58 protein-coding genes and 1 tRNA gene are annotated in these 55,128 nt (G+C 63.4%); 29 read left to right on the top strand and 30 right to left on the bottom strand.

The window, feature by feature from the left end; genetic code table 11:
- Positions 1–232: 232 nt before the first annotated feature.
- The 7 genes from EDE08_RS14060 to EDE08_RS38860 form a co-directional block, all read right to left on the bottom strand.
- A complete protein-coding gene (locus EDE08_RS14060; protein WP_131868914.1) occupies positions 233–499 on the bottom strand; it encodes a hypothetical protein in 267 nt (88 codons plus the stop codon).
- Between the two features lie 109 nt (positions 500–608).
- Positions 609–788, bottom strand: coding sequence for a hypothetical protein (locus tag EDE08_RS14055; RefSeq protein ID WP_131868915.1), 180 nt, complete (start codon positions 786–788; stop codon positions 609–611).
- Positions 789–1,063: 275 nt separating this feature from the next.
- A complete protein-coding gene (locus EDE08_RS38440; protein ID WP_165935912.1) occupies positions 1,064–1,222 on the bottom strand; it encodes a hypothetical protein in 159 nt (52 codons plus the stop codon).
- Positions 1,219–1,458: a hypothetical protein gene (locus EDE08_RS14050; RefSeq protein ID WP_131868916.1), complete on the bottom strand. Its 240-nt coding sequence runs from the start codon at positions 1,456–1,458 to the stop codon at positions 1,219–1,221. Before EDE08_RS14050 ends, EDE08_RS38440 begins: the two co-directional genes overlap by 4 nt.
- Before the next feature lie 10 nt (positions 1,459–1,468).
- Positions 1,469–1,639, bottom strand: coding sequence for a hypothetical protein (locus EDE08_RS38435; protein WP_165935911.1), 171 nt, complete (start codon positions 1,637–1,639; stop codon positions 1,469–1,471).
- Between the two features lie 241 nt (positions 1,640–1,880).
- On the bottom strand, positions 1,881–2,591 hold the full coding sequence (locus EDE08_RS38865; protein WP_207912988.1) for an IS630 family transposase: 711 nt from the start codon (positions 2,589–2,591) through the stop codon (positions 1,881–1,883).
- Entirely contained in the window at positions 2,546–3,025 is a 480-nt protein-coding gene (locus EDE08_RS38860) for a helix-turn-helix domain-containing protein (RefSeq protein WP_207912986.1), read from the bottom strand. The genes EDE08_RS38865 and EDE08_RS38860 overlap by 46 nt, the downstream gene beginning before the upstream one ends.
- Before the next feature lie 316 nt (positions 3,026–3,341).
- Here EDE08_RS38860 and EDE08_RS14040 point away from each other — a divergent pair, with 316 nt between their 5' ends.
- Positions 3,342–5,255: a sensor domain-containing diguanylate cyclase gene (locus tag EDE08_RS14040; protein WP_131868917.1), complete on the top strand. Its 1,914-nt coding sequence runs from the start codon at positions 3,342–3,344 to the stop codon at positions 5,253–5,255.
- Positions 5,256–5,723: 468 nt separating this feature from the next.
- Here EDE08_RS14040 and EDE08_RS14035 read toward each other — a convergent pair whose 3' ends face one another.
- Positions 5,724–5,960: a hypothetical protein gene (locus tag EDE08_RS14035; protein WP_131868918.1), complete on the bottom strand. Its 237-nt coding sequence runs from the start codon at positions 5,958–5,960 to the stop codon at positions 5,724–5,726.
- Between the two features lie 553 nt (positions 5,961–6,513).
- Here EDE08_RS14035 and EDE08_RS14025 point away from each other — a divergent pair.
- The gene (locus EDE08_RS14025; protein WP_131868920.1) at positions 6,514–7,215 is read left to right on the top strand and encodes a recombinase family protein; all 702 of its coding nucleotides are present in this window, start codon (positions 6,514–6,516) and stop codon (positions 7,213–7,215) included.
- 263 nt (positions 7,216–7,478) lie between these two features.
- Here EDE08_RS14025 and EDE08_RS14020 read toward each other — a convergent pair.
- A protein-coding gene (locus EDE08_RS14020; RefSeq protein ID WP_131868921.1) for an IS630 family transposase occupies positions 7,479–8,427 on the bottom strand; the annotation gives its coding sequence in 2 pieces (ribosomal slippage) (positions 7,479–8,090 and positions 8,092–8,427; 948 coding nt in all).
- A 73-nt stretch (positions 8,428–8,500) separates the two neighbouring features.
- On the bottom strand, positions 8,501–9,301 hold the full coding sequence (locus EDE08_RS39080) for a hypothetical protein (RefSeq protein WP_245524786.1): 801 nt from the start codon (positions 9,299–9,301) through the stop codon (positions 8,501–8,503).
- Between EDE08_RS39080 and EDE08_RS14015 the strand changes: the two genes are divergently transcribed.
- Complete coding sequence (locus tag EDE08_RS14015; RefSeq protein WP_245524785.1) at positions 9,278–9,823, top strand: TOBE domain-containing protein; 546 nt, start codon at positions 9,278–9,280, stop codon at positions 9,821–9,823. The two genes, EDE08_RS39080 and EDE08_RS14015, sit on opposite strands and share 24 nt — an antisense overlap.
- 36 nt (positions 9,824–9,859) lie before the next feature.
- Here the strand turns inward: EDE08_RS14015 and EDE08_RS14010 are convergent, their stop codons facing one another.
- From EDE08_RS14010 to EDE08_RS13990, 5 genes are read right to left on the bottom strand one after another with little or no spacing between them, the layout of a single operon-like run.
- Positions 9,860–10,714 (bottom strand): HpcH/HpaI aldolase/citrate lyase family protein, encoded by an 855-nt coding sequence (locus EDE08_RS14010; protein WP_131868922.1) that lies wholly within the window; start codon positions 10,712–10,714, stop codon positions 9,860–9,862.
- Positions 10,714–11,172 (bottom strand): MaoC family dehydratase, encoded by a 459-nt coding sequence (locus tag EDE08_RS14005; RefSeq protein WP_131868923.1) that lies wholly within the window; start codon positions 11,170–11,172, stop codon positions 10,714–10,716. The genes EDE08_RS14010 and EDE08_RS14005 overlap by 1 nt, the downstream gene beginning before the upstream one ends.
- Positions 11,172–13,202: an ATP-binding protein gene (locus tag EDE08_RS14000; RefSeq protein ID WP_207912984.1), complete on the bottom strand. Its 2,031-nt coding sequence runs from the start codon at positions 13,200–13,202 to the stop codon at positions 11,172–11,174. The genes EDE08_RS14005 and EDE08_RS14000 overlap by 1 nt, the downstream gene beginning before the upstream one ends.
- A 10-nt stretch (positions 13,203–13,212) precedes the next feature.
- Positions 13,213–14,814 carry a carboxyl transferase domain-containing protein gene (locus EDE08_RS13995; RefSeq protein WP_131868925.1) on the bottom strand — a complete coding sequence of 534 codons (1,602 nt, stop codon included), beginning with the start codon at positions 14,812–14,814 and terminating at the stop codon, positions 13,213–13,215.
- A gap of 33 nt (positions 14,815–14,847) precedes the next feature.
- Positions 14,848–15,300 (bottom strand): MaoC family dehydratase, encoded by a 453-nt coding sequence (locus EDE08_RS13990; RefSeq protein WP_165935910.1) that lies wholly within the window; start codon positions 15,298–15,300, stop codon positions 14,848–14,850.
- Between the two features lie 163 nt (positions 15,301–15,463).
- Between EDE08_RS13990 and EDE08_RS13985 the strand changes: the two genes are divergently transcribed.
- The 9 genes from EDE08_RS13985 to EDE08_RS13945 all read left to right on the top strand — a co-directional run bounded on the left by EDE08_RS13985 (position 15,464) and on the right by EDE08_RS13945 (position 24,246).
- Entirely contained in the window at positions 15,464–16,162 is a 699-nt protein-coding gene (locus EDE08_RS13985) for a TetR/AcrR family transcriptional regulator (protein WP_207912982.1), read from the top strand.
- An 80-nt stretch (positions 16,163–16,242) separates the two neighbouring features.
- Positions 16,243–17,115, top strand: a complete 873-nt coding sequence (locus EDE08_RS13980; protein WP_131868927.1) for a branched-chain amino acid ABC transporter permease — start codon at positions 16,243–16,245, stop codon at positions 17,113–17,115.
- A complete protein-coding gene (locus tag EDE08_RS13975; protein ID WP_131868928.1) occupies positions 17,112–18,077 on the top strand; it encodes a branched-chain amino acid ABC transporter permease in 966 nt (321 codons plus the stop codon). Before EDE08_RS13980 ends, EDE08_RS13975 begins: the two co-directional genes overlap by 4 nt.
- A 1-nt stretch (position 18,078) precedes the next feature.
- On the top strand, positions 18,079–18,843 hold the full coding sequence (locus EDE08_RS13970; protein WP_131868929.1) for an ABC transporter ATP-binding protein: 765 nt from the start codon (positions 18,079–18,081) through the stop codon (positions 18,841–18,843).
- Between the two features lie 47 nt (positions 18,844–18,890).
- A complete protein-coding gene (locus EDE08_RS13965; protein ID WP_245524784.1) occupies positions 18,891–19,544 on the top strand; it encodes an ABC transporter ATP-binding protein in 654 nt (217 codons plus the stop codon).
- Positions 19,545–19,546: 2 nt separating this feature from the next.
- Entirely contained in the window at positions 19,547–21,157 is a 1,611-nt protein-coding gene (locus EDE08_RS13960) for an AMP-binding protein (protein WP_131868931.1), read from the top strand.
- Between the two features lie 37 nt (positions 21,158–21,194).
- A complete protein-coding gene (locus tag EDE08_RS13955) occupies positions 21,195–22,346 on the top strand; it encodes an ABC transporter substrate-binding protein (protein WP_131868932.1) in 1,152 nt (383 codons plus the stop codon).
- Between the two features lie 12 nt (positions 22,347–22,358).
- Positions 22,359–23,402 (top strand): alcohol dehydrogenase catalytic domain-containing protein, encoded by a 1,044-nt coding sequence (locus EDE08_RS13950; protein ID WP_131868933.1) that lies wholly within the window; start codon positions 22,359–22,361, stop codon positions 23,400–23,402.
- 16 nt (positions 23,403–23,418) lie between these two features.
- Positions 23,419–24,246 carry an enoyl-CoA hydratase/isomerase family protein gene (locus EDE08_RS13945; RefSeq protein ID WP_131868934.1) on the top strand — a complete coding sequence of 276 codons (828 nt, stop codon included), beginning with the start codon at positions 23,419–23,421 and terminating at the stop codon, positions 24,244–24,246.
- A 654-nt stretch (positions 24,247–24,900) separates the two neighbouring features.
- Here EDE08_RS13945 and EDE08_RS13940 read toward each other — a convergent pair.
- On the bottom strand, positions 24,901–26,271 hold the full coding sequence (locus tag EDE08_RS13940; protein WP_131868935.1) for a tyrosine-type recombinase/integrase: 1,371 nt from the start codon (positions 26,269–26,271) through the stop codon (positions 24,901–24,903).
- Between the two features lie 222 nt (positions 26,272–26,493).
- Positions 26,494–26,578: transfer RNA gene (locus tag EDE08_RS13935), tRNA-Leu, on the bottom strand.
- Positions 26,579–26,732: 154 nt separating this feature from the next.
- On the opposite strand from EDE08_RS13935, the gene EDE08_RS13930 reads away from it, so the two are divergent.
- Positions 26,733–27,272, top strand: a complete 540-nt coding sequence (locus tag EDE08_RS13930) for a disulfide bond formation protein B (protein ID WP_131868936.1) — start codon at positions 26,733–26,735, stop codon at positions 27,270–27,272.
- 126 nt (positions 27,273–27,398) lie between these two features.
- Here the strand turns inward: EDE08_RS13930 and EDE08_RS13925 are convergent, their stop codons facing one another.
- Both EDE08_RS13925 and EDE08_RS13920 read right to left on the bottom strand, forming a co-directional pair.
- Complete coding sequence (locus EDE08_RS13925; RefSeq protein WP_131868937.1) at positions 27,399–28,484, bottom strand: AbrB family transcriptional regulator; 1,086 nt, start codon at positions 28,482–28,484, stop codon at positions 27,399–27,401.
- Positions 28,485–28,583: 99 nt separating this feature from the next.
- A complete protein-coding gene (locus EDE08_RS13920; RefSeq protein ID WP_131868938.1) occupies positions 28,584–28,886 on the bottom strand; it encodes a PsiF family protein in 303 nt (100 codons plus the stop codon).
- A 199-nt stretch (positions 28,887–29,085) separates the two neighbouring features.
- Here EDE08_RS13920 and EDE08_RS13915 point away from each other — a divergent pair, with 199 nt between their 5' ends.
- Positions 29,086–29,577 carry a hypothetical protein gene (locus EDE08_RS13915; protein ID WP_131868939.1) on the top strand — a complete coding sequence of 164 codons (492 nt, stop codon included), beginning with the start codon at positions 29,086–29,088 and terminating at the stop codon, positions 29,575–29,577.
- Between the two features lie 146 nt (positions 29,578–29,723).
- Here EDE08_RS13915 and EDE08_RS13910 read toward each other — a convergent pair whose 3' ends face one another.
- A complete protein-coding gene (locus EDE08_RS13910) occupies positions 29,724–30,272 on the bottom strand; it encodes a TetR/AcrR family transcriptional regulator (RefSeq protein ID WP_131868940.1) in 549 nt (182 codons plus the stop codon).
- 107 nt (positions 30,273–30,379) lie between these two features.
- Between EDE08_RS13910 and EDE08_RS13905 the strand changes: the two genes are divergently transcribed.
- The 5 genes from EDE08_RS13905 (at position 30,380) to EDE08_RS13885 (ending at position 33,183) form a co-directional block, all read left to right on the top strand.
- Positions 30,380–30,808, top strand: coding sequence for an acyl-CoA thioesterase (locus EDE08_RS13905; RefSeq protein WP_131868941.1), 429 nt, complete (start codon positions 30,380–30,382; stop codon positions 30,806–30,808).
- Positions 30,809–30,811: 3 nt separating this feature from the next.
- A complete protein-coding gene (locus EDE08_RS13900) occupies positions 30,812–31,297 on the top strand; it encodes a PaaI family thioesterase (protein ID WP_131868942.1) in 486 nt (161 codons plus the stop codon).
- A 34-nt stretch (positions 31,298–31,331) separates the two neighbouring features.
- The gene (locus tag EDE08_RS13895; protein WP_131868943.1) at positions 31,332–31,715 is read left to right on the top strand and encodes a CidA/LrgA family protein; all 384 of its coding nucleotides are present in this window, start codon (positions 31,332–31,334) and stop codon (positions 31,713–31,715) included.
- Entirely contained in the window at positions 31,712–32,434 is a 723-nt protein-coding gene (locus tag EDE08_RS13890) for an LrgB family protein (protein WP_131868944.1), read from the top strand. Before EDE08_RS13895 ends, EDE08_RS13890 begins: the two co-directional genes overlap by 4 nt.
- An 86-nt stretch (positions 32,435–32,520) precedes the next feature.
- Positions 32,521–33,183, top strand: a complete 663-nt coding sequence (locus EDE08_RS13885) for a DsbA family protein (RefSeq protein WP_061880662.1) — start codon at positions 32,521–32,523, stop codon at positions 33,181–33,183.
- Positions 33,184–33,260: 77 nt separating this feature from the next.
- On the opposite strand, the gene EDE08_RS13880 is transcribed toward EDE08_RS13885, so the two are convergent.
- From EDE08_RS13880 to EDE08_RS13870, 3 genes are all read right to left on the bottom strand, one after another.
- A complete protein-coding gene (locus tag EDE08_RS13880; protein ID WP_018316294.1) occupies positions 33,261–33,467 on the bottom strand; it encodes a hypothetical protein in 207 nt (68 codons plus the stop codon).
- 81 nt (positions 33,468–33,548) lie between these two features.
- Positions 33,549–34,619: a carboxylesterase family protein gene (locus tag EDE08_RS13875; RefSeq protein ID WP_131868946.1), complete on the bottom strand. Its 1,071-nt coding sequence runs from the start codon at positions 34,617–34,619 to the stop codon at positions 33,549–33,551.
- 50 nt (positions 34,620–34,669) lie between these two features.
- On the bottom strand, positions 34,670–35,641 hold the full coding sequence (locus EDE08_RS13870) for a S1C family serine protease (protein WP_131868947.1): 972 nt from the start codon (positions 35,639–35,641) through the stop codon (positions 34,670–34,672).
- 279 nt (positions 35,642–35,920) lie between these two features.
- Between EDE08_RS13870 and EDE08_RS13865 the strand changes: the two genes are divergently transcribed.
- From EDE08_RS13865 to EDE08_RS13840, 6 genes are all read left to right on the top strand, one after another.
- Positions 35,921–37,339 (top strand): M20 family metallopeptidase, encoded by a 1,419-nt coding sequence (locus EDE08_RS13865; RefSeq protein ID WP_131868948.1) that lies wholly within the window; start codon positions 35,921–35,923, stop codon positions 37,337–37,339.
- A 259-nt stretch (positions 37,340–37,598) separates the two neighbouring features.
- The gene (locus tag EDE08_RS13860) at positions 37,599–39,389 is read left to right on the top strand and encodes a peptide ABC transporter substrate-binding protein (protein ID WP_131868949.1); all 1,791 of its coding nucleotides are present in this window, start codon (positions 37,599–37,601) and stop codon (positions 39,387–39,389) included.
- A 29-nt stretch (positions 39,390–39,418) separates the two neighbouring features.
- Complete coding sequence (locus EDE08_RS13855; protein WP_028178491.1) at positions 39,419–40,378, top strand: ABC transporter permease; 960 nt, start codon at positions 39,419–39,421, stop codon at positions 40,376–40,378.
- Positions 40,344–41,261 (top strand): ABC transporter permease, encoded by a 918-nt coding sequence (locus EDE08_RS13850; RefSeq protein ID WP_061880667.1) that lies wholly within the window; start codon positions 40,344–40,346, stop codon positions 41,259–41,261. The genes EDE08_RS13855 and EDE08_RS13850 overlap by 35 nt, the downstream gene beginning before the upstream one ends.
- Positions 41,261–42,256, top strand: a complete 996-nt coding sequence (locus EDE08_RS13845) for an ABC transporter ATP-binding protein (RefSeq protein WP_131868950.1) — start codon at positions 41,261–41,263, stop codon at positions 42,254–42,256. Before EDE08_RS13850 ends, EDE08_RS13845 begins: the two co-directional genes overlap by 1 nt.
- Positions 42,253–43,221 carry an ABC transporter ATP-binding protein gene (locus tag EDE08_RS13840; protein WP_131868951.1) on the top strand — a complete coding sequence of 323 codons (969 nt, stop codon included), beginning with the start codon at positions 42,253–42,255 and terminating at the stop codon, positions 43,219–43,221. Before EDE08_RS13845 ends, EDE08_RS13840 begins: the two co-directional genes overlap by 4 nt.
- Positions 43,222–43,265: 44 nt before the next feature.
- Here EDE08_RS13840 and EDE08_RS38430 read toward each other — a convergent pair whose 3' ends face one another.
- The 5 genes from EDE08_RS38430 to EDE08_RS13820 all read right to left on the bottom strand — a co-directional run bounded on the left by EDE08_RS38430 (position 43,266) and on the right by EDE08_RS13820 (position 48,061).
- Positions 43,266–43,439 carry a hypothetical protein gene (locus EDE08_RS38430; protein WP_165935909.1) on the bottom strand — a complete coding sequence of 58 codons (174 nt, stop codon included), beginning with the start codon at positions 43,437–43,439 and terminating at the stop codon, positions 43,266–43,268.
- Complete coding sequence (locus tag EDE08_RS13835; RefSeq protein WP_245524788.1) at positions 43,436–44,812, bottom strand: amidase; 1,377 nt, start codon at positions 44,810–44,812, stop codon at positions 43,436–43,438. Before EDE08_RS13835 ends, EDE08_RS38430 begins: the two co-directional genes overlap by 4 nt.
- Positions 44,813–44,867: 55 nt before the next feature.
- Positions 44,868–46,217 (bottom strand): TRAP transporter large permease, encoded by a 1,350-nt coding sequence (locus EDE08_RS13830; RefSeq protein ID WP_131868952.1) that lies wholly within the window; start codon positions 46,215–46,217, stop codon positions 44,868–44,870.
- Positions 46,214–46,816 (bottom strand): TRAP transporter small permease subunit, encoded by a 603-nt coding sequence (locus EDE08_RS13825; RefSeq protein ID WP_131868953.1) that lies wholly within the window; start codon positions 46,814–46,816, stop codon positions 46,214–46,216. The genes EDE08_RS13830 and EDE08_RS13825 overlap by 4 nt, the downstream gene beginning before the upstream one ends.
- Positions 46,817–46,933: 117 nt before the next feature.
- The gene (locus tag EDE08_RS13820; protein ID WP_131868954.1) at positions 46,934–48,061 is read right to left on the bottom strand and encodes a TRAP transporter substrate-binding protein; all 1,128 of its coding nucleotides are present in this window, start codon (positions 48,059–48,061) and stop codon (positions 46,934–46,936) included.
- A gap of 496 nt (positions 48,062–48,557) precedes the next feature.
- Here EDE08_RS13820 and EDE08_RS39390 point away from each other — a divergent pair, with 496 nt between their 5' ends.
- Positions 48,558–48,686, top strand: a complete 129-nt coding sequence (locus tag EDE08_RS39390) for a hypothetical protein (RefSeq protein ID WP_283810550.1) — start codon at positions 48,558–48,560, stop codon at positions 48,684–48,686.
- 101 nt (positions 48,687–48,787) lie between these two features.
- On the opposite strand, the gene EDE08_RS13810 is transcribed toward EDE08_RS39390, so the two are convergent.
- The gene (locus EDE08_RS13810) at positions 48,788–49,009 is read right to left on the bottom strand and encodes a dodecin (protein WP_061880674.1); all 222 of its coding nucleotides are present in this window, start codon (positions 49,007–49,009) and stop codon (positions 48,788–48,790) included.
- 147 nt (positions 49,010–49,156) lie between these two features.
- Between EDE08_RS13810 and EDE08_RS13805 the strand changes: the two genes are divergently transcribed.
- The 3 genes from EDE08_RS13805 (at position 49,157) to EDE08_RS13795 (ending at position 53,645) form a co-directional block, all read left to right on the top strand.
- Positions 49,157–50,056 (top strand): DMT family transporter, encoded by a 900-nt coding sequence (locus EDE08_RS13805; RefSeq protein WP_131868955.1) that lies wholly within the window; start codon positions 49,157–49,159, stop codon positions 50,054–50,056.
- Positions 50,057–50,114: 58 nt separating this feature from the next.
- A complete protein-coding gene (locus EDE08_RS13800; protein ID WP_131868956.1) occupies positions 50,115–50,948 on the top strand; it encodes a universal stress protein in 834 nt (277 codons plus the stop codon).
- A gap of 123 nt (positions 50,949–51,071) precedes the next feature.
- A complete protein-coding gene (locus EDE08_RS13795) occupies positions 51,072–53,645 on the top strand; it encodes a cation-translocating P-type ATPase (protein ID WP_131868957.1) in 2,574 nt (857 codons plus the stop codon).
- A 76-nt stretch (positions 53,646–53,721) separates the two neighbouring features.
- On the opposite strand, the gene nhaA is transcribed toward EDE08_RS13795, so the two are convergent.
- Positions 53,722–55,125 carry a Na+/H+ antiporter NhaA gene (nhaA, locus tag EDE08_RS13790; RefSeq protein ID WP_131868958.1) on the bottom strand — a complete coding sequence of 468 codons (1,404 nt, stop codon included), beginning with the start codon at positions 55,123–55,125 and terminating at the stop codon, positions 53,722–53,724.
- Positions 55,126–55,128: the final 3 nt, after the last annotated feature.

Here is a 55,128-nt window from a genome sequence, read left to right as displayed (position 1 = left end):
CGGCCGGACGTCGGCACCGCGCCGGCCACATCTGCTGCGGGATGATTGAGGGCGGGGTCAGACGCGCTACTCCATTGACCAGTCTCAACATGGGTGGTGTGGGGATCGATGGCGATCGGGGCCGAAGGAGACGGCCCCGGCTTGGGAGGCGATAGGGGTAGGCCGGGGCCGCTCCGCCGGCTCGGCGGCGGGCCGGCGAATGGCCAATCACCCAGCGGTTCCGCGGTTCCTATCAGTGGCTGAGCAGGTCGTTGCCGGGCTGCAGCAACCGCACCAAGGTGCCGCTTTCGTGCAGCTCGAGCCAACCCTTCTCGACGGCGTAACGCAGACCGGCAATGAACTCGGTACCGCGGCCCTTTAGCGTGAACAGGAAGGGCGCGTTGATCTTCTCGATGTGGATGTGACCGTCCTGGACCGGCTCGATGCCGGCGGCGAGCTTGACGAGCTGCCGCGCAGCGGCTTCCGGGTCGGCGTAGGGACGGGGCTCGGCGTGCTTCATGCGCCGATTCCCCGATGAGCGGTGATGACGTGATCGGCCATGCTGCCGCACGTGATCTCGGTGCCGCAGAAGCAGCTCGAACGGCCGGTCCGGGCCTGCTCGGCAGCTGTCAGTGCTCGGCGCACATGCGGTTTTTCCATGCGGTCCAGTCGCGTCGCCGGCGCCAGGCCTCGAGATGATCCTCGGTCACGGTCGGCTCTACCCGCTTCCATTGCGCCTCGAACGCACGCCTTGCCTCCTCGAAGCTCGGGGCCGAGCCGCCGTAGCCGCCGGGGGGACCCGACGTCATGCCAGGAAAGAAGGCCGAGCGACCAGCCCCATTGGTCGCCGTGGTTTGGCACGCCGGCGAGCATGCGGATGCTGCCGACGTGGACGTCGCCGAAGTAGATATGCCAGCCTTCGTGGTGGGGGTCGTTGTTGGGTCGGCGGGTGAGAGTGGGCGAGGACATGTCGTGCTTATCGCACGTGAACGCAGCGAGAACAAATGAGTGCGGGTTGGCAAAGGAACCGCCAGACCCTGGTAACCGGTCGGGCCCCGGTCGGCTCCGTCAAGGATAGCTTGTCCTATCGCGGGCCGTTGAGCGAGATCAAGGCGGCGAGGCCGATGCCCTCGTCATCAATCGTCACCGTGCGAGCATCGTGCAAATCGAAATAGAAGGCGGAAAGCTTCGCCAAAGTTCCAGCCAGCTGGCTGCTCTGAGCGCCGCTCGTCAGCCCCGTCAAGGAAGGGAGTCCAGTCTTGGTGATTGGCTCGCTTGCTCCGTCAGATGTTGAGGCCAGTCGATAGGCGTGCAGAACAAGCCTCTGCGCTCAATTTCTGAAAATAGCTTCTCCGCACGACGCTTCGCGGGTAGCCCTACGAACCGGGTGCCAGCCCAGGCATCAGCCTGAACTTCCTGCCGGAGAAACTCGTACATGCGAAGGAAAAAATAGTCGGACAGACCATCGTATTCGCTCATGGTCACTCTGCTAACCAAAAATCCAACCGAAGAAGAAGTGAAGGGGCAGCCACGCGATCCACCCAATGAACGCAAACCAGATCGCCGTGAGCAGAACAGCGGCGGTACCAAAACCGGCAGGGAAGGCTAAGTCGGACAGCCCACCCTCTGACGGGCTTCGGTCGGCGGGTTCATCAGACATACAAAAGACCTCCTGATCGCAGGAGATAGCGAGCCGGTGCAGCGTAGCCAAACTGTCGCTTGAATTAACCTGACCGGTCAACCTTAATCGTCCAGCCCTTGGCGGCGGCAAGATCCCGGCGCAGGCAGGATGACTCGGAGCGGAAGGTTCGATGTCCAGTCGGCAGCGGACTCGGTGTTATGGCAAGACGCAGCTAGGGCCGACAGCGGACTAGGTCAGCGTTTTCTTGGTTTGAATCATATCAGGCGGCCTCGGCGAGTTTGTAGGACCAGGTATGGACGACGGGACGGCGATTGACGTCGTCGATTCCGGCCATGATGCGCTCTTTGAGTTCGTGCTTTGAGGCCACGCGGATGTGACGCAGGACGGAGCGGGCGAACTTGGAGAAGAAGCCCTCGACGAGGTTGAGCCAGGAGCCGTGCTTGGGCGTGAAGGTAAACTGGAAGCGGCCTGCCGGTCGCGTGTCGAGCCAGGTTCTGGTTTCTCTCGAGATGTGTGCGGAATGATTCTCGAGGATCAACTTGATCGCCGTGCCGGCCGGATAGGCGGCATCGAGAAGCTTGAGGAATTCGACGAACTCTCGGCTGCGGTGGCGATCTTTAACGAGCGCATGGACCTTCCCGGTGAGCAGGTCAATCCCCGCCAACAGGCTGAGCGTGCCGTGACGTTTGTACTCATGATCGCGCGCAAAGGTCGCATGCACGCCCGGCACTGGCGGCAGATCCGGCGCTGTCGTCGCGATGGCCTGGATCCCAGGCTTCTCGTCGTAGGAGACGATCGTCACCGGCTTTGCCCGCCGCTTACCCTTGGCAGAGGCTTTCTTCAGGACTTGGACTTCACGATAGACGCACAGGACCTCCGCCATCTTCTGTTCGAACTCGGCGTCGCGCTTTTCAAGATAGTACCTCACCTTGTGCGGCCTGATTTCCTCTTGGCCGAGGATCTTGCACACCGTTCCCTGGACCAAGTTAGCCAAACACCCATGCCTGCCGCCGGCCCCTGTTCGCGCGCATGGCGCGCCAAGAGCCGTGTCGTCCACAACTCATGCGGATAGCCATGGTCTTTGGCCTTGTCGCACGCCAGAGATACCAGCCACGCCTTGGCCTCCGGCGTGATCACCGGCTCCTTGCCCGGTCGCGGGCGCTCGTCGAGCGCCACCAATGCACCCTCAGCCACCGCTCGCTCGACGCAGCGCTGAACCGTTTGATGATGGGCGCCAAGTCTTTGCCCCACCGCAAAGAACGACGGATTCTCGCGGTAGGCAAGCAGCATCGCGGCCCGCGACACCCGGCGCGCCGGCTCGGTCCTCGACCGCGAAAGTGCCGTCAACGTTTCAATCTCCTCATCGGTCATCGCCAACTCGACCGCTTGCCGCCATCCCGCCATGATGAAACTCCTCGTTCAGTCAATCGCAAACGAGGAATCCGCAAACAAACGTCCCGTTCCATCACTGCCAAGTTCACGGAATCGCTCGTCTAGTGTAAATCGCTGCCTCAGGTGCCGGACAGCGGAAAGGACACTCACCACCGACAGCGAGGGAGGCCGCCTCCGTCTGAGTCCTAGTTAATGGACGATCACCGTAAGCGATAAGATTCTCGGCACCACGACGAAACAATGATTACCGAACACCGCATCCTGTCGTGAGTGCAACCCGCCATTAAGAACCGAGTGGGACTCTGCGCCAGAAAGGAGCTGTTGCCCAATGCCAAGCAGCCGCCGCGAGGTCGAGAAGGCCCGTTTCCCGTTTTGGGCGGCGGCTTTCGTGGCGCTGGCTTGCGTCGCCATTCTGGCGCTGAGCGGATGGCGCGAGTGGGAATCCCGTCAGGTCGAGCTGCGCAACGCGGAAGTCGACATGGCCAATCTTGCCCGGTCGCTGACGCAGCATGCCGATGACACGTTCGAGCTCGCGGATACCATTCTTGCCGGAATGGTTGACCGGATGGAGGTCGGCGGAACCAGCCCGGCCGCGGTCGCGAAGATCCAGAGTTTCCTGCAAGCCCGCAAGTACAACAGGCAGCGCATCCGCGGCATCTTCGTCTACGATGAGACCGGGCGCTGGCTTGCCACGACCGAAGATATCGACTTCGCCAGTCTCAACAACAGCGACCGCGACTACTTCCAGCGCCATCGCGCCTCAGCGGATCGAGGGACGTTGATCGGTCGGCCGGTGAAGAGCCGGTCCGGCAGACAGTGGATCGTCACCGCCTCCCGCCGCTTCAATCATCCAGACGGCAGCTTCGCCGGAGTCGTGCTGACGAGTGTCGATGTCGCCTTCTTCACCCAGTTCTACCGGCACTTCGACATCGGCCCGAACGGCGCAGTCTCGCTGCTGAACGCCGACGGCACCATGCTAGCCAGAAGCCGCGACGAAGAGGGCGCCTATGTCGGGCGCGATATGTCGGACTCGCCGCTGTTCCGGACCATGGGGCAGCGTCCGGGCGCCGGAGCCTACTATTTCAAATCGCCGCTGGACGGGCAGCGGCGACTGAGCTTCTACCAGAAAAGCGACCGCTATCCGCTGGTCGTGCTGGCGACGAAGGCGCAAGGCGATGTCCTCGCCCCTTGGCGTCGGCAGGCCGTCACGCGCTTCGGCATCGTCGCCGGCCTGACGCTGTCCATAGCGCTCATCGGTTTCTCCCTGGTACGCTATCTCGCGAAGGGACAGCGCATGGCCGCGGCCCTCGTCGCCAAGGAGGGCGATTTCCGGCTGATCGCAGAACAGTGCAGCGACGTCGTGATGCGGATCGGCCTGGACGAGCGGATCCTCTACGCCTCTCCGTCTTGCGCCCGCATCCTCGGCTGGGATCCGGCTAGGCTAATCGGGACCTCCGCTGTCGCGGGCGTCAATCCAGAGGATCGGCCCCGCGTCGAGCAGGTCGTCGCGGCACTGAAGGCCGGAGAGGCTGAAGAGGCACGCATCATCTATCGGCTGCAACACCGCGAAAAAAAGGAACTGTGGGTCGAGACGGCGCTGCGGGTCACCCGGTCGTCTGAAACGCATGAGATCGATGGCGTGGTCGCGATCTCGCGCGATATGACCGAGCAGAAGGACCTGCAGGACAAGCTCGCCGCGCTCGCCACGTCCGACGGCCTGACCGGACTCGGCAACCGCCGCCATTTCGACGACCGCCTCGCCGAGGAATGGGCGCGCGCCAAGCGCGACGGCACCCCCCTCTCGTTGCTGCTGGTGGACGTCGATCACTTCAAGAAGTTCAACGATCAGTACGGCCATCAGGCCGGCGACGCCTGCCTGCGCGCGTTGGCGAGGATCCTCTCCGCGCAGATTCGCCGGCCGGCCGACCTCGCCGCGCGCTACGGCGGCGAGGAGTTCGCCCTGCTTTTGCCGAATACGGACGCGAAGGGCTGCGAGCTCGTAGGCGAGAACGTGCGCGGGGCGCTGCGCGACCTCAGCATGCTGCATGCGCTGAACCTGCCGTCCAAGATCGTAACGGTGAGTCTTGGCGGCGCTACAAACCTTCCTTCCCACGGCGCGACAGAATACGGTTCACTGGTGGCGGCCGCGGATCGCGCACTTTACGCGGCCAAGGACAGCGGGCGAGACCGTCTCGTCATGTCGGGACAGGTGGTCGCCTGGCCCGGTGCAAAAAGCGCCTGAAGCCGTGAACCTAGGGCTGCCGCTGACCGGGCCGTGTTTCCGTTATCGGCTGTCGTAGCAATTCTTGCGAGCGCACAATCTGCTCGCGCCCTGGACACTCCCCATTGCAGCCGGGACTGCGCTCGGTCTCTTAGCCACCGACGCCTGCGGGCAAAGCCTTGGCTGGTGCTGGTGGGTAAATTACCACAGATCGGTTTCGTGACTCGCCAGAGCGAACCAGGAAGGACCGCATCAGGCCGTCCTGGGCGGGACTAAGCTAGATTTCGATAATCCGCGGCCAAGATCTTCGGCTTGTTGGCGCGTATTATGCTTAGCTGCTGGTGCCGTGCCGATCGTGCGGAACGTCGCGGCACCGGCCGCGGGAGCGCTCTTATGGGAGCCTCCTGCGGCCGTATCGGGACTTCGTCCCGCATTCTTCGAGACCCACTCAGGGCGGCGAATAACGGAGCGCGAGCGGCGCTGGTCTACTTAGGCCTTATCCAGCCTATGCACATCACCCGGCTCGAGGTTCAGCTCTTCGAACATTTTCTGCTGCTTAGAGGTCAATGCGACGTCTAGGACCTCCACGGTCCAGCCTTGGGGCACCGCGGCGAGGACCAGTGTCAGCGCCTGGCTCGGCTTAGCCACAGCGATCCAAATCTGCGTTTCATTGTTCTCACTCGTCGCCTCAACAACCGTGAAGGACTTGCCAAACGACTCGCCCATGGCGCCAATCCTGTCGGCGATTGCTGAGAGCCGAAACTGCGGTCTCAATCTGGCGGCTTTAGGCCGGGCGAGCGAAGCCACGCGCTCATGTGGGCGCCGGTTTCACACTGGCGGGCTTGTCGCAACAGATGTTCCCGCTCGATACCGGGAGCGGCGTCTTTGGCCGCTTCGCGCAAACGTTTGGCCTCCTCGGCCAACCGATCTTCCAGGTCTTGTGCTTGTTTGAAGCGGCGCCTTAGCGATCCCATGCTGCGGGTTCCAATCGTGAGGTGCCCCTACCCAGAACAAAGATTAAAAGCGAGAAGGTCTTTGGAAGGTTCCAAATGTCGCTATTTGCTGTGCTGGGGCAGCGCGGCAGCAGAGCACGATCTGATCGTTCTACAGGACTACGGGCTCGTGGACTGGACCGCTGCACGGACCCAAGCGGCGGACCTGCATGCGACCGACTTCATCGTCTAGCTACACAGGCCATCCAGGGGGTGAATCCAGGAGACTGCTTGAGGCATAAAGGTTGGCGCCAGCCATGGAGAGATGTACAACCGGGACTAAGTCCATGGCTAGCAATGATAAACGGCAGCGAAAGGCAGCAATCGGTTACACGAGGACCAGCTCGGCTACCAACGTTGGCGAGGACAAGGACAGCCTCGTTCGCCAACGCAAGGCGATCCAGGCCTACGCCAATCGCTACGGTTACCGCATCGTTGCTTGGCACGATGATCCGGCTGTAGCGGGCGCCGACCCGATCGACACGCGGCCCGGCTTCGCAACGGCACTGGAGCAGATCGCCGGCAACGGCGTCCGTACAATCATCGTCGAGACTGCCAACCGCTTCGCCCGCGACCTGATCGTCCAAGAAAGCGGCTTCCAGCGTCTACAAGCCGACGGCATCACCTTGATCGCGGCCGACAAGCCAGACTCATTTGTCGACGACACCCCCACCGCCGTCCTGGTTCGGCAGATCCTCGGCGCCGTTGCCCAGTTCGATAAAGCTATGACGGTGGCCAAGCTGCGGGGCGCACGAGAGCGCAAGCGTCGGACAGGCGTCAGGGTCGAAGGCCGCCGCAGCCTTGCTGAAAGCCATCCAGAAGCCCGTGCAATGGCTCTCCGACTGCGGGAACAACATCCCCGCATGTCTCTGCGGGACGTCAGTGCTGAGCTCGCAGCGAATGGGATTGTCACCCTGCCCGGGAAGGGCAAGAAGCGTCCCGGCGGTCGCCCATACAGCGCGTCGGCAATCGCCTCCATGATCCGCTGATCTGCAGGAGATCCTGTGCTAACCAGCCGGCAATAATGGGCTCACGTGGTTTGCACGATCGATGAACGTGCCCTGCAAGATCATCGCGACCTCGCCATTCGATCAAGACGCTGAGGACCTAACGTAGCGGGCCGCTGCCGGGCGGCAAGTGCCACGTTAAGAGGCTAAAAAAGCGGCTTCTGCGGAATCACCAAATCCTGCTGCCTATATTCAAACATCTTCGGCTCCTGGATAGCTGTTCGCCGCGCTACAGCTAGAGCGTTTCACTTTTTGATGGAAGCGTATCCAGCATTAACGAAGTAGTTGCTGCATTCGCCGGGCAGAACGTTTCTGACGAGGTGGCCGATGTAGTCGCAGGCCTCGTCGATCGAGCGCTTCTGTGCGATGCGCATCCAGTGCTTGATCTTGGCGAAGACTTGCTCGATCGGGTTGAGGTCAGGTGAGTACGGCGGCAGGTACCATAGCCTTGCGCCGGCTTTCCGGATCATCTGCCGGACGGTCGGCGACTTGTGGCTTCCAAGATTGTCCATGACGACGATGTCGCCCGGTTTGAGCACTTTGACGAGTTGCTGTTCGACGTAGGCGCGGAAGCTTTCGCCGTTGATCGGTCCGTCGAACACGCAAGGCGCGGTGAGCTGGTCGGAGCGTAGGGCACCGAGGAAGGTCAGGGTTCGCCAGTGACCGTGCGGTGCAAAGCCGCGCAACCGCTCGCCCTTGGATCCCCAGCCGCGCAGCGGGGCCATGCTGGTTTTGATCCAGGTCTCGTCAATGAACACCAGGCGGGTTGGATCGAGGCGATCCTGCAAGTTGCGCCAGCGTTGCCGCCGCCGCGCGACGTCGGCGCGGCCCTGCTCAAGGGCGAACAGTGTTTTTTTTGAAGCTGAGACCTTCGCGTCGCAGGAAGGTCCACACCGCCTGGTGCGAGACTTTCACGCCTCGCGCGGCAAGTTCGTCCTTCAGCCCGTGCAACGTGAGATGTGGCGTCTGCCTGATCCGCTCCACGATGAACGATCGATGCGGCTCCAGAACCGGCTTGCGGTGACCACCCACCTTACCCGGCGCCACCGAACCCGTCGCGCGATAGCGCTGCCGCCACTTCACGACCGACGACACTGCAACATCGAACCGGGCTGCCACAGCATGGCAACTCTCGCCCGATTCCACCGCCTTCACGGCTCGTTCCCGAAGATCATTCGAAAGAGGTCGGACCATCCGATGCTGGCCTCCGATCCAGCCAGCATCTTGAATCACAAACCGCCGCCCGACGGAATCCCTCCCGATTCAATTAATCGATGAACCGCTCTAGACCTTCGATCGGGAGACATCCGACCTCGGATAGTCGCCAAACGGCGGCGATGAACGAAGACCCAGACGTAATGAAGTCGTCAAAAAGAAGGACTGGCCTATCAGGTTTCTGTATCACTTGGAGATTATCAAATCGACGCTCAGGAGAGCGGAAACCCCCTTGCTTGTGAATGGCGCCCGCCGCGGTCTTCCAGCGTAACGCGTCCAGGGCGACCAGCTTGCCCCCCGATGCCGCCGCGATTGCCTGTGCGTACAGCAGCGTCCTGTAGTTCGCCGGTTCACCAACAACGCCGGCGCTATTTGGAATGGGGACAATTGCAGTGGACTGGTTCGGCGAACTGAAGGACCGACCCAAGGCGGACCACAGATGGTCTAAAAACTCCTGCCGATTTCGTTCCTCCAATCGGAAGTTGATGCCGGCAACGCCAACTTCGGCGTAGCCCTTAATCGGCTCTCCTTTCAGACATTTGACAACTTTGTTGGTGTCCCAGTCTTCCTGACGAGGTTTGATTCCGTTCCAATCAGTCAGGTAGTAACAAAGGCGGTGGCGCGGACCCTGCGCTTGGTCGAGATGGAGAGATTCGCGGATCGCCCGGCACCGGCCCTGTCCGGAGGTCAACAGTAGCGCGTCGCCATCGCGCGGGCGCTCGTGTTCGAGCCGAAAGTGCTTCTGCTCGACGAGCCGCTGAGCAACCTCGATGCAAAGCTCCGGCTGCAGATGGGCGACGAGTTTCGCGCTATCCAGAAACGGCTCGGCATGACGACGTTGTATGTCACGCATGATCAATCCGAAGCGATGGCGCTGTCGGATCGGGTGGTCGTGATGGACCGCGGTCGCATCCAGCAGATCGGAGCACCGGAGGAAATCTATCGATTTCCAGCCAGCCGTACCGTGGCTGCGTTCTTCGGCACGCCAAATCTGCTCGACGCTGAAGTCAAGGCATGCACAAGGATCGATGGCCGCCGCGTAAGGCTGGATGTTGTGGGGCAGGGCTGGGGTGGTCGCTGTGAGGCCGCGCACGAGGCGCGTCCCGGGCAAGCAGTCACCGTCATGGTGCGGCCGGAAGATGCCCGGATCGCGTCCGCCGGCTCCGATGCCGGTGATCAGGAATTACGCTGGTCTGGGAGGATCGCCCATTCGACGTTCCGTGGAGCGACTCGATCGATCGTGGTGCAGACTGATAATGGTCAACTCAATGTCGATATGTCCGCTTTCGATGCCCATGCGATCGGGGACAATGTGAATGTGGTCGTGTCACAACGCGCGGCCTGGGCCGTCCCGCGAGGAGATGTTACGGCTTGAAAGGCGGGTGCCCTCGCAAGAGCCGCCCGACAGGCGTCATTCCGCCCTGGAGGCCGCAAGAATAAGGCGGGCCTGCTTCAGATGGGGGGCATCTAGCATAACGCCGTCGAGCTGCACTGCGCCCTTCCCGCCGCTTTCGAATGCAGCGATGACGCGTCCAGCCCAGCGGCGCTCCTCGTCCGTCGGCGCGAAACAGCGGTTGATGATTTCGACTTGAGATGGGTGAATCGCGGCCTTGCCTGAAAAGCCGTCGCGGCGGGCCGCATCGGCCTCGCGGATCAGGCCATCGCCATCGCGAAAGTCGGTGAAGACCGCGTCGATCGGCGCCACGCCTGCGGCCCGCGCCGCCAGCAGGCAGAGGTTCCGCGCCATCAGAAACGGCGCCGTATAGCGGCTTTGATCGTCGCGATTGGCGGTTGCGCCGATCGCTGCCGACAGATCCTCGCCGCCCCACATCAACCCGGCGAGCCGCGGATGCCGCCAGGATTTCGCCGCGAGCGACAGCGTGGAGGACGGAGTTTCGGTGCAGACCACGATGATCCCGGTCGCGCCCTTGTTGGCCCGGGGCTCGTGACGATCGACAAGCTCGCTCAGCCTGATGACATCTTCCGGTCCCGACGATTTGGGCAACACGAGACCGTCCGGCGCCGCGGGGAGGATCGCTTCCACATCCTCCCGGCACCAGGCGGTGTCGAGCGAATTGACGCGCACGAAGCGCCGTGGACCGGTGCTTGCGCCGGCGAGCGTTTCGACAACGAGCCTGCGCGCCTCCGGCTTGGCGTCGGGATGAACGGCGTCCTCGAGGTCGAGGATGATGACGTCGGCGCGGCTTGCCGTCACCTTGGCAATCATCTTCGCTGAATTGCCAGGAACGAACAGCAACGAGCGCATCAGGCCGCCTTCGGCCGCCTGCGCATCAGCGCCGCGCGCTCGCAGGTCGCCACGACATCGCCGTTCTGGTTCGTCATCTCGTGGTAGAAGTTCACGATGCCTTCGTTGGGGCGCGACTTGCTTTCACGTTTTGAGCGGACGATGGTTCGCACCTTCACCGAGTCGCCCTGGAATAGCGGTTTCGGAAAGCGCACGTCGGTCATGCCGAGATTGGCCAGCGTCGTATTGAGAGTGGTGTCGTTGACGGTCATGCCGATCAGAAGGCCAAGCGTGAACAGGCTGTTCACCAGCGGCTTGCCCCACTCCGATTTCGCCGCGTAATGCGCATCGATGTGCAGCGGCTGCACGTTCATGGTGAGCAGCGAGAACCAGACATTGTCGGTCTCGGTGATGGTGCGCGACCATTCATGGTTGAACACCATTCCGTCGGTGAATTCCTCAAACCACAAACCCGCCATCAGGTCTTCTCCTCGGTTTCGTTCGGCGTTATTTCAATCAGGACGGCGCCCGCCGGGACGGTATCCCCCACGCTGCAGCGTATCTGGTCGATGCGGCCGGCGACCTGGGCTCGCAGCGTGTGGATCAGCTTCATCGCTTCCATCTGCATGACCGGCGCTCCGCGCTCTACGGTATCGCCAAGCGCCACATGGAGTTGCGAGACGACGCCGTGCAGCGGTGCCTCGATCGCGTTGCCGGACTTCTCCAGGCTCCCGTGCTCGCGCGGCATCTCGATCCGCAGTCGGATGGTCGCCGATAGCGACAGCCCTTCGCGGGCGATGCTGACGACGTTGCCTTCGCGCAGGGCGATGAAGGGGCGGCCTGAGGGGGAGGCGAGCTTGATCTCACCGCCCTCGATGAAAGGCCTGCCGAGGTCGAACGACACGCCATCGAACTCGACGGCGATGCCATCGCGGTTGACCAGGACCTCGGCGTCGGCTTGGCCGTATTCATCGGCGAGATGAAGCGATGCTTTCGCCGGTCGGACGGCCGCCGTGACACGGATGGCGCTGCGGCGCTGCCAGGGGTTGACCCAGTGCGCAGCCGGCTCCGCACCATCCAGCTCCGCCCATACCACGCAGGCTGCCGCGCGCAGGCTGCGCAATTCGTCCACATTTGGCCGCCAACCGTCCGGAAAGGCGGTCTCGATGAAGCGCGTGGTGGCGTGGCCTTCGGCAAACAACGGCTGCCGTACGGCGTCCCGCAGGAAGGGTTGGATCGTAGGAACGCCCAGCAGCGTCAGTTCCGAAAGCCCTGTGCCGAGGCGTGTCAGAGCGGCCGCGCGATCGGGTCCCTGCGCGATCAGCTTGGCAAGCATCGAGTCGTAATAGAGGCTGACGTGCGAGCCGGTCTCGACCCCGCTGTCGAAGCGCAGGCCGTGCGGCGCGTTCACGGTCAACAATCTGCCCGTTGCGGACTGGAAGCCGAGGTCGGCGCGCTCGGCGGTGATACGCGCCTCGATCGCGTGGCCACGGGCGCGGATCTTGTCCTGCGTGAGCGGAAGTCTCTCTCCTGCCGCAGCGAGCAGTTGCCATTCGACCAGATCGATGCCGGTGACGAGCTCGGTGACGGGATGCTCGACCTGCAGGCGAGTGTTCATCTCGAGGAAATACGGCTCTTCGCTGTCCCGGTCCATGATGAACTCGACGGTTCCGGCGGAGTCGTAACCGATCGTGCGGCCAAGCTTGAGCGCGGCATCGAACAGCTTTGCGCGCACGCTGTCAGGCAGATTGGGAGCGGGGGCCTCTTCGAGGACCTTCTGGTTGTTGCGCTGCACCGAGCAGTCGCGTTCGAGCAGATGGACGAGGTTGCCCGTGCGATCGCCGGCAAGCTGCACCTCGAGATGGCGCGGGTTCATGATGAATTTCTCGAGCAGGATTGAGCCGTCGCCGAAAGCGGCTTCGGCTTCGGCCCTGGCCGCGGCAAGTGCGGTAGCGAAGTCCGCTGCGTCGTCGACGCGGCGCATGCCGCGCCCGCCACCACCTGCGGAGGCCTTGATAAGCACGGGAAAGCCGATCCTGCTGGCCTCTCTTGCCAGCGTGGCTTCGCTCTGATCGTCGCCGTGATAGCCGGGCACTGTTGGCACGCCGGCGGCAGCAGCGATCCTCTTGGACTCGATCTTCGATCCCATTTGCTCGACCGCCCTTGCCGACGGGCCGACGAAGATCAGCCCGGCCGCTTCGCAGCGCTTCACGAAGGTCGCGTTTTCCGACAGGAAGCCGTAACCGGGATGGATCGCATCGGCGCCGGCCTGCCTCGCGGCCGAGAGGATCGCATCGATGTCGAGATAGCTGGCGCGCGCCGGTGGCGGACCGATCCGGATGGCCTCATCGGCGGCCTTGACATGCGGCGCTTGCGCGTCGGCATCCGAAAAGACGGCGATGGTGCGGATGCTGAGGCGTGCGCAGGTCCGCATGACGCGAAGCGCGATCTCGCCGCGATTGGCAATCAGGACCGAACCGATGGGGCGGGGGCTCAAGAGCAGCGACACGGGCAACATCCTACATTCGATAGACCGGCCGCGTGCCGGTGACGGGCGGCTCCATCGCGCCGATCGCAAGACAGAGCCCGAGCACGTCGCGGGTATCGGAAGGGTCGATCAGGCCGTCGTCCCAAAGCCGCGCCGTGCAGTAATAGGGATCGGACTGCTCGTCGAACATCTGGCGCAATTGCTGCTCGTGGGCGGCGAGGTCGGCTTCGGTTGCGGGATTGCGCGAGATGCTGGATCGACGCAGGTCCATCAGCACCGAGCTGCCGACGTCTGGGCTCATGGTGCCGAGGCGGGCGTTCGGCCACATGAACATGAAGCGCGGCCGGAAGCCGCGGCCGCTCATGCCGTAATTGCCCGCGCCATAGGAACCACCGGTCACGACGGTGTAGCGCGGCACGCGCGCGTTGGAGACGGCATAGACGAGCTTCGCCGAATTCTTCGCAATTCCGGTCCGTTCCGCCTCCGATCCGACCATGAAGCCGGTGATGTTCTGCAGGAACAGGATCGGAACGTTGCGCTGGTCGCACAGCTCAATGAAGTGTGCGCCCTTGAGCGAGGAGTCCGAGAACAGGACGCCGTTGTTGGCGATGATTCCGATCGGAAGTCCGTGGATGTGGGCGAAGCCGCAGATCAGCGTCGCACCATAGAGCGGCTTGAATTCGTGGAATTCGCTGCCGTCCACCATGCGCGCGATGATCTCGCGCTGGTCGAACGGCACCTTGAGATCGGCGCCGACAATCCCGGGGATCTCCGAGGCATCGAACAGGGGAGGGCGCATCGGGCGGATATCGCCATGAAATTTCTGCACGCGGTTCAAGGCGCCGACGATATCGCGCGTCTTGGCGATCGCTTCCATTTCGTCACGCGCGAAATGATCGGAGACCCCGGAAACCGTGCTGTGCATCTCCGCGCCACCCAGCGTATCGCGATCGACGATCTCGCGGATCGCGGCTTTCACGATCTGCGGGCCGCCGAGATGGACGCTGCTGTTGCCGGCGGTCATCACGACCTCGTCGGCCAACGCTGGAATATAGGCGCCTCCGGCGGTGCATTCGCCGAACACGGTGGCGATCTGGGGAAGGCCGGCCGCGGACATCCGGCATTGCCGGTAGAATGCACCGCCGAAATGATCCTGGTCCGGAAATACCTCGTCGCCCTGCTGCAGATTGGCGCCACCGCAATCGACGAGATAGACAACTGGCAGCTTGTTTTCGAAGGCGATGTCCTGCGCACGCACGTGCTTGCGGATGGTCTCCTTGAAGAACGACCCGCCCTTGGTGGTAGCATCGTTGGCGATGATCATGCAGATCACGCCGCGGATGGTGCCGATGCCGGTGACGAGGCCCGCGGCAGGCACCGCGTTGTCATAAAGCCCCCATGCGGCGAGCGGCGACAGTTCCATGAATGGGCTGAACGGATCGACCAGGAGATCGATCCGCTCACGCACCGGAATCTTGCCGCGGTCGCGGTGGCGTTGAACCATGCGGTCGCCGCCGCCTGCGAGCGACCAGGCCTGTCGCGCGCGCAGGGTCTTCAGCAGTCCGTCATAGACGCCTGCGTTGGCCTGGAAGGTCGGAGATCGCGGATCGATCGCGCTGTTGAGCGTTGCCATTTGGATGTCGTCGAAGTCTCTTCTCGATTGAGTTCAGGTGCTGCCGTCGGGGCGACGCTGCATCAGCAGCACGATCGATCCGGTCTGCACGATCTCGTCGCGCTGGTTCAAAACCTCGAAGCCGAGCTTGAGAACGCCGCGTCCGGCCACCTTGCTGGGCCGGGCTTCGAGCGGGGTGACATTGGCGCTGATGGTGTCGCCGAGCTTGACCGGTGCTTGAAACTCCCACGACACGCCCAGCAGGCCCATAGCGGTGCCGTCGATCCAGTTCATCTGCGACATCATGCCGATCGCGCTCGAGAGCACCAGCGGCCCGTGCGCGACACGGCTGCCGAAGATGCTCCTCCTGGAGAATTCCTCGTCGACGTGCAGCGGGTTGTGGTCGCCGACCAGCCCGGCGAATAGCGAGACGTCGCCTTCGTTTACCGTCCGGCCACGCGTTCTGCGCGTACGATTGAGTTCGAATTCTTCCAGGTAGAGACCCAACGTAATTCCCCTTATTCGGCTGCCACTTACTGCCTAACTAACCGGACGGTTAGCAAACCGACTTGTCAGACGGTAGACTAGCGGGTAGCTTGGTGGCCGGCAAGATGGGGAGGTCGATTTGTTTCCGACCAGGGAAGACGTGCACGGGATCAAGCGCCTCGAGGTGCTGCGCGAGGCCGCGGCGTCGTTCAATTTCAAGGGCTATCACGCGACGTCGATGAACGAGATCGCGGCGAGCCTCGGCGTCACGAAGGCCGCGCTCTATCATTACTTCCCGAACAAGAACAGTTTGCTGGCCGCGTGTTTCGACCATGCCATGGACGCGGCGTTCGCGAGCATGGAGCGCGCGCGCAAAGAGGGGCGCAACGGCCGAGAGCGGCTGGTTCTGACGATGTCCTACTACGTCGCGCAGCTGATCAATGAGCTGAATTGCTGCGTCGTGCTGATGGAAGACAAGGCTCTGGAGCCGGAAGATCAGGCCAAGCTCGTGCGGCAGCGCGACCGCTTCGAGCGGGCCCTGCGCAGCTTCATTCGCGAGGGGATCGATGACGGGAGCGTCGTGCCGTGCGATCCCAAGCTCGCGGTCTTCGTCATTCTGGGCGCCATGAATTGGGTGCCGAAATGGTTCAAGCCGAACGGCGCCTGGAAGCCCGATCAGCTCAACGCGGCCCTCGCCCAGATGTTCGAGAGGTTGGTTTCGTCATCGCCGGTGGCCGCCATGGCAAGTGACGTGGGTGAGCTTCCGTCGAGTGCGGGGCCGCCGTTGAGCCTGAGCTCGCTCGGCTTGCGTGGGCACGGCGCGCGCGTAACGAAAATTGCAAAAAAGACTGACAAGAAAGTCAAAGTGGGAGGAAGACGATGAGGACGGGAGAGATGCGAAGACCGGGGGCTCCAAAAAATCTTTCTTCATCGCTTTGACGGCGTGAGGGAGCAGATTTTGTCATGATCGCCAATCTCATCGTTGGAGGTCTAGCGGCCGGCTGCCTCTATGCAATGGTCGGCATCGCGATCGTCGTCGTGCTCAACATCACCGACATCGCCAACTTCGCTCAGGGCGAGATGGCGATGGTGACCACGTTCTTCGCCTACTGGCTGCTCGACAGCGTCGGCCTCACCTGGTGGCAAGCGGTGCCGGTCGCGATCCTGTTCGGTATGGTGCAGGGCATCGTCATCCAGCAGGTCGTGATCCGGCCCCTGATCGGCAGTCCGGTGCTGTCGGCGATCATCGCGACGCTCGGGCTCAATATCGTGCTCAACAGCGTCGCCGGACTGATCTGGGGGCATCAGACCTATACGTTCCCGTCGCCTTTCGCATTCTCTGCCCCCCTCATGATCGGAAGTGTGCCGGTCCCTGTCGCCAGCGTCGTCAGCATCTTGGCCGGCCTGGCGATTGTCGTGGCGATGACTTGGTTTCTCCGCTTCACCTGGATCGGTCTCGGCTTGCGCGCGGCGAGCCAGAACCCGACGGTCGCGCGCATGATGGGCGTGTCGATCTCGCGCACATCGGCAATCGCATGGGGCCTTGGCGGGTTAATCGGCGGCATAGCCGGAATCCTGGTCGCGCCCTCGCTGTTCCTCGACACCAATCTGATGGGGGCACTTCTCATCAAGGCCTTCGCCGGCGGGGTGCTCGGCGGTCTGCACAGCCTGATCGGCGTCTTCCTCGGCTGCCTCGCGCTCGGGATCGCGGAGAACCTGGTGGGTGCCTATGTCTCGCCGGCTTTCGGGGAGGCCATCACCTTCATCATCATCATCGCCGTGCTGATCGTGCGGCCCGAGGGTGTCTTCGGCCGCGTCAAGGTGCGTAAAGTATGAGCGCCGCGACCGACATGGAGCGCACGCAGCGCCAGGCCACGTCAGTTGGCGCGGGAGCGTTGCTCGGCCTTTGTCTTGCCGCAGCCTGCGTCGCCCCGTTCGTGCTGAATGGCTACGGGCTCTATGTGCTGACATTGACCGGCGTGTTCGCGCTGGTTGCGCTCGGGCTCAATCTGCTCACCGGTTATGCCGGCCAGATCAGCCTGTGCCATGCTGCCTTCTTCGCCGTCGGTGCCTACGCCACCGCGATCCTGACGCAAAGCGTGGGTGTTCCCTATCTGCTGTCGCTTCTCGTGGCGGCTTTGTTCACAGCATGCGTGGGCGCCGTCGTCGCGGTGCCGGCGATGCGACTCAAGAGCCTCTATCTCGCCATTGCGACGCTTGGTTTCGGCGTGGTGCTGCAGAAGATCATCTTTGAGTGGCGCGGCCTCACTAACGGCGGCGGCGGTCTCGCGCTCAGTCCGCCAGTGATCGCCGGGTACGAGCTGCGCGCGATGGGTCTGTATTACCTGACGTTGGCGGTCGTGACGCTTGGTATTTGGGGCGCATGGAATGTCAGCCGCGGCCGTACCGGACGCGCGCTCCTGATCATCAAGGAAAGCGAGATTGCGGCCGGCGCACTCGGCATTCCCGCTGCGCGCTACAAGGTGATCGCCTTTGCCATCAGCGCATTCTATGCGGCGGTTGCCGGTGGGCTGTTCGCCTATCTGGTCCGATACATCCACCCCGAGAGTTTCAGCGTCGGTCTCTCCATCGCCTTCCTCAGCATGGTCGTAATCGGCGGGCTCGGCACCATCGGCGGGTCGATCGTCGGCGCGGCTTTCTACGTCATCGTTCCCGAACTGTTGCGCGGCATCAAGGACGCGCCGGGCCTGGTGTTTGGCCTGCTGCTCGTCGTCGTCATGGTGCTGATGCCGCAGGGCCTCTGGGGGTTGGTGCGACGTCTTGGGCGGAGCAGCTGAGATGGCACGCCTTTCGATCGAAGATGTCTCGGTTGATTTCGGTGGCATCCACGCGCTACGCGACGTCACCTTTGAGCTGGAATCGGGCTCAATCGTCGGCCTAATCGGGCCGAACGGCGCCGGCAAAAGCACGCTCCTGAATTGCGTTTCCGGGATCACACGGCCGAGCCGGGGCCGGGTGCGGCTCGATGAAAAGGTACTCTCGGAATTGCCGTCGGCCAGCGTCGCCGGCTGCGGCATCGGCCGCGTGTTCCAGCATCCGGAGCTGGTCGCCGATCTCTCGGTGCAGGAAAATCTGCTGATCGCCTGCCACCGTTCGCTCGGCTATGGCCTCGTCAGCGAGCTTCTGAAGCTGCCAAACATGTGGAAGGCCGAGCGCGACGCGGCGCGGCGAGTCGAGGAGGTGCTTGGTCGCCTCGGACTGTCCGATAGCGCAGAGCTCACGATCCGCAATCTGCCCTACGGTCACCGCAAGCTGGTCGATCTCGGCCGCGCGCTGTTGATGGATATCCGGTTCCTGTTGCTGGATGAGCCGATCGCCGGCCTGAACGACGCCGAGGTCGCCAAGCTCCGCGATCTTCTGCTCCGCCTGCGGGAGGAACTCGGTCTCGGTATTCTCGTCGTCGAGCACAACATGCCTTTCGTCTCGCGTCTTTGCGACCGTCTTATCGTGCTCGATTTGGGCCGGCTGATAGCCAACGGCGCGCCGGCCGATGTGCTCAGCGCCCCCAAGGTGATGGCCTCCTATCTCGGCGAGGACGCCTGATGCTAGAAATTACCAATCTCAACGTCCGATACGGCGCGGTCGAAGCGTTGCGCGACGTCTCGATCAAGGTGAGCTCGGGCAGCCTCGTCGCGATCCTTGGCGCCAACGGTGCGGGTAAGTCGACCTTGCTGCGGGCGATCAGCGGAATCGTCGGCGCGTCTTCGGGCAGCATTGCTCTGCTCGGCAACGCCATCGATGGCTTGAGCCCGGAGGAGATCGTGTGTCGTGGCGTAGCGCATGTGCCCGAAGGCCGCGGCATCTTTCCGGACCTGACAGTGAAGGAAAACCTCATGATCGGCGCGTACGCGCGCCGGGGGCGGGATCTCACCGGCGACTACGGCAAGGTGATGCAGATGTTCCCCCCGATAGCGCGGCGCGAGCGGCAGTTCGGCTACACGCTGTCCGGCGGGGAGCAACAGATGCTGGCGATCGGCCGCGCGCTAATGGCCTCGCCGCAGGTGCTGTTGGCCGACGAATTGAGCCTGGGGCTTGCGCCAATCATCGTCAAGCAGGTCTTCGCCAAGCTCGACGAGGTGCGCAGGGCCGGCATCACGGTGCTCGTCGTCGAGCAGAATGCACGGCTCGCGATGAAATTCGCTGACTATCTCTATGTGCTCAAGTACGGCCGCGTGGTGATGGAAGGACCGCGGGACGAGTTCGAACGATCGACCGAGTTGGTCGACGCTTACCTTGGTATCTGACGATGCATGATTATCCTCTCAAGCAGCGCACCATTGGACGACTATTGGCTGACAAGGCGGCACGCATCGGCGGCCGCACCTGGCTGATTCATGGCGATGAGAAGTATAGCTACGCCGAGACACACGATATCTCCAATCGCTACGCCAACGGATTTGCTGAGCTTGGCGTCCGCAAGGGAGATCACGTCGCGATCATGATGCCCAACTGTCCGGAGTTCATCTGGACAATTTGGGGACTCGGCAAGCTTGGCGCGGTATCGGTGCCGCTCAACACCGCGGCGAGGGGCGACCTCCTGCGCTACTTCGTCACGCAATCGGATTCGTCCATGGTCGTGGTGGCGAGCGAATGGGCCGATCGCATGGCCGAAGCCCTGGCGGTCGAGAACGATATTCGGACGTTTGTTACCCATGGTGGGGCCGGGGCGAAGCTCGCGAGCCTGGGCAAGCCGCTGGTCGATATCAAGGTGCTGGCGAACTCTTCCCCCGTCGAGCCGGATCCCGAACTGGTGCAGGCGAGCGACCCGCAATACATCATGTACACCTCCGGCACCACTGGCCCGTCGAAGGGGGTGATCAGCCCGCATTCACAAGCACATGGCGTAGGCCGCTCGCTGGCAGGGAATTACGGCTATCGCAGCGATGACGTAATCTTTACCTGCCTGCCGCTCTTTCACGGCAACGCACTCTGGTACTCCTGCTACGCGGCTTTCTGGGCCGATTGCACGCTGGCGATCTCGCCGCGTTTCTCGGCGAGCACCTTCTGGGACGAGATCAGGGCGACAGGCGCCACCCAGTTCAATTCGCTCGGTGCCATGACCAATATTCTGCTGCGCGCTCCGCCGTCGCCGCGGGATCGCGATCATCGCGTGCGCCAGGCCATGATCGTGCCGCTGTCACGGGAATCCTATCGGGATGTTTCCGATCGCTTTGGCGTTCAGGTGACCTCGCTTTATGCGATGACCGAAACCTTCGCCGTGACGATGTTCTGCCCTGACGATCCCGAAGCCAAAGGCGCCTCGGCTGGCCGGCCGCGCGGCCTCGCCGAGATCCTGATCGTCAACGATGAGGACGATCCGCTGCCGACGGGCGAGGTCGGCGAGATCTGCGTGCGCCCCTGCGAGCAGGGGATCGTCATGTCGGGCTATTACAAGATGCCGGAGGCGACGGTGCGCGATACGCGCAATCTCTGGCTTCACACCGGCGACCGTGGCCGGCTCGACGACGACGGTTACCTGTATTTTGTCGACCGCAAGAAGGAGGCCATCCGCCGCCGTGGCGAGAACATCTCGGCATACGAGGTGGAGATGCTCGTGGCGAAGCACCCCGCCGTGTTGGAGGTCGCTGCCGTGCCGGTGACCTCGGAACTGAGCGAGGACGAGGTGATGATCTATGTCGTTCGTCGCGACAACGCGGAGGTCAGCGAGGAGGAGCTGGTGCGCTTTGCCAACCGCAACATGGCGCATTTCATGGTGCCGCGCTTCGTGCATTTCATTGACGCCTTGCCCAAGACGGCGAGTGAGAAGATCGAAAAATACAAGCTGAAGACTTGGGCCGAGCAGAACCGTGCATTCCTGTGGGATCGCGAGGCTGTTGGCCTCAAGCTCGAGCGCTGAGCGTTCTATCAACAAAAACATGAATGGGAGAGGAAGCATGATCTGGAAAGTATTGGGAAGGAGCCTGGCGTGCGCGGCGGCTGTCGCGATGATGGCCTTGCCTGCCAGTGCGCAGGAACTGGTCAACGTCGGCATGAGCGGTCCGTTCTCGGGCGGCCTGTCGCTGCTCGGGCAAAGCGTTCGCGACGGTGTCGAAGTCGCGTTCGGCGAAGTCAACGACGCGGGCGGGGTGAGCGGGCGCAAGCTCCTGTTCATCGCCGAGGACGACGGCTACGAGCCGATGCGCACCATCGCTTCCGCGCGAAAGCTGGTCGAGCAGGACAAGGTGGTCGCGTTGCTCGCCGTGACCGGCACCGCGCCGTCGGCGGCGCTGCTGCCATTCGTCACGGAAAGCAAGACGCCGTTGCTGTTTCCGTATGCCTTTGCCCACGCGCTGACTACGCCGCTCAACCGTGATGTCTTCACGACGCTGCCGGAGGTGCGGGTGCAGATGATGGTCCTCGCCAACTATATCCTCAAGGAGCTGAAGCAGACCAAGGTCGCCGCGATCTACCAGAACGACGATTTCGGCCAAGATGCCGTTGCCGGTCTCGAGGAGCGGTTCAAGAGCGCGAATGTCCCGCTCACGAAACTGCCTTTCGACCGCGGCACCACCAACTTCTCCGGTGTCGTTGCCCAGGCGAAGGGGGCGGGTGTCGAACATGTCGTCTTCCTCGGCATTCCAAAGGATGCGGCGCTGGTGATGCGCGAAGCCAACAACCTCGGCTGGAAGCCGCAGTTCAGTGGTCACAACGCGCTCGGCGATCCCCAGACCTTCCAGCTCGCCGGCCCACTGGCCGAAGGCGCGATCGCGATCGCGGTGATGGAGCCACTCGATTCCGACAAGCCTGCGGTCAAGGCGTTCCTGGCGGCGCAGCAGAAATACAAGCCCAACAGCAAACCGACCACATACAGCATGCACGGTTACCAGTCTGGCAAGCTGTTCGCCGAAATTCTCAAGCGAACCGGCGGCAAGACGGACGAAGCCTCGATCGTCTCGGCGCTGGAGGGGATGAAGAACTTCGATACCGGCCTGATGGCGCCGCTCTCGTTTGCTTCTGACCAGCATGCTGGCGCGCTTTCGGGCGCGATCATGAAGGCGGAGGGCGGCAAGTGGAAGATCATCTCGGGCTGGCTGTCGGCGAACTGAGGCACTGATCCGATGCTTGCCGTCATTGCCGAGCGTACCGGCCCACCCGACGTCTTGCGCGTCGCCGAAATAGTCGCGCGCGAGCCCGGTCCGGGTGAGATCAGGATCGCAGTCGCCGCCTGCGGCGTCTGCTTCCATGATGTCGTGGTACGTAACGGTACCTATCGGCGCGGCGTTGCCATGCCGGTCATCCTCGGGCACGAGGTGGCCGGGACGGTCGAGAAGCTCGGTCAGGGCGTTGGCGGATTGCAGTGCGGCGATCTCGTCGCCACCACGACCTATAGCCATGTCTGCGGCTATTGCAGGCATTGCCGCGGGGGGCACGAGACTTCGTGCCCCGACCGCGTCTTTCTCGGTGATGCCGGGCTCAATGGCGGCTACGCCGAAATGGTCTGCGTGGATGCGGATGCTGTGCAGATCATTCCGCCGGGTGTTTCTGCAGAGGAGGCATCGATCGTCGCCTGCACGATCGGGACTGAGCTCAATGCCGTCCGGGAGGTTGGCCGGGTGCAGACCGGGGACTGCGTCTTGGTGACCGGTGCCGGCGGCGGACTTGGCCTGCACGGTGTGCAGCTCAGCCGTCTGGCCGGTGCCTTCACGATCGCGGTGACGACGAGCAAGGCCAAGGCCGCTCGTATCCGCGAAGCCGGTGCGGATGAAGTGATCGTGGTCGAGAGGGGTAGCGAGTTCTCTGCCGAGGTCCGCCGGCTGACCAATGGCCGGGGCGTCGACGTCGCGATCGACAATGTCGGCAGCCCAGTGTTCGAAACCGTGCGGCGGAGCATGGCGGACGATGGGCGTATGGTAGTGGTCGGACAGGTGACCGGCGATTTCATCACGATCAATCCTGCGCAACTCTTCCTGCGCAACGTCTCGATCCTAAGTGCCAAGGGCGTCTCGCGCAGCCAGCTTGCCGATGCGCTCGAGCTTGTTGCAAGGCGGCGGATCAGGCCGGTTGTGGAGCAGGTCCGCCGGCTGCATGATGCCGTGGAAGCACATCGCGCTGTCGAGACCGGGCTCTCGAGCGGACGGATCGTCTTGTCACCGGTAAAATAGAGAGAGGTAGGTTCCGATGTCAGCCGAAAAAGCCAACATCACGGGCAACGCCGTCACGCTGTCCTGGCCCGAGCCCGATATCGCGCTCGCGACGATGACGCGCGAACGCGAAATGAACACGCTCAGCCTCGAACTGCTCGAGGAGCTCGACGCCGCGCTGACCGCGAGCGTCGCCGGCAGCGCGCGGGCGCTCATCATCACCGGGCAAGGCCGGGCGTTCTGCGCTGGCGCCCATTTGCGCTATTTCACCAGTGAAGACGCGCGGATCGGAAGCAGCAGCTTCGCGCTGCGCGATAGGTATCTGCAGCCGATCGCGAGGCTGTTCGACCGGATCGAGACGGTGCCGATGCCCGTGATCGCGGCGATAAACGGTTTCGCGCTGGGGGGCGGTTGTGAGATGTCCTTGGCCTGCGATTTCCGGCTCATGGCCAACGATACCAAGATTGGCGTGCCGGAGGTGCGGATCGGTGCGCTCGCAGGCGCCGGCGGCGTACAGAAGCTTCATCGTCTGGTCGGACGCGGCAAGGCCATGGAATGGGTGCTGCTGGGCAGTCACATCACTGCACAGGAGGCGCTGATGCACGGTCTTCTGACAAGTGTGCACCCTCAGGACGAACTTCTTCCTGCAGCAATGAAATTGGCTTGCCGCTTCCGGCTCCTTGGCGCACGCGCGGTCTCGCAGTCAAAGATGGCCGTGCGCATGTGCGGAGATGCCGATTTGGCATCCGCCAGGAACATCGGCTTGGAGACGCTGGCGATGTTGATCGGAGGTGCGGAATGGCAAGAGGGAATGAGCGCTTTCATCGAGAAGCGCCCCCCGAATTTTCCTCCACTGCAGGGTTGATTTGCGTGGTTTTAACTGGGATTGTTTCTCCGACAATCCGGTATGGCTTCGGCAGCCTTCAGCAAGTCTGCTCGGTGACATGAGCCAAATCCGGATTGCGGTCGCCCCGCGAAAGACAAACCGTCTGCGTCGACCGCCTCTGCGGACTTGAGTCGCGAGAGCAGTAGGCGCAAGTGGGCAACAAGTCCCCAGGGACAGTGTTGCAACCCCTTGGGGATGATAGGCCGTGCAATCGTGCGACGAATGCCCGTTTTTCGATCGGATAAGCCCAGTGGTGCGACCAGTAAGTCATTGATTGTTCTTAATCCAGGGCTGTCTCTTAATCAGCGGCTCTGTCGGAAGCGCAGAGTGCTGCCACCCGCCATTCGGAAATGGACCGCCCGGTCGGGAACGAGATCCGTCAGCTGGCGTTCTCGCCGAGGAATGCCGCAATGAAATCGCAACGAATTGGGCGAAATGAACGTGAACAGAACGCGACCGCGGGGCTACCGTATCAAGAAAGTCAACGATTTAGAAGATGCTCACTGCGTTCGGGACGCAATGGCCTGGTTAGGCGACAGCCTGAAAAAGCAATTGAGATGGTTGCATGTCCCCGCGACCACCGATTCTTGCGATATCGGCGCAGGCGACCCGGAAGTGTCGCCTTTAGGTGACTTAGGCAAGCGCTCCTCCCTTGATCGGCATCACCTTCTTGGGATCGAGCCAGTGGTCGATCCGATCAGCCCAATGCTGCATCAGCTTCGTGCGCGAGCCGATCAGCGCGAGCGGTCCGTGCCTTTTGTACAAACCTTCCACAGTCGAATTATCGAGATGCGCAAGCTGTAGCTCGACGACATCGCCATCCCACGCCTTGGCGTCCTTGATCTCTTCGTGGTGAGACAGGGTCGAGAAGGTTGTCCGGAATCCGTGGGCACAATGCTCGGTCTTGGTGTCAATGCCAAGCAGCCGCAAGCGCTTGTTGAGCGTGTTGTTCGATAACGGCGCGTCCTTCGAGCAAGAAAACGCGTAGCGGCGATGGCCGGTCAGCTCCTGGACGCTGCGCAGGATTGCGAGTGCTTGCCGTGACAAAGGTACGACATGGTCCCAGCCGGTCTTCATCTTGGCTGCTGGAATAGTCCAGCGTTCGGCATCCCAGTCGACCTCGCCCCACTCCATTTCATTGACCATGCCGGGGCGGGGAATGGTCAGCGCATCGAAGCGCAACGCAAGGCCAACAACGTCACCAAACCTCGCTCTCGTCCACGGTGCGGCGATGAGTTTGAAGACGCGCGTCACGTCACGTGGTTCGGTGACGCCTGGACGCGGCGTCGAAATGTTGGCAATCATCTGCCCATTCAGGTTACGGAACGGATTGTAGCCGTCGCCTTCGACGTCGGCATAGTCGCAGATTTGCTTACAGATGCTGCGCACGCGGTCTCGGGTTTCCAGCTTTCCCTCGGCTTCGTATGAACGCATGAAAGCGAGCACGTCCGGACGCTTGATGTCCTGCCTGCTGAGCTTGCCGAAGCGCGCCTTGACGTAGCCGACGCGCAGCTCGAGCACCTCGATCGTCTTGGGGTCGCGCGCCGCGACGATCCTGCCGCGTTTGACTTTCTCGACCTTCTTCTTCGCGAGCCATTCGTCGGCCCATTGCCCGAAAGGCCGGGCGGCGGCCTGCCTGTGCTTGTCGAGCTGCTTCTCGATGCTCGGGTCTTTGCCTTCCTTGAGCAGGTCTTTGGCCTTGTCGCGCTCGCGCCGCGCGTCTGCGAGCGAGAACGTGCCATCCTTGCCGTTGCCGTAGGGGCCGATGGAGTAGGTTTTCTGGCGGCCGTGGAAACGGTAGTCCATCCGCCAGAGCTTAGAGGCAGCGTTGCCGGGCCTGCTCACGTCCGGCGTGACGAAGAGATAGAGCCAGCCGCCGGTCACGTCGGAAATCTTGGCGGGACTCCACGCGCCATTGTCGAATTTCGGTCGGGCGGCGCGGCAGTCGACGTCGGTCCTGATCTGCTTGGGATTGGCGCACGCGCCGTCGTTCTTGCCGGCCATCTGCTCAATTCCTTCATTCGGAAAAGCGAAAGTCGCCGTGAACGTTTGTTCTCCAGATACCAGCACGATACCAGCAAAAATACCAGCAAATCGGGCGGCTGGGATCGAAGGAGAACAAACGGTGACGAACGAGAATGTACGCGGAAGTCCCTATTTTTCAAGGGTTTCTGAGCACTACGCGGACGGTTGCGAACACTTTGGAACGGGCTTGAACAGCCTAGTTGGTGCCCCTGGCCGGAATCGAACCAGCACTCCTTGCGGAACTCGATTTTGAGTCGAGCGCGTCTACCAGTTCCGCCACAGGGGCCCTCGGTCGGCCCCAAAGGGGGCGTCGCGAAGCCGGCGGACTATAGCCATGGACAAAGCGGGGTCAACCCGCGCCAAAGTGATCCCGGCCGTTCTCGACAGCCGCACGGACCGGGGCTAGGGCTTGTGGGTCCGACCACCGGAAAGAGGCTGCCGTGACGACCCAGAGTGCTGCCATACCAGCGTTCAAGCAGGCCAGTGCGGGCCCCGCGCTGACCGCCTCGCTGCTGGTCACGCTGATCGCCGCAGTCACGATCGCCGGCGCCTGGTTCTTCCAGCTCGTGCTGGAGATCCTGCCCTGTCCATTGTGCCTGGAGCAGCGCTACGCCTATTACTTCGTGATCCCGCTCGGCGTGCTGACGGCGCTGGCGGCGAGGAGCGGCGCGCCGCGGCCGCTGCTGCTGGCGGGGCTCGCGATCCTGGCGCTGGCGACGCTCGCCAATGCCGGCCTCGGCACCTATCACGCCGGCGTCGAATGGGGTTTCTGGAAGGGGCCGACCGATTGCTCCGGGCCCGTCGTCAATCTCGGCAGCGCCGCTGATCTGCTGTCGAAGCTCGACACCGTGAAGGTGGTGCGCTGCGACGAGGTGCAGTGGCGCTTCCTCGGCCTCTCGCTCGCCGGCTACAACGTGCTGATCTCGCTGCTGATGGCCGCGATCGCCGCTTGGGGATTCGTGCGGACGGCGAGGCGTTGATCCTCATGGTGAGGAGCCGCGCCTCTTGCGCGGCGTCTCGAACCATGCAGGCCCCACTCTGTCACCCGGGCCTCTATCCTTCGAGACGCGCTCCATTGGAGCGCTCCTCAGGATGAGGAGAACCAGCTAATCGTCCACGTCGTCCTGCGTGCGTCCGAACAGATGCACGATGCCCGGCGTCGCGATCGTCACGAAGACGAAGCGCGAGAGGTGGTGGGCGCCGACGAAGATCGGGTCGATGTGCAATGTCAGGGCCAGCGCCAGCATCGCATCCATCGCGCCCGGCGCGAAGGCGACGACGACGTCGGAGAACTTCACCAGGGTGGTCAGCGCCACGATCCCGACGAAGATGGCGGAGACGGCGATGGCCACGGCAAACGAGCCCAGTGCCGCGCTGAGGTGGCCGGCGAGCGTCTTGATTCGCATCCGCGCGAAACGGCTGCCGATCAGTGCACCGATACCGACCAGCGCCACGCCGCGGACCCAGTCCGGCAGGCCGCCCTCGACCCATCCGGCGCCGTGCAGCGCGCTGGAGGCGATCATCGCGCCGAACATCCAGCTCGCCGGAAACCTGATCAGCCGCAAGACCAGCGCTGCGGCCAGCGAGGCCGCGGCCAGCTCGAGGAGGTCGAGCGGCGAGGCGATCGTCGTCGTCAGCGACGGCGCAGCAGAGGACGCCACGCCGGCAATCGCCAGCACCATCGGCAGCGCGGCGGTCAGGATGATGACGCGCATGGTCTGTACCACCGCGATGCCCGGCAGGTCGGCGCCGCGCTCGACCGCCAGGATGGTGATCTGCGACAGCGCGCCGGGGCTGCCGGCCAGGAAGGCCGAGGTGCGGTCCCAGCCATGGATGCGCTGGAGGTAGTAGCTCGAGCCGAACGTCGAGCAGAAGGTGGCGAGCGCAAGCAGGGCGATGGTGACGGGATAGGCGCTGACCTGCTGAAGCAAATGGCGCGAGACGACCGAGCCCAAGGAGATGCCAAGCAGCACCAGGACGGTCTGGGTCAGGATCGGCGGCAGCGTCAGCTGGCGGCCGGCGATCGCGGCGATCCCGACCGCGATCATCGAGCCCGAGATCAGCCCGCCGGGAAGGTTCGCGACGAGAAACACCAGGCCGCCGGCGGTGCCGATGACGAGCGTCTCCACCGTGCTCAATATGCTGGCACGGCTCGGCCATTCGAACGTCAGGGAGGCGGTGATCTGCTTCACACCACCTTATCGCAAATCGGCTTGAGGCGCACAATTGCAGGCTCGTCATGCCGCAATGCGCGCGCCTCTCTCGGATGCTCGCAGAGGATCGTGACGGACTTACTTCTTGTCTGAGGCAGGAGCGGCGGAGGCGGCGGGAGCGACGCTGCCGGCCTTCGCCTCCTTCTTGCATTCACGGCGAAACTTCCTGCGCTCCTTGCCCTTCAATCCCTTGGCGTCCGCCTGCTTGGAGCATTCGAGCGACTCGGCCGAACGCTCCTTCGGCGCCTTCTTGTCGGCGGTGGCAGCGGTATCGGTCTTTGTCTCGGTCTTGGCTGCCGGCGCTGCGGTCTGTGCGAAGGCGGCGCCGGTGGCGAGCAGGGAGGCGAGGGCGACGACGGCGAGGCGAGACGTTAAGGTCATGTGTTGCACTCTGCTTGGAAGAATGGCGAAGGGCTGGACGGTCGGCCTGCATTGCTGAACGCGACATGAATGAGTCGAGCGACGGGATCACTATATTTTGGCGGCGATAGCGATCGCATCCTTGTCGCAAGCGGCCGACACGCTAGGATAGCAATGTTCGTTTCACTTCCGTCGGGAAGACCAAGCAGGAGACCCAGGGATGATCATTCAGACGAGATTGTTGTGCGCGATTGCGGCGTCCGGTGTCGCGGCATTGCTTGCGAGCGCGCCGGCGCAGGCACTGACCGCACAGGAATGCAGCGCGAAATATCAGGCTGCCAAGAAGGACGGCTCGCTCGGGACCATGAAGTGGAATGACTTCCGCAAGGCCGAGTGCGGTGCCGATGCGAAGCCCGCCGCTGCACCGACCGCAGCTGCTCCGGCTGCGCCCGCCGCTCCTGCCGAGCCGAAGCAGGCGGCGAAGGAGGCCGCACCCGCCGCCGCGCCGGCCCTGCCGGCCGGACCGGCAGTGTATCCGAACGCGGTCGATCCGAAATATGTCAAGGAGACCCCCGGCAAGGCGCGGCTGCACACCTGCGTCGACCAGTACAATGCCAACAAGGCCACCAACGGCAATGGCGGCTTGAAGTGGATCCAGAAGGGCGGCGGCTATTACAGCGAATGCACCAAGAAGCTGAAGGGCGCCGCCTGAGCTTCGAATCGAGACGATGGCCGGAGCAGCGCTCCGGCCATTTCGCCTGGAGCGTTTTCGAGCGAAGTGGACAGCGTTCGCGTCAAGAAAACGAGTCAAAACAAGAAGCTGGAGCCGCGTTCCGATTCCATCGGAACGGGAAGGCTCTAGTCGAGCAGCTTCTCGGCCGATCTCGCCACGAGTTGCGCTCGCTTCCGCGCGCCGCTCTCGACGAACAACAAGCTCTGGCCGAAGATGAAGCAGTAGAACAGGAAGGCCTGCGCCTCGGCCGCCTCGGCCGCTAGGCCGGCCGCACGATAGAGTTCGCTGACGTGCTTGAGCCGCGCCGCGTCGACGCTCGCCACCGCCGCCGCGGCGTTCTCGTCCGAGCGGGCCCATTGCCGGATCGCGAGCTCGATCGCCATGCCCTCCGGATTGAGGCGCTCGGAGTAGAGCTGGATCAGCGCTCTCAGTCGCTCGCGGGGCTCCTGCCCGTCGAGACTTGTCTGCTGCGCGATTGCGGCGACGCGCCCCTCGCGCCAGCCTTCCAGCATGGCATCGAGCAGCGCGGCGCGGTCGGCAAAGCGGCGGTAGAAGCCGCCCTTGGTGACGCCGAGATTCTTGGCGACCACCTCGACCCGCACGCCCTCGACCCCCGCGCGGGCGAGCTCGGCAAAGCCTGCCTCGACCCAGACATCGGCCTTGCCGTCACTCATGAAGGAAACCCCACCGGCTCTTGATACGGTACCGTATTGCTAACGCGACACGGACTTGATACGCTACCGTATCAACGATCAAGGACGAAATTGCGGGAGGAAGTGCGATGGAGCAGGAGGCGACTTATCGCGGCACGGTCTATCCGTGGCAATGCGATCACGTCGGGCACATGAACATCATGTGGTATGTCGGCAAGTTCGACGAGGCCAACTGGAATCTGTTCGCCCGCCTGGGCCTGACGCCGAGCTATCTGCGCAGCTCAGGCCGCGGCATGGCCGCCGTGCAGCAGAACATCGCCTACCGGCGCGAGCTGCTCGCCGGCGACATCGTCGAGATCCGCAGCCATCTGCTCGAGCTTCGCGACAAGTCGATCCGCTTCCGGCATGACATGACGAATGCCGAGACCGGCGAACTCGCAGCGACGTGCGAGATCACCGGCGTGCACATGGACAGTCAATTGCGGAAGTCCGCACCGTTCGCCGATGCGATCCGGGAGATCGCCGTGAAGTACCTTTCCGAGCCGGCGGAGGCATGAGCGATGGCCACATTCGAGCCGAGAAACCCCGAGTACCGCACGGCCGCGACCGCGATGTTCGCCGCCCAGCCGGCGATGCGCACGCTGGGCATATCGATCGTCGCTCTGGCGCCGGGCCAGGTCGAACTGGCGATGCCGTATGCATCCGCCTTTACGCAGCAGAACGGCTTCGTGCACGCCGGTATCATCACGGCAGGCCTGGACAATGCCTGCGGCGTCGCCGCCTTCACCCTGATGCCGCGCGAAGCCGACATCCTCACCGTCGAGTTCAAGACCACGCTGCTTGCGCCGGCCCGGGGCGAGCGCTTCGTCTTCCGGGCCGAAGTCGTCAAGCCCGGCCGCACGCTGACCTTCTGCGAGGCCAAGGCGTTTGCCGAGCATGACGGCAAGACCACGCTGATCGCGACCATGACCGGGACCTTGATGGCGATGCTGCCCCGCATTGCGGCCGCGGACGTGCCGCACACGTCCGCGCATGGCGGCGATTGACAAGCATGCCGGCGCATCCCTTGATGCGACGGTCATGCTTGCAAGTCTCGGCCTCATCCTGCTCTGCCAATTGATCGGCGAAGCCGTCGTGCGCGGTCTCGGCCTGCCGCTGCCGGGACCCGTGCTCGGTCTGCTGTTGCTTCTGATCCTGTTGCTCGCCCGCGACCGCTTTGCGGTGCTCGCGCGCGGGCCGCTGCGCAACGACGGTGTCGAGACGGCGAGCAAGGGCCTGCTGGCCCATCTCTCGTTGCTATTCGTGCCGGCCGGCGTTGGCGTCGTGCAGGAGCTCGATCTGCTCGCGTCTCACGGCATTGCCATCATCCTCGTGCTCGCGCTGTCCGTGGTCGTCACGCTGCTCGCGACCGTGCTGACCTTTCGCCTCGTCAGCCGCTTGCTGAAGCAACAGGACGCGCGATGAAGGACAATCCGTTCTCGCTGTGGGTCTATCTCTCGCAATCGCCGCTGCTCTGGCTGACCGTGACGCTGCTGGTCTATGCCGCCACGGACGCGGTCTCGCTGGCGACCCGGCGTCATCCGCTCGCCAATCCCGTGCTGCACGCGATGTGGATCATCGGCGCGTTCCTGCTGTTGACCGGCACCTCCTACACGACCTACTTCGCCGGCGCGCAATTCGTGCACTTCCTGCTGGGGCCGGCAACCGTCGCGCTCGCAGTGCCGCTCTACGAGAACCGCAGGCGCGTCGTCTCGTCGATCGTTCCGATGCTGGTGGCGCTGGTCGCTGGCTCGGTCGCCGCGGTGGTGTCGGTCGTGCTGCTGGCCGAACTTGCCGGCCTGCCGCGCGACGTGGTGCTGTCGCTGGCGCCGAAATCAGTCACCGCCGGCGTTGCCATGGGCATCGCCGAATCCCTGCATGCCGATCCTTCGCTGGCGGCCGTCGCGGTCATCCTCACCGGCATCATGGGCGCCATCATCGTGACGCCGCTGATGAACCGCACCGGCGTCACCGACTACCGGGCTCGCGGCTTTGCTGCCGGCCTTGCCGCGCACGGCATCGGCACCGCGCGCGCGTTCCAGGTCGACGAGATTGCCGGTGTCTTTTCCGGCATCGCCATGAGCCTGAACGCCTTGGTGACCTCGTTCCTGGTCCCGCTGGCAGTCACACTGCTGGTGCGATGACATCGCTGCCGCGACGCTCTATATGTCTGTAACATTTCCTGGTCCTGAGCCGTATTTGCGGTGATGGGGCCGAAACGGGACAAGATATGACCGAATTTGGGAACAAGGGCCGTCTGATGGCGACCCGGCGTGCGGCGCTGACGTTGATCGGAGCGGGTGCCGTCGCAGCGAGCGGGATCAACCTTGCGCGCGCGGCGACCGGTGAGGACGAGGTGCTGACCGAAGCCAAGGTGCTGCGCGATCCCGACACGCCCGTCGCAGGCAATCCCGGCGGCAACATCACGATCGTCGAATGGTCCGATTACAATTGTCCCTATTGCCGCAAGCTCGAGCCCGAGCTGCGCCAGGTCGTCCAGGACGATGGCAAGGTGCGGCTGGTGATGAAGGACTGGCCGATCCTCGGGCCGGTGTCGGTCACGGCGGCGCGGACTGCGCTGGCGGCAAAATTCCAGGACAAGTACCATCAGGCCCACGACGCCATGATGGGCGTCAGCTCGCGCCTGACCGAGCCGCGCATCAACGAGCTGCTCGCGGCCGCCGGCGTCGACATGGACCGGTTGAAGCGCGATCTTACCGGCCGCGCCAAGGACATCGACGCCATCCTCAAGCGCAACAACGAGCAGGCTGAAGCTTTCGGTTTCAGTGGTACGCCGTCATTCATCGTCGGCAAGTACCGTGTGCCCGGCGTGCTCAGCATGGCCGAGTTCGAGCAGGTCATCGCCGACGCCCGCAAGGCCAAGATGAACTGAGCAGCATCTTTGATCGTGGTCAACACAAAGGCGCCGCCGCGGAGTTCGCGACGGCGCCTCATTCATGTCGGGCGATATTACTTCGACGAGATCCGGACCCAGTCCTTGTGCGCGCGGTCGCGCAGTGCGTCCCAATCGGCCTTGGCGACATCCCAGTTCACGATGGTGCGATTGGTGGTCGCGACCTCGCCATTGGCGACCGACGACGTCTGCATGGAATCATAGACGTAGACGCCGCCTGCAAGCAGCAACGCGCCCAGGATCATTCCGAAAAAAGTCTGCATGGCGAACCTCCGGTGACGGGCGATAACGTCGGCCTGGAGTGATGGTTCCCCGGCCATGCGGCGCATCTAAGGAGAGGTCGTTCATCCTCCATTCAGCCACTGCAGCAATTCCGCATTGATCTCGCGCGGATAGGTGTGGCTGAGGTCGTCGATCTCGCGATAGGTGACATTGGCGCCGGCGGTGGAGAGCGCCGCCTGCGTCTGCCGTGCGGTCTGCACCGGAAACATCCAGTCGAGCTTGCCGTGAGTGATGAAGACCGGCAGGCCCTGCAGGCGCGTTGCGTCCGCCATTTCCGCCATCAGCGGATGAAAGGTCGCCGCAACAGGCGCGAGATGAGTGAACGGCGAGGCGCCGTCGAGCCCGGTGACGTAGCAGAAGGTGCCGCCGTCGCTCATGCCGGTCAGAAGCATGCGCGAGGCGTCGATGCTCCAGCGGCTGCGCACCGTCTCGAGGATGCGCATGAGGTTCGGCGTGTCGGTATCGTCGCCCATCAGAGCCCAGGTCGAGCCGGTCGCGGTCGGCGCCACCAGGACCGCGTCGAGACTGCGCGCGTCGCGCAGCCAGCTCCACAGAAAGCCGCGCCCGTTGCCGCTGCCGCCATGCAGCGCCATCACCAGCGGCGTTGGCCGGCCGGGTACGTAATATTCGGGCACATAGGCTGAGAAGCCGCCACGGCTGCCGGGCTCATTGTGATCGTGGAAGATGCCGGTGTGCTCGCCTGCGCCGGCTTCCAGTCGCGACAGCAGGACGTGATTCTCGCGATTGGCGGCGTTGAGAAAGAAGCTGCTCACGGGCGGGAACTGCACCGCCAGCGGATACAGCGCCTCCTGCGCGCGAGGGACATGGCGCAGGGCCCGGAAGACCGCAACGAGATCGCCATTGCCTCGCTCGACCTCGCGGATCCCGGCAAAGGCGGCGAGGGCCTCGTCGCAGGCGCGATCGAGTCGTTCACGCAAGCCGGCGAATTGTTCAGGCCAGTCGCCGATCGCCGCTCGTGCCGTCTGCAGCGTCGCGTCCGGTGTACCGATTGCGTTCATTACCGAGGCGAAGGCCGGCGGGTGCAAATGCCGCTGGAAGAAGCCGAGTGCTTCCAGCGCATTGAGCAGCGGTGGCAGCACGGCAACGATGTCGTCGACCACGGCCTCGGTCATCGCCCGCTTCCTCAAGCCTTGGGATCAGTTCCTGGGATCAGTCCTTGGGCTCAGTGCAGCTTCGGCGCCTTCAGGAGCTTGAAGCGATCGGTCGACGTCACGGTGACGTCGAAGGTGACGCCTTCATGATGCACGGTGAGCGGCACGTCGACGCCGGCAGCGCCGAGCGTCCACATCTTCCTGTAGAACGCGCTCTGGCTCGTGACCTTCTCGCCGTCCACGGCGAGGATGACATCGCCGGTCTTGAGCTCGGCGCGGGCAGCCGGGCCGTTGGTGGAGATCCCGATCACCACCACGCGGTTGTCGATCTCGGTCGAGAAGAGCCCGAGCCAGGGCCGCGCCGGCCTGTTGACCCGGCCGAATTTGCGCAAGTCCTCGAGGATCGGCTTCAAGAGGTCGATCGGCACGATCATATTGACGTGCTCGGCCTTGCCGTCACGTTCCCGTTCGAGCTGGAGCGAGCCGATGCCGATCAACTCGCCGCGTTCGTTGAGAAGGGCCGTGCCGCCCCAGTTCGGATGTGCGGGACAGGTGAAGATGGCCTCATCCAGCAGATACTCCCAGTAGCCGGCGAATTCCTGCTTGGCCACGATTTGGCTTGCGACCGAGCGCGTGCGCCCGCCGGCGCCGCCGACCACGACGCGATCGCCGATCCGGGTTGCCGCCGACGAGCCGAGCGGCAGCGGCGCGACGTCGAGCTGGCCGAGCGCCTGCACCAGCCCGAACCCGGTCTCGGAATCGAAGCCGAGCGCATGACCCTCCACCACGCGTCCGTCGGCGCGGTGCAGCCAGACCGTCTCTGCCTCAGTGATGAGATAACCTATCGTGAGCACCAGCCCGTCGTCGATCACGACGCCGTTGCCGGCGCGCTCGGTGCCCAGCGTCTCGGCGCTGAAGGCGTCCGGCGGAACGATGGCGTGCAGGCCGACGATGGATGCGAGCGCGCGGTCGAGATCGAAGCCGTAGTCGCTCGCCCGCGGCTGGTTCGCCGGCGGCACTCTCCATTCGGTCAGAGCGGGCATGGAGTTCTCCTGGCTGAGAGCATCGCTCCGGTATGGCTAGCGGAACGACGAGCAAGCATAATTTAGGCCGGGGCAGGCCGTCTTGAAAGCCTCGTCGCCAACTATTCCGGAGAACGCCGCGTGAAATCTTCGAAAGGCGCGAAAGATCCCTTGTGGATTGGGCGTCCGTGCGATCCGGCACGGGCCGCATGGCAGCTGTCCGGCGGAATGCTAGGCGCCGCATAGCGAAGCTGCTAACCATTGCCGCTTCGTTTGACCTTGGGATCACGGACGACAAGCATGGACAACCGCAGCGACATCTGGCGTGGCATCGATACGATCAAGGCACGTTTCATCGACCTCAGCGACAGGGTCTGGGGCATGCCCGAGGTCTGCTACACCGAGGCGCGGTCCGCCGCCGAGCATCTCGCCGAGCTGCGCCATCAGGGATTCCGGATCACCGGGAACGTCGCCGGCATCCCGACTGCGGTGATGGGCGAGTGGGGCGAGGGTGGTCCGGTCATCGCCTTCATGGGTGAATACGACGCGCTGCCGGGCCTCAGCCAGGAGGCGGGTGTCGCCGAGCATCGCCCGGTCGAGACCGGCGGCCATGGCCATGGTTGTGGTCACAATCTGCTCGGTTCCGCCGCGCTGCTCGCCGCGACCGCGGTGAAGGACTGGCTGGCCGAGAACAAGGTGCCGGGCCGCGTGCGTTATTACGGCTGCCCTGCGGAAGAAGGCGGCGCGGCAAAGGCCTTCATGGTGCGCTCCGGCGCGTTCGAGGACGCCGACATCGCCATCACCTGGCATCCGCACAGCTTCTGGGAAGTCGCGGTGACGCCGTCGCTCGCCAACACGCGCGCGGATTTCATCTTCACCGGCCGTACCTCGCATGCGGCCGCCTCGCCGCATCTCGGCCGCTCGGCGCTCGACGCGGTGGAATTGATGAATGTCGGCGTGAACTACATGCGCGAGCACATGCCGAGCGATGCCCGCGTCCACTACGCTTTGCTCGACACCGGCGGCATCGCGCCGAACGTGGTGCAGGCGCATGCGCGCGTGCGCTATTCGATTCGCGCCCGGGACCTTCCCGGCATGAACGAGCTGGTCGAGCGCGTCTCCAAGATCGCGCAGGGCGCCGCGTTGATGACCGAGACCAAAGTCGAGATGAAGATCATCTCGGCGGTCTCCAACATCCTGCCGAACGCGCCGCTGGAGCAGGCGCTGCACCAGGTGATGGAAGAACTCGGACCGCCGCATTTCGACGACGCGGACAAGAGCTTTGCCAGCCAGATCCGTGCGACGCTGAGCGACAAGGACATCTCGTCGGTCTATTACGCGATCGGCATGGAGCCGACCGACCGGCCGTTGGCCGACTTCCTGGTGCCGCTGGATGCCAAGCGCAACCCGCTGGTCGGTTCGACCGATGTCGGCGACGTGAGCTGGGTGGTGCCGACCGTGCAGGTGCACGCACCCACGGTTGCGATCGGCACGCCCTTCCACACCTGGCAGGTGGTCGCCCAGGGCAAGAGCCCACATGCCCACAAGGCCATGGTGCAGGCGGCCAAGGCGATGGCCGGTCTCGGGATCAAGGCGCTGACGGAACCGGAGCTGATCAAGGCCGCCAAGGCGGACCTTCAAAAGCGGACGGCCAAGACACCTTATATCTGTCCGCTGCCGGATCACGTCGCGCCGCCGCTCGACATGTCCGTCGGGTAATTTCACCTTGATACTTCGTCGGATGCGGCGAACAAATTTTCCGCAGTGCAGCGCGCAATCCAGCACGTTTTGATGCTGGATTGCCGAACGGATGGGCTGCGGAACGCGATTTTGCCCAAGGGACAGCCAGAAGACCGTTTGCATACACACGGTCCCAGTTGACGTGCACCCCATTCGGTGTGCCATCTACCGCCAGCCAAACCCGGCGGTCGCTCTTGCGGCCGCCTGCATCCATGTCGGAACCAGACGGGGGACAACCATGCTGGATAAAGAACTGCGTTCGATGATCGGCCAGGTGAAGGACGGGCGGATGGATCGCCGCGCCTTCATCCAGCGCATGGCCGCCGTTGGCCTGACCGCACCGCTGGCCAACCAGATCCTCGCGCTCGGCGGTGTCGCCATGGCGCAGGGCGCGTCCACCTACAAGCCGACCAAACGCGGCGGCGGCGGTGCGCTGAAGCTGTTGTGGTGGCAGGGCCCGACCTTGCTCAATCCGCATTTCGCCACCGGCACCAAGGACCAGGACGGCTCGCGCCTGTTCTACGAACCGCTTGCCTGCTGGGATCCCGACGGCAACATGAAGCTGGTGCTGGCGACCGAAATTCCCTCGGTCCAGAACGGCCAGCTCGCCGCCGACGGCAAGTCGGTGACGTGGAAGCTGAAGCCTGGCGTGAAGTGGCATGACGGCAAGCCGTTCTCGGCCGACGATGTCGTATTCACGTGGCAGTACATCAAGGATCCGGCCACTGCGGCCGTGACCATCGCAACCTATCGCGACCTCACTGTCGAGAAGATCGACGATCTCACGGTCAAGATTACCTTCCCGAAGCCGACGCCATTTTGGGCCGATGCCTTCGTCGGTGCGACCGGGCAGATCCTGCCGAAGCATCTCTTTGCCGATTTCATCGGCTCCAAATCGCGGGAGGCTCCGACCAACCTCGCGCCTGTCGGGACCGGGCCCTACAAGTTCGTCGAGTTCAAGCCGGGCGATCTCATCCGCGGCGTGCTCAATCCCGACTATCACATGGCCAACCGGCCCTATTTCGATACGCTCGAGATGAAGGGCGGCGGTGACGCCGTCTCGGCGGCACGCGCCGTGATCCAGACCGGAGAGTATGATTTCGGCTGGAATATCCAGGTCGAGGACGACGTGCTGCTGCGCCTGGAAAAGGGCGGCAAGGGCAAGACCGTCTATGCCGTCGGCGGCGATACCGAGTTCATCGCGCTCAATTTCACCGATCCGAACGTCGAGGTCGACGGCGAACGTTCGTCGATGAAGACCAAGCATCCGCTGTTCTCGGATCCCGTCGTGCGCAAGGCGCTGTCGCTGCTGGTCGATCGCGAGTCCGTCAAGAAGGCGATCTACGGCCGCGCCGGCCGCACCACCGCGAACTTCCTCAACGGCCCTGAAAAGTTCGTCTCCAAGAACACGAGCTGGGAATTCAACATCGAGAAGGCCGCCAAGATGCTCGACGACGCCGGCTGGAAGCCCGGTGCCGACGGCATCCGCGAGAAGGACGGCAAGAAGCTGAAGATCCTGTACCAGACCTCCATCAATGGTCCGCGCCAGAAGACCCAGGCCATCGTCAAGCAGGCCTGCCAGAAGGCCGGCATCGAGGTCGAGCTGAAGTCGGTGGTCGCTTCGGTGTTTTTCTCGTCCGACGTCGCCAACCCCGACACCTATCCGAAGTTCTACGCCGACATCGAGATGTTCCAGATCCCGCTCAGCCAACCGGATCCGTCGCAGCACATGCGTCGCTACCTGTCCACCAGCGTCGCGACCAAGGAGAACAAGTGGCAGGGCACGAACTTCCCGCGCTGGGTCAACAAGGACTATGACGCGGTGATCAACGCTGCCGATATGGAGATGGATCCGGTAAAGCGCGCGGCGCTCTATATCAAGGCTAACGATCTGATGTGGCAGGACACGGTGTTCATCCCCGTGATGCATCGTCTCAAGGTGGAGGCGGCCGCGAATAACCTGCGTCCGGTGATCTCGGGTTGGGCCAACGAGACCGACAACCTGTTCGACTGGTACCGCGAGGAATGATCCCCCAGCTCTAGACGGGGCCTTCCCTCATGAGTCAATACGTCCTGCGTCGCCTCCTGATCGCGATTCCGAGCCTGCTCGGAATCTCGGTCGTGCTGTTCGTCGTGCTCGCGCTTGCCCCCGGCGATCCGTTCTCCGAACTGGCGACCAACCCGAACGTGCCGCCCGAGGTGCAGGCCGCGCTTCGGGCCAAATTCGGTCTCGACGATCCGATCTATCTCCGTTACCTGCACTGGCTCAACGCCATGCTGCACGGCGACTGGGGCTTCTCCTTCGTCAGTCGGATGGACGTCGACCAGTTGATCCTGCAGCGCCTGCCGGCCACGCTCTATGTGATCGGCTCGGCGCAGATCCTGGCGCTCCTGATCGCGATCCCCGTCGGGGTCTATGCCGCGACCAGGCCGTATTCGCTGTTCGACCAGATCGCGAATACGCTCGCCTTCGTCGGCTTCTCGCTGCCGACCTTCTTCACCGGCATTCTGTTCATCCTGATCTTTTCGGTCACGCTGGACTGGCTGCCTTTCGTCTATACCACCGACATCAAGGCAACCGGCATCCGCTGGGTGCTGGAGATGATCAGGCAGGCGATCATGCCGGTGGCGGTGCTCGGCCTGTTCCAGGCGGCGTCGATGACGCGCTTCGTCCGTTCGGCGATGCTCGACGTGATCCGGCTCGACTACGTGACCACGGCCCGTGCCAAGGGACTTGGCCAGGCCACGGTCATCGTCAAGCACGTGATGCGCAACGCCATGATCCCGGTCGTGACGCTGATCGCGTTGCAGATGCCCGCGGTGTTCGGCGGCGCCATCGTCACCGAGCAGATCTTCCGAATCCCGGGCATCGGCTCGCTGCTGATCTCCTCCATTCTTTCCAACGACACGCCGGTGGTGATGGCCGTCACCTTCGTCTTCGCGTGCCTGGTCGTGCTGTTCAATCTCATCGCGGACGTCCTTTATGGCTGGCTTGACCCTCGCATCTCCCTCCGCTGAACGGCGGGTCTACTCGCCCTGGCGCGAGACGTGGCGGCGCTACAGTCGCCACAAGCTTGCCGTCGTCAGCGCGTTCCTGCTCCTGGTTCTTGTCCTGGCGGTGGTGTTCGGTCCGTTCGTCTGGCGGGTCAAGATCGACGAGATCGACATTGTGGCGGGTATGCAGGGGCCGTCGCTGGCCCATCCGTTCGGCACCGACGATCTTGGGCAGGACATCCTCGCCCGCATGATCTATGGCGGGCGCATCTCGCTCGCCGTCGGCCTCGCCGCGATGCTGGTCTCGGTCTTTATCGGCGTACTGATCGGCGCGCTGGCCGGCATGTCGCGCGGCGCGCTCGGCCATGGCCTGATGTGGCTCACGGATCTGTTCCTGTCGTTGCCGCAGCTGCCGCTGCTCTTGCTGCTGATCTATCTCTTCCGCGACGGGCTGAAGCAGGTGTTCGGACCCGAGGGCGGCATCTTCATCCTGATCGTGCTGGTGATCGGGGGACTCCGCTGGATGCCGGTCGCGCGCCTGGTGCGCGCGCAGTTCCTGTCGATCCGCGAAAAGGAATTCGTGGAGGCTGCACGCGCGCTCGGTGCAAGTCCGCTGCGGCAGGTGGTCAAGCATATCCTGCCAAATGCGCTCGGTCCGGTGATCATCGCTGGCACCATCGACGTTGCGGCCGCCATCATCGCGGAATCGACGCTGTCCTTCCTCGGCCTCGGCTTTCCGCCTGATACCCCGACCTGGGGCCGACTGCTGTACGATGCCAAGGATTTCCTCGATATCGGCCCGCACTGGGCGCTGTTTCCGGGCGGCGCGATCTTCATCGCGGTGGTCGCCATCAACTTCATCGGCGACGGCCTGCGTGACGCGCTCGATGCGCGACGGGTGATCTGATGGCGCCGCTGCTCGAGATCAAGGGCCTGAAAACCCACTTTTCCACCGACGATGGCATCCTCCAGGCCGTCGACGGCGTCGACATCTCCATCAACAGGGGGGAGACGCTCTGCGTCGTCGGCGAGTCCGGCTGCGGCAAGACCGTCACCGCGATGTCGATCCTGAAGCTGATCGCGATGCCGCCGGGCCGGATCGCGGCGGGCCAGATCATTTTCGAGGGGCGCGATCTGGTGCCGCTGACCAGCAATCAGCTCGACGAGATCCGCGCCAAGGAGATCGGCTTCATCTTCCAGGAGCCGATGACCTCGCTCAACCCGGTGCTCACCATCGGCGAGCAGATCGCCGAGAGCCTGCGCCGCCACGAGGCGGTGACGAGAAAGCAGGCTTTGGAACGCACCATCGAGATGCTGAAGCTGGTGCAGATCCCCAATGCCGAAGGCCGCGTGCACAACTACCCGCACCAATTCTCCGGCGGCATGCGCCAGCGCGTGATGATCGCGATGGCGCTCGCCTGCAAGCCCAAGCTGATCATCGCCGACGAGCCGACCACCGCGCTCGACGTCACCATCCAGGCGCAGATCCTCGACCTCTTGCAGGACATGAAGGAACGCTTCGGCATGGCGGTGATGTTGATCACCCATGCCATGGGCGTCGTCGCCGAGACGGCGCAGCGCGTCGTCGTGATGTATGCCGGCAAGGTGGTGGAGGAGGCGGCCGTCGACGAGCTCTTCGGCGATCCCCGCCATCCCTATACGCAAGGGTTGATCCGCTCGATCCCGCGCATCGACCTCGACAGCGAGCACAAGACGCGGCTGGAGGCGATCGGCGGTTCGGTACCGATCCTGATCAATCCGCCGGTCGGCTGCCGCTTTGCCCCGCGCTGCAAGTTCGCGATGAACGTCTGCACCGAGAAGGAGCCGCTGCTGCGCGAGGTCGCGCCCGGCCATCGCATGGCCTGTCACTTGGGAGATACCAGCCTGGGAGGCGCGGCATGAGCGAACCGTTGCTGCGCGTCAGCGGCCTGAAGAAGCACTTCCCCGTGCTCGGCGGCCTGCTGTCGCGCCAGGTCGGCAGCGTCTATGCCGTCGACGGCGTGTCGTTCTCGGTCAACCGCGGCGAGACGCTCGGTCTCGTCGGCGAATCCGGTTGCGGCAAGTCGACGACGGGGCGCTGCGTGCTGCGCCTGATCGAACCGACCGACGGCGAGGTCACTTTCGACGGCCAGGATGTACGCCAGCTCGGCGGCAACGATCTGCGCGCGATGCGGCGGAACATGCAGCTGGTGTTCCAGGACCCGTTCGCTTCGCTCAATCCGCGCATGACGGTCGGCGCCATCCTTGGCGAGGCCTTCACCATCCATAATCTCGCGACCTCCACCAAGGAGCGCGAGGAGCGCGTCGCGAGCCTGCTGGTCAAGGTCGGGCTCAAGGCCGAGCACATGCGGCGCTATCCGCACGAGTTCTCCGGCGGCCAGCGCCAGCGCATCGTGATCGCGCGCGCGCTCGCGGTCGAGCCGAAGCTGATCGTCTGCGACGAGCCGGTCTCTGCGCTCGACGTGTCGATCCAGGCCCAGGTGATCAACCTCCTGGAAGACCTCCAGGCCGAGTTGAACCTGACCTATCTCTTCGTCGCGCACGATCTCTCGGTGGTCGAGCACATCTCCGATCGCGTCGCGGTGATGTATCTCGGACGCATCGTGGAACTGGCGAAAGCGAGCGATCTCTACCGCAATCCGCAGCATCCCTACACCAGGGCGCTGTTGTCGGCGGTGCCGGTGCCCGATCCCAAGCTGAAGCGCGAGCGCATCCGCCTCAAGGGCGACGTGCCGAGCCCGATGAAGCCGCCATCGGGCTGCCACTTCCACACCCGCTGCCCGATCGCCCAACCGCGCTGCGCGGAGAGCGCGCCGGTGCTGAAGGAGGGGGCGGCGGGGCATTTTGTGGCGTGTCACCTGGTGTGATGATGGTGCAGCGCGACATGCCGTGCGAGGACGATTTCTGGCGGTCAGCGAGGCGTGCCGTTCGCCGTCCGCAGTGACTGGACGAAATCGATCACCGCCAGGATCACCACGCCAACCACAATGACGATGAGCGGGATGGCCTTGATCCAAACCACCAGGATTCCAAGAAAGGTCATCATAAGCGAAAGGCCGATGAGTCCGGTGATCAGATTGGTCATCGCACTTTCCTTTTCTCCGCGCCGGGAGCCGAGTTCGTCCCGGCGCTCGGGACGTTGCGCCGAGCGCTGCCACGAGCGCGCCCGATATTCCTCACGAGCCAGCTCGCCGTGCGCAAGAGGCGGGCATCGTTGCCGGGGCGGCCGACGAGCTGGACGCCCAACGGAAGGCCGGCTTCGGAACGCATCAATGGCAGGCTGATGGCGGGTACGCCGAGATAGGTCCAGAGCGTGCAGAAAACCGGGTTGCCGGTCGTTTCAATGCCGGGCGCCGCACCCGGCGCCGCGGGCGTCAGGACGGCGTCGTACTCGTCGAAAATATGGTCCAGAGCCTGGTTGAGCGGCGCAATCCCGGCCAGAGCGCTGCAGTAGTCCACCGCAAGATGCGCGCGGCCGCGCTCGATCGCCTGGCGTAGACGCGTGCTCAGCTTGTCGCCGCCTCGCTGGTAGTCGCGCCGCAGATTGTGCGCCATGTCAACTTCCATGATGATGCGGTGCATATCGACGGCTCTATCGAAGCTCGGCCCAAGCTCGACTTCGCTGCACGCCTCGCCCAAAGCCTCGACGAGCTCGGCAAAGGCCTCACGTGCCACTGGCTCGGCCTGATCCCAGACCGGAGAGCGCACGAAGGCAAATCGCGGCGGCAATGGCGGCTCGCTCGCCGCTACCGCAGAGAATGGCGGGCGGGCAACGGGCCGCGTGTCCAAATCCTCCCGGTCGAAGTCGACCATGACCTCGGCCAGCAGGGCCGCGTCCTCCACGCTGCGCCCGAACACGCCGACATGATCGAGTGTGCGCGACAATTCGAGCGCGCCGCTGCGCGGAATGAGGCCGTGCGAGGGCTTGAAACCGACCACGCCGCAGAAGGCGGCAGGACGGATCACCGAGCCGTTGGTCTGCGATCCGACAGCACCTGGCACCATCAGCGCCGCGACGGCCGCGGCGGAGCCCGAGGACGATCCGCCGGGCGTGTGCTCTGGATTGTGCGGATTTCGGGTCTTGCCCGGATTGTAGTACGCGTACTCGGTGGTCACCGTCTTGCCGAGGATCACGGCGCCAGCGGCGCGCAGACGCGCCACGGCCGCCGCATCGCGCCGCGGCGTGCGTCCGGCCCACAGCTCTGATCCGAATTCCGTCGGCATGTCGCCGGTGTCGAATATATCCTTGATGCCCACGGGCACGCCATGCAGCGGGCCTACAGCCTTGCCCTGCTTACGACGATCGTCAGCAGCCTCGGCCTGCCGCATCGCGTGGTCGCGATCGAGAAACGCCCATGCATGGATATCGCGATCGACCTCGTCGATGCGCTTGAGGCAGTCTCCGACGAGCTCAGCCGAACTGAGCCGGCCGTCGCGGATGCCAGCCGCAGCTTCCATGAGGCCGAGCGCGTTGAGACTCATGCGCGTCCTTTCGTCGGTTTGCCAGGCGCGTTCATCGCGATCCATAGAGATAGGTGGGCAACCACAATGCGATCTCCGGGAAGATGTAGACCAGTGCCATGGTAAGGAAGACCAGACCGACAAAGGGAAGCGCGCCGGAGAAGATGTCAGTCAGCTTCACCTGAGGCGGCGCCACGCCCTTCAGATAGAAGGCCGCCATCGCGACCGGCGGCGTGTTGAACGCCGTCTGCGTGTTCAGTGCCACCAGGATGCCGAAGAAGATCGGATCGATGCCGTATTGCGGCAGCAGCGGCAGGAAGATCGGCACGAAGATGATGATGATCTCGGTCCATTCCAGCGGCCAGCCGAGCAGGAAGATGATCACCTGGGTCAACAGCAGGAACCCGATCGGCGACAGGTTCATCGCGGCGAAGAACTGCTCGACCACGGTCTGTCCGCCAAGGACGGCAAACACCGCCGAGAACGTCCACGACCCGATGAACAGGTAACAGACCATCGCGGTGGCACGCACGGTCAGATACACAGATTCGCGCATCATCGTGAAGTTGAGCGAACGGTAGGCGGCGGCCAGAACGATGCTCATGAGGGCGCCCACCGCGGCCGCCTCGGATGGCGTCGCCAGGCCGAACAGGATCGCCCCGAGCACCGAAACGATCAGCAACGCCAGCGGCAGGAACGATGTGGCGAGCGCCCAGATGACCGTGCTGAGCGGCACGTCGGTCTGTTCGCGCGGCAGCTTCGGCGCGAGCGCGGGATTGATGATCGCGCGTGTCATCGCGTAGAGGACGTAGAAGCCGGCCAGCATGAATCCCGGAAAGAACGCGGCCGCGTAAAGCTTGACCGCCGAGACGCCGGCGGTTGCCGCATAGACGATTAGCAGAATGCTCGGCGGGATCAGGATGCCGAGGCAGCCGCCGGCGCAGACGACGCCTGCCGACAGCTTGACGTCGTAGCCGGCGCGCAGCATCGCCGGCAAGGCCAGCAGGCCCATCAGCGTGACAACCGCGCCGACGATGCCGGTCGCGGTCGCGAACATCGCGCAGGTGATCAGCGTGGCCACCGCAAGCGCGCCCGGGACGTTCTTCATCGACAATTGCAGCGAGTAGAAAAGGCGGTCGAGAATGTTTGCGCGCTCGATCAGATAGCCCATGAACAGGAACAGCGGAACCGCAACCAGCACATCGCTGGATGTGACCTCGAACGTCTTCTGCACCAGAAGCGTGAAGATGCGGTTCTGGAAGAAGTCCTGACCGGGAGTGTAGTAGGCATAGTAGCCGAACGATACGCCCATCGCCATCAGCGTGAACGCGATCGGGAAGCCGAGCATGATGATGAAGATGAAGAGGCCCAGCATCAGCATGCCGAGTTGAGGATCGGTCATGCGCCTGGTCCCTTCTCGCTCTGCGGCTCAGCCGCGTGCTGCTGACGTTCGCGGATGACGAGGCTTTCGGTTTCCTCCACGTCGTGCAGGCGTTGCGGCCATCGACCGGTGCGGATGCACAGCACGCAGCGGATGATTTCAGCGAACCCTTGCAGAAACAGAAGGAAACCGGTGAGAGGGATCAGCGCCTTCAGCGGAAACACCGGCACGCCGGCCGGACTGAAGATGCTGACTTCGCGGAAGCGAACCGACATCTGGGCGTAGTTCCAGCCCGAATACATCAGCGCGGCGATCGCCGGCAGGAAGAACAGGATATACAGCACGAGGTCCATCGTCGCCTGGGTGCGCGGCGACCACAGGCGGTAGACCACGTCGGCGCGAACATGGCCGTTTCGCGAGAGCGTATACGCGCCGGCCATCAGGAACATCGCGCCATAGGTGATGTAGCTGATGTCGAAAGCCCATGTGGTCGGCGCACGCAGCACGTAGCGCACGAACACCTCGTAGCTGACGCCCAGCGTAAGGACGAGGATCAGCCAGGCGAATGCCTTGCCCACCCACGTGCTGAGCTCATCGATGAAGAACAGGAATTTCGTCATGCGAGCTGAACTCGCTGCGAGCAGACCATCCGGATGTCCCCCTCCCAATTCGTGGGCGGCGCTTCAACTGCGCCGCCCCCTCACGATACGGCCCCACGCGATGCGCTGCGGCAGCCGTCAGACCTTGAGCACGCCCGGGAAGTGATGTTCGAAGGCGCCGCGGTAGTCCGTCGCGTTGTTCATGTTGTAGTAAACCACGCGGCGGACCCATTCCTTCTGCGAGTCCATCACCTTCTTCATGAACGGGTCCGAGCCGAGCTGGGCGATCAGACCGTCCCACGCCTTGATCTGCGCGTCGAACACCGACTTCGGCGTCCGCTGGACGTTGACCTTGTCCTTGTTGATCAGCTCCTGCAGGTCCTTCGAATAATAATCCATGGCCTTCCATTCGTTGGCGGAGGACACGGCTTCGGCGGCGTATTGCAGAATCGCCTGCTGTTCCTTCGGCAGCGCGTTGAATTTGGTCCGGTTGAACATGATCTCGAAATATTCCGTCGCCTGATGATGACTGCCCATCATGTAGTTCTTGGCGACATCCTGCGCGCCGAAGCGCCGGTCCGAGGTCGGATTGTTGAACTCGAATCCGTCGATCACGCCGCGCTCCATCGCGGGCACGATCTCGCCACCGGGGAGCTGCGCGACGGATGCACCCATCGCCTGGAAGAGATCGGCGGCCAGACCCACCGTGCGATACTTCAAGCCCTTGAGATCGGCGTCGCTGGTGATCGGCTTCTTGAACCAGCCGAGCGGCTGGGTCGGCATCGGCATGGCGAAGAAGCTCTTGATGTTGACGTTCATGATCTTGGTCTGGAGCTCCTCGAACAGCTCCTTGCCGCCGCCGTTGTGGATCCAGCCGAGACCTTCGTTGGCGTTGAAGCCGAACACCGGGCCCGTGCCGAACAGCGAGGCGGCCTTGTGCTTGCCGTACCAGTAGACCGTCACCGTGTGTGCCGCGTCGATCTGGCCGCCATGAACGCCGTCGAAGACCTGGAACGGATGCACGACCGAGCCGCCGACCAGATAGTCGATGCGAAGCCGGCCTCCGGCCATATCGTTGACGCGCTTCACGTAATCTTCGGCCATCTCGTTGAAGACATCGGCCTTGCCCCACGAGCCCTGCATCTTCATGGTCACTGTCTGCGCCCGGCTGACTTGCGGCATGGCGATGGCAGCAGCGCCGGTCGCGCCGGCGGCCAGCAGGAATTTGCGACGAGTTGTTCTGGTTTTTTCGGACTTTGCAGTCATGGACGTCCTCCCTGGCGGCCTGATTATTCGAACGCGTTTCGGCGCGCTTGTCGTTGTTAACCGCTGGAGGTATGCCGCATTCCAGCGACTTTGATCACAGTCTGGACGCATTGTCGGCATCCGACAAGCCTCGCGATGTCGCATCCTGGATGTTGACGAGCTTTCGATTTGCAGCAGCCGCATAGAGCGGTCGCGTGTCGCAGCGCAGCAAATATGCAGACGTCCTCTCAGACTTCGGAAAGCTGCGTGCAGGGCCGAAGAGAAGCTGTCAACGCGGCAGGAGGGACGGAAGGGTAGGCCGGCCAATTGCCCCCGGCGGCTCGTGCAGCTTCATGGAATAGCGCACGCGCGCCAGATCCTTGGCGCGCGTGCCTTCCTTGTCTGTCCTTGTCTCACGGCGCGAGCGGCGTTGATCATCGAATGGGCAAGGATGTTGAGGCCCGCGATCGTTCATCTCGGAGTGGCCCCCGAATTGCTCGGGCCCGTAGAGGTCGTCATGATCAAGGCCGCGCTGCCCGATCGTCTGATCATGCGGAGCGTGCCGGTTTATGGCGAGGGGAGCGTCGAGATCGCCCGGAGCTATGAGCGCGGAAAGTCGCCGTCGCCGACCAGGATACCGACGTGATCAAGTCCGATCTCCGAGACGGCGCGCGCTTTGTCCGGGCCGGAAATTTCGTAGATCTGGGTCAGCAGGGTGAAGTGTCGGCCGCAACGGCGAAGATAAAATCACTCTTCCAGCGTGAATCCGACACGCAAGGTCACCTGATAGTGCCGAACCGCGCCATTCTCGATGTGGCCGCGGGTCTGCACCACCTCGAACCATTTCATCTCGCGAATGGTCTTCGACGCGCGGCTGATCGCGTTCTTGATCGCGTCCTCGATCGAGGTCTCGGACGATCCGACCAGGTCCAGGATCTTGTAGACATGATCTCTTTCGGCTGCAGGCATGATGGCCTCCCTGGTTGCGCTGCGGCACGCATCGACGCGTGTGCTCCCATTTGAACGAGCGCCAGGCGGTCCGGTTCCGTCCTGCGCGATGGGCCGCATGCACCAGCCGAGGTGGAGTGGCCGGCGTCCGCCTGCTAAGCGCTAGCCATGGATTCGGCGCGGCGCGACAGGACGATCGGCTCTCTCTGCCTCTGCGCGACGGCGTTCGGCTGGGCGTTGAACTGGCCGCTCATGAAGCTATTGCTCCAGCAATGGCCGCCGCTGTTCGCACGTGGCCTTGCCGGGATCTGCGCCTCGCTCATTCTCGGCACCCTGGCGCTGAGCCGGAAGGAATCGTTCGCCGTGCCGCGCGAGGCGATCCCGCGGCTGCTGTTTGCGACCTTCACCAACGTCTTTGCCTGGATGGGTCTCGGCACGGTCGCCATGAAATATGTCACCGTGAGCGAGGGCGCTCTGCTCGCCTATACGATGCCGATCTGGGCGATGCTGTTTGCCTGGCCGGTGCTGCATACGCGGCCGGCCGCAAGGGATATTTTCGGGCTGGTCCTTGGCGTTGCCGGTGTCACGCTGCTTCTGAGCGGCAACGGCTTTGCGTTCGGCGCCGACAAGCTGCTGGGCATCGTGCTGGCGCTGCTCTGCGCCATCCTGTTCGCGCTCGGCAACGTGCTCAACCGCAAGCCGCTGCCGATGCCGCCGCTGGTCGTCGTCGCCTGGCAGGTCGGTCTCGGCTGCGCCGCGATGCTGATCCTCGGCGTCCTGTTCGAGCGTCCTGATGTCACCGCGATGACCCCGCTGGGGCTCGGCTGCTTCGTCTATATGACGCTGGTGCCGATGGGCATCTGCTACGTCACCTGGTTCGAGACGCTGCGCCGCCTGCCACCGACCACGGCCTCGACCGGCATGCTGATCGTTCCCGTGATCGGCGTGGTCTCCGCCGCCATCATCCTGGGCGAGCCGCTGGGCCTGCGTGAATGGATGGCGATGGCGCTCACGCTCGGCGGCGTGACGCTCGCCCTGCAGCGGGGAAACAAGAAGCTCTCTCTTTGATCTCGGTCAACGCATCAGATCATAGAGCCGACACACTATATTCATGTCGCAAGCTTCAATGCTCAAACGAGCCTTGGTCCTGTTGGGTGAAACCCCATCCTCCGAAGCCGCGCGTCGCTATGGCTTCCGCTTGGCGAAGCAAACGGGCGCCGAACTGGCTGGACTTGCCGGCGTCGACCTGACTTCGATCGAAGCGCCAATGCTCGGAGGCATCGGCACCTCGGCCTATAAGGCCCGACTGGAGGAGCGGTTCACCAGGCAGGCCGTTGACGCCCGCCAGCGGTTGCATGACGCGTTCGAGCTGGAGTGCCGAGGTCACCAGCTGCCTTTTGAATGGCTCTCGTTCGAAGGCGATCCGGCGGCTACGCTCCTCCTCGCGACCGAGACGAGAGACTTGGTGATCACCGGCCATGACACGGCGTTCTGCGGCACCGCCAACATGCGGCTATCTGAAGTGATTGCCAGATTGTTGCTGATAACTCCGCGACCGGTAATTGTCTGTCCGGACGAGCTGCCAGGGGGCAGCGATATTCTGATCGCTTACGACGGCAGCTTCCCCGCCATGCGGGCAGTCCAGATGTTTGTACTTCTTGGAATCGGGTACGGGAAGCGCATCTGCGTAACTTCGATCGACGCAAGTCAGGAGCTGGCTGCCCGTCGGGCGGCTGCAGCGGCGGGGTACCTTCGAAGTCATGGATACGAGGCAGACGCGAATCCGATCAGCTCCCGGACGCATCCTGCAGAGGTCATCAATATTGAAATCGCGGACAGGAGAATAGAATCGCTGGTCATGGGCGCCTATGGGCATCGTGGGTTTCGGGAGGCTCTGTTCGGTTCGACCACCGGCTTCTTGATGGAAAGTCCGCAATGCGTGGTGTTTCTTTACCACTAGCGATTCGGTAGAACGATCCCGACTTCCTCGACACAATCACATTCTTCCCGAACCAAGCGGCATCGTCCAAATGCCGTAGCAGGCGTAGCTCCGAACGCGATTCGTGCCTGAACGAGGCCAGAAGTGGGCTCCTTTCATCATCTGCCGGCGGACGAGGTTCTGAGAGAACTAAGCGTTGAGCGGGAGGGGCTTAGCGAAGCTGAAGCCGCCGAGCGGCTCCGTCACCATGGGCCAAATCGTCTGCCGGAACCGGCATACAATACGCTGCTGGCGGTTTTCGTCGCGCAGTTCCGAAGCCCGTTCATCTACCTTCTGTTCGCTGCGGGTGCGGTAGCGCTGAGCATCGGCCATGTCACGGACGCCGCATTCATCGCTGCGGTGCTGGTGCTCAACGCCGGGATCGGCACATTCCAGGAATGGAGGGCCGAGACGCGAGCGCGCGCGCTCAAGGCTCTCATCAAGGCGAGCGTCAGCGTCTGGCGAGGCGGGACGTTACAGCGATTGCCCAGCGAAGCTCTGGTCCCCGGCGACATCACGCAAGTCGAGAGTGGCGAAAGGATCGCGGCCGACCTTCGCCTCATCGAAGGTCAGAATCTGAGCGTCGATGAAAGCCTGCTTACCGGGGAATCGCTTGCCGTGGTCAAGCGGCCGATGGCCCACGTTGCCGCCGATGCAGGCCTGTCAGATCGCGTGACGATGCTGCATGCCGGCACCACGGTGCAGACCGGACGTGGGCTCGGAGTCGTTGTAGGCACCGGGAGCGGCACGGTCGTTGGCCAGTTGGCGGCGTCGCTCGACAGGCCCGAACCGCAGCCCCCGCTCATCCGGAGGATGGCGCAGTTCACTCGCCAGCTTGGATTTGTGATGGTCGCGGTGGTGGCCCTCATTGCCACGATGGAGGCACTGCGCGGCGTACCTGCCACCGATATCTTGTTGCTGTCGATTGCATTGATCGTCTCGGCCATTCCCGAGGGCCTTCCGGTTGCAATGACCGTTGCTCTATCGATCGCCATGCATCGCATGGGACTGCGCAACGTGGTCGTCCGCCATTTGCCCGCAGTAGAGGGTTTGGGCGCCTGCACTCTCATTGCCACGGACAAGACCGGCACGCTGACGCTCAATCGGCTCACCATTGAGCGGGTCTGGACCGCGGAGCGGGGCGAGGTCTCAACGTCCGATGAATCCGCTCGAGCGATGCTGAGCGCGGGCGCATATGCCAGCGAAATGCCGGCAGGAAGCGGCGAAGTGCTCATCGGTGATGCCGTCGATCTTGCATTCTTTGCTGCAATGACGAGTTCTGGCTCGGCCGCCGTCGGACCCTCAGCGTCCGTCGATCGGCTTCCTTACGAACCGGAGAAGCGGTTTGCCGCCTCCTTCCATGAGGATGGGAACGCACTGGTCGCCTATGTAAAGGGAGCGCCCGAGACCGTCGCCTCCTTCTGTGGGAACGCCGACACCGAGGCATTGGCCGCGGCAGAACGCATGTCAGCCGATGGGTATCGCGTGATAGCTGTCGCAGCAGGGCGCGTTGCACTGCGAGCGGAACACGGCCTGACCGGATTGCGGCTGCTCGGTTTCGCGGGCCTCATCGACCCGCTGCGCCCGGAGGCCAGAGAGGCCATCGGCGCCGCGCAGCGCGCCGGCATCCGAATTGTCATGGTTACAGGTGATCACCCCTTAACGGCGCTCGCCATCGCGCGGCAACTCGGCTTGGCGCATGAGCCGGAAGAGGTCGTGACCGGGGCCGATCTTGCTCGGCTTCGGGATAAGGCACTCGATGATACGATTGCGGCCGCGCGTGTATTCGCAAGAACGGAGCCGCTTCAAAAGCTGACGATCATCGAAAGCTTGCGCCGGCAGAACCATGTCGTAGCCGTTACCGGCGACGGCATCAACGATGCGCCAGCCCTTCACGCGGCAGATATCGGCATCGCGATGGGAAAGGGCGGTACAGACGTGGCGCGAGATGCAGCCGATCTCATTCTCACAGACGACAATTTCGCCTCCATTGTTGCAGGCGTCGAGGAGGGACGGATCGCCTACGACAACGTTCGCAAGGTCATTACGCTCCTCATTTCGACCGGCGCCGCTGAGATTCTGCTGATGCTGCTCTCGACAAGTTTTGGTTTGCCGCCCCCGCTCACCGCAGTACAGCTCCTTTGGCTCAACTTGATCACGAACGGATTGCAGGATGTTGCGCTTGCTTTCGAGAAGGCGGAGCCAGACGTCCTGCAGCGCAGGCCACGCGACGCGAACGCAGCGATTTTCGACGCCCGGATGATAGAACAAGTTGTGCTCAGCGGGGCCGCCATCGGGCTCACTGCTTTCGCGGCATACGCGCTGATGCTGCGCAATGGCGTATCGCATGTGGCGGCTCAAGGTGCCATCCTGTGGCTCTTGGTCTGGTGTGAGAACGCGCACGCTTTCAATTGTCGCTCGGAGGTGCGTTCGGTTTTTCGAATTCCGATTGCTGCCAATCCGTTTCTCGTTGCCGCCGTGATTGGAACACAAGTTCTGCAGCTGGTAGTGCTGGCGATCCCGCCCTTGCGAGAGATGCTCTCGCTCCAGGCGATGACGTGGGCGGACGCACTCCAGTTGGCTGTTGGGGGGCTCGGCGCGCTGGCCGTCATGGAACTCTACAAATGGTCGCGTCGAGCCTCAGATCGCAGGCGGCTCGGCCTCTCTGTGCTGCCTTGAGCGGGCATTGTGTATGGAGCAATCGGCAGATTAAGCGGATCTGCATGTCTGGTCTTTCGAGCGACGAGATATCAAACTATGTGAGGCGACCGCGATCGTTCTTTCTGCGCAAGCGCCGAGCATATTCAAGCCCCCAAGCGAGACCGAGAACGGCGGAAATGACCGAGCCGATGAGAACACCGAATTTGGTCGCGTTTAGGAGATCTGCATCGGCAAAGGCGAGCGTGGCGATGAAGATGGACATGGTGAACCCGATGCCGGCCAGCAGGCCGACCAGACAGACGCCAGCCCAAGAAACGCCGGGTGCCAGCCGACACCAGCCCAGGCGTACTGCAATCCAGCTCGCACCGATCACGCCGAGCGGTTTGCCAATGCACAAGGCCAGTACCACGCCCAGCGTTGCGAACCAGGCTCCGGCGGGAAGCTTGGCGTCGGTGAGCGTGATGCCGGCATTCGCCAAAGCGAACAGAGGCATGACGCCGTAGGCCACCCAAGGATGCAGCGCCGTTTGAACGCGCACGACGGGCGGCAAAATCTCACGATGAGCGATTCGAAGCTGTCGCAGAGGCGACTCCAGTCGATGTGCATCCTTGGTTCTGACGGCATCGCTGCTACGCAGTTCCTCAGCCACGCGAGACACCACTTTCAGCGGATGCTCCCGCATCGGGAGGGACCGTACGGGCGTCATCAGGCCGAGTATCACGCCTGCGAGAGTCGGATGGGCGCCCGCTATGAGAAGCCCGCTCCAGACGATCGCGCCCGGCAAGAGATAGGCGGGGGCGGAACCAACCCCGATCCGCTGCAGCCCCAGAACCATCAGGATGCCCAGCAACACAACGATGAACCCGGCGTATTGGAGACCCTCGGAGTAGAAGAAGGCAATGATCAGCACCGCGATGACGTCGTCGATGATGGCCAGAGCCAGCAGGAAAACTCGTACATTGACGGGGATTGATCGCCCAAGCAGCGCGAGCACGCCCACGGCAAAGGCGATGTCTGTCGCGGTCGGTACAGCCCAGCCGAGTCTGCGCACCGGATCCATATTGAAGCTGATGAAAATGATTGCGGGGACAATGACTCCGCCGAAAGCTGCGACGACCGGCAAGATCGCCTGATCAATCTTGCTCAGCGTACCTTCGTGAATTTCACGCTTGATCTCCATGCCTACGACAAGGAAGAAGATCGCCATCAGTGCATCGTTGATCCAGTGATGCAGCGACCGGGAGAAGACGAAGTTCCCCAGCCCTATCGAGAGCGACTGATCCCAGAGAGCATGATATCCATGTGCGAAGGGGGAATTGGCCCACACCAGCGCGGCGGCCGCCGCGATCAGGAGCATGACGCCGCTGACGGCCTCGACGTGCAAGAAGCGCTGCAACGTGGCGAACGCCTGTTCGGCAATGAGTTGAGCTCGAGGCAGGTCTTCGGCTGGTGGTTGATGGCTCACGGGGGCGCGCTTTCCGCGTGGCGGCCCGACCATCGC

Source organism: Bradyrhizobium sp. R2.2-H, from assembly GCF_004346455.1.
Taxonomy (GTDB): domain Bacteria; phylum Pseudomonadota; class Alphaproteobacteria; order Rhizobiales; family Xanthobacteraceae; genus Bradyrhizobium; species Bradyrhizobium diversitatis.
The sequence above is the reverse complement of the archived record's forward strand: the minus strand, read 5'-3'. Positions and strand labels throughout refer to the sequence as shown.

What these genes read in the sequence shown, in the direction of transcription:
- EDE08_RS13915 (WP_131868939.1), top strand. Translation starts at nt 29,086, where the DNA reads ATGATCATTCAGACGAGATTGTTGTGCGCGATTGCGGCGTCCGGTGTC.
- EDE08_RS13885 (WP_061880662.1), top strand. Translation starts at nt 32,521, where the DNA reads ATGACCGAATTTGGGAACAAGGGCCGTCTGATGGCGACCCGGCGTGCG.
- EDE08_RS13835 (WP_245524788.1), bottom strand. Translation starts at nt 44,812, where the DNA reads ATGGAAGCTGCGGCTGGCATCCGCGACGGCCGGCTCAGTTCGGCTGAG.
- EDE08_RS13800 (WP_131868956.1), top strand. Translation starts at nt 50,115, where the DNA reads ATGCTCAAACGAGCCTTGGTCCTGTTGGGTGAAACCCCATCCTCCGAA.
- EDE08_RS13900 (WP_131868942.1), top strand. Translation starts at nt 30,812, where the DNA reads ATGGCCACATTCGAGCCGAGAAACCCCGAGTACCGCACGGCCGCGACC.
- EDE08_RS13960 (WP_131868931.1), top strand. Translation starts at nt 19,547, where the DNA reads ATGCATGATTATCCTCTCAAGCAGCGCACCATTGGACGACTATTGGCT.
- EDE08_RS39080 (WP_245524786.1), bottom strand. Translation starts at nt 9,301, where the DNA reads ATGCGTGACATACAACGTCGTCATGCCGAGCCGTTTCTGGATAGCGCG.
- EDE08_RS38435 (WP_165935911.1), bottom strand. Translation starts at nt 1,639, where the DNA reads ATGTCTGATGAACCCGCCGACCGAAGCCCGTCAGAGGGTGGGCTGTCC.
- EDE08_RS13920 (WP_131868938.1), bottom strand. Translation starts at nt 28,886, where the DNA reads ATGACCTTAACGTCTCGCCTCGCCGTCGTCGCCCTCGCCTCCCTGCTC.
- EDE08_RS13955 (WP_131868932.1), top strand. Translation starts at nt 21,195, where the DNA reads ATGATCTGGAAAGTATTGGGAAGGAGCCTGGCGTGCGCGGCGGCTGTC.
- EDE08_RS13810 (WP_061880674.1), bottom strand. Translation starts at nt 49,009, where the DNA reads ATGCCTGCAGCCGAAAGAGATCATGTCTACAAGATCCTGGACCTGGTC.
- EDE08_RS13845 (WP_131868950.1), top strand. Translation starts at nt 41,261, where the DNA reads ATGGCGCCGCTGCTCGAGATCAAGGGCCTGAAAACCCACTTTTCCACC.
- EDE08_RS14040 (WP_131868917.1), top strand. Translation starts at nt 3,342, where the DNA reads ATGCCAAGCAGCCGCCGCGAGGTCGAGAAGGCCCGTTTCCCGTTTTGG.
- EDE08_RS13995 (WP_131868925.1), bottom strand. Translation starts at nt 14,814, where the DNA reads ATGGCAACGCTCAACAGCGCGATCGATCCGCGATCTCCGACCTTCCAG.
- EDE08_RS38860 (WP_207912986.1), bottom strand. Translation starts at nt 3,025, where the DNA reads ATGGCGGGATGGCGGCAAGCGGTCGAGTTGGCGATGACCGATGAGGAG.
- EDE08_RS13820 (WP_131868954.1), bottom strand. Translation starts at nt 48,061, where the DNA reads ATGACTGCAAAGTCCGAAAAAACCAGAACAACTCGTCGCAAATTCCTG.
- EDE08_RS14015 (WP_245524785.1), top strand. Translation starts at nt 9,278, where the DNA reads ATGACGACGTTGTATGTCACGCATGATCAATCCGAAGCGATGGCGCTG.
- EDE08_RS13895 (WP_131868943.1), top strand. Translation starts at nt 31,332, where the DNA reads ATGCTTGCAAGTCTCGGCCTCATCCTGCTCTGCCAATTGATCGGCGAA.
- EDE08_RS13910 (WP_131868940.1), bottom strand. Translation starts at nt 30,272, where the DNA reads ATGAGTGACGGCAAGGCCGATGTCTGGGTCGAGGCAGGCTTTGCCGAG.
- EDE08_RS13850 (WP_061880667.1), top strand. Translation starts at nt 40,344, where the DNA reads ATGGCTGGCTTGACCCTCGCATCTCCCTCCGCTGAACGGCGGGTCTAC.
- EDE08_RS13940 (WP_131868935.1), bottom strand. Translation starts at nt 26,271, where the DNA reads ATGGCCGGCAAGAACGACGGCGCGTGCGCCAATCCCAAGCAGATCAGG.
- EDE08_RS13905 (WP_131868941.1), top strand. Translation starts at nt 30,380, where the DNA reads ATGGAGCAGGAGGCGACTTATCGCGGCACGGTCTATCCGTGGCAATGC.
- EDE08_RS13865 (WP_131868948.1), top strand. Translation starts at nt 35,921, where the DNA reads ATGGACAACCGCAGCGACATCTGGCGTGGCATCGATACGATCAAGGCA.
- EDE08_RS13875 (WP_131868946.1), bottom strand. Translation starts at nt 34,619, where the DNA reads ATGACCGAGGCCGTGGTCGACGACATCGTTGCCGTGCTGCCACCGCTG.
- EDE08_RS13860 (WP_131868949.1), top strand. Translation starts at nt 37,599, where the DNA reads ATGCTGGATAAAGAACTGCGTTCGATGATCGGCCAGGTGAAGGACGGG.
- EDE08_RS13980 (WP_131868927.1), top strand. Translation starts at nt 16,243, where the DNA reads ATGATCGCCAATCTCATCGTTGGAGGTCTAGCGGCCGGCTGCCTCTAT.
- EDE08_RS13970 (WP_131868929.1), top strand. Translation starts at nt 18,079, where the DNA reads ATGGCACGCCTTTCGATCGAAGATGTCTCGGTTGATTTCGGTGGCATC.
- EDE08_RS13950 (WP_131868933.1), top strand. Translation starts at nt 22,359, where the DNA reads ATGCTTGCCGTCATTGCCGAGCGTACCGGCCCACCCGACGTCTTGCGC.
- EDE08_RS13830 (WP_131868952.1), bottom strand. Translation starts at nt 46,217, where the DNA reads ATGACCGATCCTCAACTCGGCATGCTGATGCTGGGCCTCTTCATCTTC.
- EDE08_RS14025 (WP_131868920.1), top strand. Translation starts at nt 6,514, where the DNA reads ATGGCTAGCAATGATAAACGGCAGCGAAAGGCAGCAATCGGTTACACG.
- nhaA (WP_131868958.1), bottom strand. Translation starts at nt 55,125, where the DNA reads ATGGTCGGGCCGCCACGCGGAAAGCGCGCCCCCGTGAGCCATCAACCA.
- EDE08_RS14035 (WP_131868918.1), bottom strand. Translation starts at nt 5,960, where the DNA reads ATGGGCGAGTCGTTTGGCAAGTCCTTCACGGTTGTTGAGGCGACGAGT.
- EDE08_RS13840 (WP_131868951.1), top strand. Translation starts at nt 42,253, where the DNA reads ATGAGCGAACCGTTGCTGCGCGTCAGCGGCCTGAAGAAGCACTTCCCC.
- EDE08_RS38430 (WP_165935909.1), bottom strand. Translation starts at nt 43,439, where the DNA reads ATGACCAATCTGATCACCGGACTCATCGGCCTTTCGCTTATGATGACC.
- EDE08_RS39390 (WP_283810550.1), top strand. Translation starts at nt 48,558, where the DNA reads ATGATCAAGGCCGCGCTGCCCGATCGTCTGATCATGCGGAGCGTGCCG.
- EDE08_RS13975 (WP_131868928.1), top strand. Translation starts at nt 17,112, where the DNA reads ATGAGCGCCGCGACCGACATGGAGCGCACGCAGCGCCAGGCCACGTCA.
- EDE08_RS13880 (WP_018316294.1), bottom strand. Translation starts at nt 33,467, where the DNA reads ATGCAGACTTTTTTCGGAATGATCCTGGGCGCGTTGCTGCTTGCAGGC.
- EDE08_RS14055 (WP_131868915.1), bottom strand. Translation starts at nt 788, where the DNA reads ATGACGTCGGGTCCCCCCGGCGGCTACGGCGGCTCGGCCCCGAGCTTC.
- EDE08_RS13805 (WP_131868955.1), top strand. Translation starts at nt 49,157, where the DNA reads ATGGATTCGGCGCGGCGCGACAGGACGATCGGCTCTCTCTGCCTCTGC.
- EDE08_RS13870 (WP_131868947.1), bottom strand. Translation starts at nt 35,641, where the DNA reads ATGCCCGCTCTGACCGAATGGAGAGTGCCGCCGGCGAACCAGCCGCGG.
- EDE08_RS13890 (WP_131868944.1), top strand. Translation starts at nt 31,712, where the DNA reads ATGAAGGACAATCCGTTCTCGCTGTGGGTCTATCTCTCGCAATCGCCG.
- EDE08_RS14060 (WP_131868914.1), bottom strand. Translation starts at nt 499, where the DNA reads ATGAAGCACGCCGAGCCCCGTCCCTACGCCGACCCGGAAGCCGCTGCG.
- EDE08_RS14050 (WP_131868916.1), bottom strand. Translation starts at nt 1,458, where the DNA reads ATGAGCGAATACGATGGTCTGTCCGACTATTTTTTCCTTCGCATGTAC.
- EDE08_RS13855 (WP_028178491.1), top strand. Translation starts at nt 39,419, where the DNA reads ATGAGTCAATACGTCCTGCGTCGCCTCCTGATCGCGATTCCGAGCCTG.
- EDE08_RS14010 (WP_131868922.1), bottom strand. Translation starts at nt 10,714, where the DNA reads ATGCGCTCGTTGCTGTTCGTTCCTGGCAATTCAGCGAAGATGATTGCC.
- EDE08_RS14005 (WP_131868923.1), bottom strand. Translation starts at nt 11,172, where the DNA reads ATGGCGGGTTTGTGGTTTGAGGAATTCACCGACGGAATGGTGTTCAAC.
- EDE08_RS13825 (WP_131868953.1), bottom strand. Translation starts at nt 46,816, where the DNA reads ATGACGAAATTCCTGTTCTTCATCGATGAGCTCAGCACGTGGGTGGGC.
- EDE08_RS13945 (WP_131868934.1), top strand. Translation starts at nt 23,419, where the DNA reads ATGTCAGCCGAAAAAGCCAACATCACGGGCAACGCCGTCACGCTGTCC.